We start from the raw sequence: 56,908 nt of genomic DNA on the forward strand, positions 1-56,908 counted from the left end.
GTTTCACGCTGGCCGGTACCGAAGTGTCGGCACTGCTCGGCCGTATGCCGTCGGCCGTGGGCTATCAGCCGACGCTGGCTGAAGAAATGGGCAAGCTGCAAGAGCGTATTACGTCGACCAAGACCGGCTCGATCACGTCGGTGCAAGCCGTGTACGTGCCTGCCGATGACTTGACCGACCCGTCGCCGGCAACCACCTTCGGCCACTTGGACGCCACCGTCGTGCTGTCGCGTGACATCGCCTCGCTGGGTATCTACCCGGCCGTCGATCCGCTCGACTCGACCTCGCGTCAGATCGACCCGAACGTGATTGGCGAAGAGCACTACACGGTGACCCGTCGCGTGCAATCGACGCTGCAGCGTTACAAGGAACTGCGCGACATTATCGCGATTCTGGGTATGGACGAACTGTCGCCGGACGACAAGCTCGCCGTGGCCCGCGCGCGTAAGATCCAGCGTTTCCTGTCGCAGCCGTTCCACGTGGCAGAAGTGTTCACGGGCTCGCCGGGCAAGTACGTTCCGCTCAAGGAAACGATCCGCGGCTTCAAGATGATCGTCGACGGTGAGTGCGACCACCTGCCGGAGCAGGCGTTCTACATGGTTGGCACGATCGACGAAGCGTTCGAAAAAGCCAAGAAGATGCAGTAAACGGTTGAGTGTCGGGCGACGGCGAGGTCTCGCGAGAGACGTCACCGTATCCCGGCAGGTGACTGTTGCGGGGCGGGGTAGCGAAGCGAGGACGGCAACGTCCGGACTGGCGCGCCTGCCGCTTCATCACACTCAACGGGAGCGATTATGGCAACCATTCACGTAGACGTCGTCAGCGCGGAAGAGGAAATCTTCTCGGGTAAGGCGCGCTTTGTGGCGCTGCCGGGCGAAGCCGGCGAGCTGGGCATTCTGCCCGGCCACACGCCGCTGATCACGCGTATCAAGCCGGGCGCCGTGCGCATCGAAGATGAAGCAGGTAACGAGGACTTCGTCTTCGTGGCCGGCGGCATTCTCGAAGTGCAACCGGGCACGGTGACCGTGCTCGCCGACACCGCCATTCGCGGCAAGGACCTGGACGAAGCGAAAGCCGCCGAAGCCAAGCGCCGTGCCGAAGAAGCACTGTCGAACAAGGAATCGAACATCGAGTACGCAACCGCTCAGGCCGAACTGGCCGAAGCGATCGCGCAACTCGCTGCGATCCAGAAGCTGCGCAAGACGAAGTAATTCCGCACGCGATTGCGGCGGCTTCGCGGCCAACGCAATACGCGACGCGCATCGAAGTGCGGCGGGTGTCCCCGGATGCCTGCCAACGCGTGACGATAGAAAGCCCCATGCATTTCGATGCGTGGGGCTTTTGTTTTGTCCGGCGTCTGCGGCGCCAGTCCCGGCAACCCTTTCCGTCCGCCCGACTCAGGGCCATCCCCACTCGTTTCGTCACTCGAATTACGTTAACGTAAACGTCAACCCAACGTGACGCGCTATTGTTAAGTCGAAGCGCCTGCCATCGTGTCGTTCGTGCCATACGTGTCACGAGTGCGATCGATCGACAGTCGGGCTGCCGACCGACGCTAGTGCCGCGTGACAGCATTTCGCCACTTCAGCATTGCTTCAGGAGACAAAGCATGGAAAGCCGGGAAGGTGCGGGCGTTGTACCTCGTAATGGATTGTCGTATGTGAAGGGTGATACCTCCGTACCGCTTTCGACATTGACGGTGTTCGGATTGCTTGCCGAAACGGCGACCAGGTTTCCCGAACGGCAGGCGGTGGTGTTTCGCGAGCAGGGCGTGGACTGGACCTGGCGTGAGTTCATCGCCCATGTCGACACGTTTGCCGCCGGGCTCATTGCGCTGGGGCTGAAGAAGGGCGACCGCGTGGGCATCTGGTCACCGAACCGCGTTGAATGGCTGGTGACGCAATTCGCGACCGCCCGCGTGGGGCTGGTGCTGGTCAACATCAACCCGGCCTATCGTCTGGCCGAACTCGAATACGCGATCAACAAAGTCGGTTGCAAGGCGCTCGTGGCGGCGGAGTCGTTCAAGTCTTCGCGCTATCTCGAGATGCTCGGCGTGCTGGCCCCGGAGCTGGCCACCTGCAAGCCGGGACAACTGCAATCGGCGACGTTGCCGACCCTGCGCACCGTGATTCGCATGGGCCATGGCGTAACGCCCGGCATGATGAATTACAGCGACGTCGTGACCCTCGGCGCCGACGCCGACCTCGACACGTTGCGCGCCATCTCCGACGCGCTCGATTGCTTCGACCCGATCAACGTCCAGTTCACCAGCGGAACGACCGGCAGCCCCAAGGGCGCCACGCTGACGCACCACAACATCGTGAACAACGGCCGCTTCATTGCGATGGCCATGCGCTTCTCCGAGCACGACAGCCTGTGCATTCCGGTGCCGTTTTATCACTGCTTCGGCATGGTGCTGGCGGTGCTCGCCTGTGTGTCGACCGGCGCGACGATGGTGTTCCCGGGCGAAGCGTTCGACCCGAAGGCGACCATGGCCGCCGTGTCGGAGGAGAGCTGCACCGCGCTGCACGGCGTGCCGACCATGTTCATCGCACAACTCGATCATCCGGACTTCGGCAACTATCACTTCGACACGTTGCGCACCGGCATCATGGCCGGCTCGCCATGCCCCATCGAGACGATGAAGCGCGTGATCAGCGAGATGCACATGAGCGAAGTCACGATTGCCTATGGCATGACGGAGACGAGTCCGGTGTCGTTCCAGACCACCACGACCGACCCGCTCGAAAAGCGCGTGACCACGGTCGGGCGCGTGCAGCCGCACCTCGAAGTGAAGCTCGTCGACGCCGCTGGCGAGATCGTACCGGTGGGCGAGAAGGGCGAACTCTGCACGAAGGGCTACTCGGTCATGCAGGGTTACTGGGACGACGAACCGCGCACGCGCGAGGCGATCCGTGACGGCTGGATGCACACCGGTGATCTGGCCACGCTCGACGAGGACGGCTACTGCAACATCGTCGGTCGTGTGAAGGACATGCTCATTCGCGGCGGCGAGAACATCTATCCGCGCGAGATCGAGGAATTCCTGTTCCGTCATCCGAAAGTGCAGGCCGTGCAGGTCTTCGGCGTACCCGATGCGAAGTACGGCGAGGAGGTTTGCGCCTGGATCGTCCTCAAGCCGGGCCAGCACGCGACGGAAGACGACATCCGTGACTTCTGCAAGGATCAGATCGCGCACTACAAGATTCCGCGCTACATCCGTTTCGTCGACGAAATGCCGATGACGGTGACGGGCAAGGTGCAGAAGTTCATCATGCGCGAGCAGATGGTCGAATCGCTGGGGCTCTCGGAGGCGAAAACGGCCTGATCGAAGCGTCGACCGCAGGTCCGGTCAGGGCAGGGCGGACGCCCCCCCGATACGGGGTGACGTCGGGGGAGCGGCTGCTTATTTTTTGAGCGGAGCCGGGGGCAATGCCGTATCATTCGGGATTACCCTAGGTTTCGTCCCATGCCATCCCATACGTTCCGCACGGTTTTCATTCTCGGCGTTCTGTCAGCCATCGGCTCGCTGTCGATCGACATGTATCTGCCTGCGCTGCCCAGCATCGCCCGGGAACTGAACACGACCGACGCGGCGGCGCAGTTCTCGCTGGCATCGTTCTTCATTGGGCTGGGGCTCGGCCAACTGCTGCACGGCCCGCTGGCCGACCGCTACGGACGCAAGCGTCCGCTCTACGCCGGACTGGCACTCTACACACTGGCGTCCGCCGGTTGTGCGCTCGCCCCCAACATCGAAACACTCATCGTCAGCCGCTTCATTCAGGCGGTTGGCGGCTGCGCCTGCTTCGTGATCGCCCGCGCAATGGCGCGCGACCTCTTCGATACGAGCACCGTGGCGCGCGTGCTTTCGCGCATGACGCTGATCATGGGCGCCGCGCCGATTCTCGCGCCGCTCATCGGTGGGCAGGTCCTGATGTTCGTGGGCTGGCGCTGGATCTTCTGGGGCCTGACGGTGTTCGGGGCCCTGTGCTTCGCGATGACCGTGTACTGGTTGCCGGAGACGCGTCAGGCCGCCAAACAGGCACGCAACTGGCTGACCACGGCGTGGCACAACTACGGCGCGCTGCTGCGTGATCGCGAGTTCATGGGCAACGCGCTGGCAGGTGGCGTGGCGCAGGCGGGCATGTTCGCCTACATCACGGGCTCGCCGTTCGTGTTCATCAATCTCTATGGTGTCGATCCGGCGCATTACGGTTGGCTGTTCGGCCTGAACGCCTGCGGCATCATCGGCGGGTCGCAGATCAACGCCTACCTGCTGCGCACCCGTCGCCCGGCCGATGTGTTGCGTCGTACCAACAATCTGGTGGCGATTCTCGGTCTGGTGATGTTGGCGGTGGCGGCGCTGGGTGTCGGCGGGCTGGTGATGTTGATGGTGCCGCTCTTCGCTTACGTCACGAGTCTGGGCTTCTCCCAGCCGAACGCCATAGCCGAGGCCCTCAATCGGCAGCACCACCGGGCGGGCGCAGCGTCGGCACTGCTCGGCGCGCTGCAATTCCTTGCTGCGGCGAGTGCCGGTGCGGCCGTAGGGTTGTTACATGCGCGCTCGGCGGTGCCGATGGCCGCTGTCATGGCCGTGTGCGGCGCCCTGTCGTGGTGCTTCCATACCGTGCTGATCCGCCGGGCGGCAACGCCCTCGGCGCCCGCGTCCGGCGCGGCCTGACGCGATTTCGAAGGTTCGACACCCGGTCGAACCCGAACGTCGGGAACTGAAGCCCGAAGTTTCCTTCCAAACCCTGAATTCGGTGAGCGCGACTACATCTGTAACAGTTTGTAATTGCGCTGTCCCGCTGCCTACGTAATAGGCAAAGTACGATCCAACCAGGTCTTGCAACGCCCCCCAGCGAAATTTTTTGCAAGGATGGCTAAAGTTCGGCAGAACCCCGCCGAAATACAGTCAAGTAGTAGAGCGTAGCTTCGTGACAATTTCATGAAGCGTCACGCGTTCGAAACCGATCGTTCGCCCTGAACGCATCGACGGGAGCGCTTGTCCCCCGCATGTAGGAAAAACTCCTACAAAAAACTTCCGCTTTTCTCGCCTCCCTCTGTAGTTTTTCTCCGATTTCTTTATCTTTCGCCCTTGTCCACAATGCGAGGGAATAGACAGTAGTACCGCAAGATTCATCCATTGCGCCGGGGGGCCGCATGCGAAACAGCGAAACACTGAACGAGATTCGTGAGTTGAATCTCTCCTACCTTGTCCTGGCTCAGCGCCTGATCCGTGAGGATCGTGCGGCGGCAATGTTCCGCCTTGGGATCAGCGACCAACTGGCCGACGTGCTCGGCAGTCTCACACTGGCTCAACTCGTCAAGTTTGCGGGGTCGAACCAGCTTCTGTGCCGATTTCGATTCGACGACCACGTGATTCTCTCGAGCCTCACGCACGGTGCGAAAGACGTCGGTATGCAGCAGTCTCACGCTTCGATTCTCTTGGCGGGCCAGCCCGTCGAGCAGATCGGTTAAGTTCGCGACGCACGCTACGCCGCCCCAGCGGGTGGCGCTTCGTGTGACTTGCCAGGAAGCCTGACCATGCGTACCAAAAGCGTCGTCCTCGAGGCCCGCGAGATCCAGCTGGCCATCGAGTTGATCGAACTCGGCGCCCGCCTTCAGTTGCTGGAAGCGGAAACGAGCCTGAGCCGTGACCGGCTCATCAAACTCTACAAAGAACTCAAGGGTGCTTCGCCGCCCAAGGGCATGCTGCCGTTCTCGACCGACTGGTTCGTGACGTGGCTGCCGAACGTCCATTCGTCGCTTTTCCACAACATCTACCGTCACCTTGTGCAATACGGCGGCTGCCAGGGCATCGAAGCCATCGTGAAGGCCTACCGCCTGTACCTGGAGCATGTGGAACTGCACGGTTGGGAAGCGGTGCTCGGGTTCACGCGTGCGTGGACCCTCGTGCGTTTCTTCGACAGCAAGATGCTGCAAATGACGCCTTGCACGCGATGCGGCGGTCATTTCGTCACGCACGCCCACGAACCGCATGGCCAGTACGTTTGTGGCCTGTGCGCGCCGCCGTCGCGTGCCGGTAAGACCCGGAAAGCCAAACACGCGCACGCCGCCGATCTGGCGCCGGCCGTGGGTTCGAGCGCGCCGGATACCGACATTTCACCGTTGGCCGCCTGAAAAGGGCGGGTTTGTCACGAGGTCGCACCCCCTACAGTTTCCCTGCTTGTCTGCCGTTAAGCCCTCTGAACAGGAAGGACAATTTTCCGTAGACGTATTTTTGCGAGAGGTATCCGGCAGTGCTCGTCGTCATTGGTTACATCATCGTTCTGGCATCGGTCTTTGGCGGTTTCGTCATCGGCGGTGGCCACTTGGGCGCGCTGTTTCAGCCGACCGAACTGCTGATCATCGGCGGTGCGGGCGTGGGCTCGTTCGTGGTGGGCAACAACAGCAAGGCGATCAAGGCGACGATGAAAGCGCTGCCGATGCTGTTCAAGGGCTCGAAATACACGAAAGAGCTGTACATGGAGCTCATGGCGCTCCTGTACGTTCTGCTCGCAAAAGCGCGCAAAGACGGCATGCTCGCCATCGAAGGGGATGTGGAAGACCCGGCCTCGAGCCCGGTGTTCTCGCAGTACCCGCGCATTCTCGGCGAGCCGCGCATCATGGAATTCCTCACCGACTATCTGCGCCTGATGGTCAGCGGCAACATGAATGCGTTCGAGATCGAGAACCTCATGGATCACGAAATCGAAACGTACCGTCATGAGGGCGAAGTGCCCGCGCACTGTCTCCAGAAGACGGGCGACGCCATGCCGGCCTTCGGTATCGTGGCGGCCGTGATGGGCGTGGTACACACGATGGCATCGGCCGACCAGCCGCCGGCCGTCCTGGGCGCCCTGATCGCGCAAGCGCTCGTGGGCACGTTCCTCGGCATTCTGCTCGCGTACGGCTTCATCTCGCCGCTCGCCCAGTTGATCGAGCACCGCATCAATGAGTCGGTGAAGCTCTACGAGTGCATCAAGGTCACGCTTCTGGCGAGCCTGAACGGTTATGCACCGGCACTCTCGGTCGAATTCGGCCGCAAGGTGCTGTACTCCACGGTACGCCCGTCGTTCGCCGAGCTCGAAGAGCACGTGCGACAGGTCAAGGCACGTTGACGGGCGGCAGCAATGAGCGAGAAAGAAGAGCGGCCCATTATCGTCAAACGCCGCAAAGCCGGCGGACATGGCCATCACGGCGGCGCGTGGAAGATTGCGTACGCCGACTTCATGACGGCCATGATGGCGTTCTTCCTGCTGATGTGGCTGCTCAGCTCCGTGAGCAGCAAGGAACTGACGGGCATTGCCGAATACTTCCGCACACCGCTGGCGGTCGCGCTGATGGGCGGACGTAACGCGGCGGACAACAGCGGCGTGATTCCGGGCGGGGGTACCGACACCACCCGCACCGACGGTCAGAAAGCACGCGGCGAACAGATCAAGAGTCGTCAGGCGAGTTCGGCCGAGATGGCCGAGCGTGCCGATGCGCAGCGTTTGCGCGAACTCAAGGCGCGCATCGAGAAGGCCATCGAGAATAACCCCACGCTGCGGCAATTCCGCAAGCAGTTGCTGATCGACGTGACGACGGAAGGTCTGCGTATCCAGATCGTCGACGACCAGAACCGCCCGATGTTCGCCAACGCGAGCGCGCAGGTGCAGCCGTACATGCGCGACATCCTGCGCGAAATCGGCAAGTCGCTCAACGACGTGCCCAACCGCATCAGCCTGTCGGGTCACACCGACGCCACGGCGTACGCGCAGGGCGACAAGAGCTACAGCAACTGGGAACTCTCGGCCGATCGTGCGAACGCCTCGCGACGCGAACTGATCGCGGGCGGACTCGACGGCGAGAAGGTGCTGCGCGTGGTGGGGCTGGCGTCGACCGTGCCGCTCGACCGCGACAACGCATTCAACCCGATCAATCGTCGTATCAGCATCATCGTGCTCAACCGCCGCGCCGAGCAGTCGGTCAAGCATGAGGGCGATCAACCGACAATCGACGCCGCGAACGCACGCGGCGCAGGAAGCGACGCGGTGAATGCCGCGATCAACGGTACGCTGCCCGCCATTCCGGGGTTGCCAACGCCACCCGCGCCGCCTGCGGCACCGGTGGCACCGGCAGCGCGATAACCGACAAGAGGAGACGCATGCAGGCTCATCGCAACACGATTCTCGCCGTCGACGATTCCGCGTCGATGCGTCAGATCCTGTCGGCCACGCTCGACGAAGCCGGCTACGCCGTGACGACCGCCCGCGACGGGCAGGAAGCGCTGGCGCTGGCGTCGAACGCGGCGTTCGATCTGGTGCTCACGGACCAACACATGCCCGGCATGGACGGGCTGTCGCTCATTCGCGCACTGCGCGAGCTCGACACCTTCGCCGAGACCCCGATTCTGGTGCTGACCACCGAAGTCGACGGCGCATACAAGACGGCGGCCCGCGAGGCGGGCGCCAGCGGCTGGCTGATCAAGCCGGTCGACCCCGAAGCACTGGTCGACGTCGTCGGGTCGCTCGTCGGCGCAGACGCATGACGTCGGCGCGGATCACGACGATGGCGTCGATGGCACAACCAAGTTAGGACGAGGAAACCGGTGGATATCACCCAGTTCTACCAGACCTTTTTCGATGAAGCGGAAGAGTTGCTCGCAGAGATGGAGCACCTTCTGCTCGCGCTCGACGTGAGCGCTCCCGATAACGAGCAGCTCAACGCGATCTTCCGCGCTGCGCACTCCATCAAGGGCGGCGCCGCGACGTTCGGCTTCACCGCGCTCACCGAGACCACTCACCTGCTGGAAAACCTGCTCGACCGCGCCCGTCGCGGCGAATTGCAGCTGCGCACCGAGATGGTCGACACCTTCCTGGAAACCAAAGACGTGTTGCATCAACAGTTGAATGCCTACCGCGCCTCCAGTGAACCCGATGTCGAGGCGATGACGCGCATCTGCGCCGTGCTCCAGCAACTCGCGGCCGAAGGCGACGGCGCGCCGGTTTCCGCCGCGCCCGTCACGCCGGCGCCCGCAGCACCGGCCGCAGCCGCAGCCGCAGCGCCCGCTGCGCCTGCCGCCGCCGACGCCCCGGCTACCGACGCCAGCGGCGCACCGACCGGTGCGGTCCCGGCAGGTCAGACGCGTCTCAAGGTCACGCTGACCGGCGTGGGCGAGAAGGACCAGGCGTTGCTCACCGAAGAGCTGGGCAACCTGGGTCAGGTCGCCGGCCGCCAGTCGACCGCGGACGTGTTGCATCTGTGGCTCGATACCACTTGCGGCGCCGACGACATTCTCGCCGTGTGCTGCTTCGTGATCGAGCCGTCACAGATCGACGTGCAGGACGCCGCAGCTGCGGCTGCCGCGGCTGCACCGGCGGCGCCCGCCGAAGTGCCTGCGGCACCGGTTCAGACGTCCGAAATCTTTGCCCCGGTACCGGCCGCGTCGGCCCCGATCGAAGTGCCGCCCGCTGCGGTTGCACCGGTCGCGGCAGCGCCGGAAGCCGTGGCCCCGCCCGCAGCCGCCGAACCGATCGTCGTGCCGCCTGCTGCGCCTGCGGCGCAAGCCGGTGGCGGCAACGGCGCCCAGCATCCGCCCGAAAAGCGCGCTGCGGCAGCGGCCGGCGGCGCTGCCGGTCACGAAAACAGCTCGATTCGCGTGGGCGTCGAAAAGGTCGACCAGCTCATCAACCTCGTGGGCGAACTGGTGATCACGCAGGCCATGCTCGCGCAGACCGCGAGCAGCCTCGATCCGATGCTGCACGACCGCCTGTTCAACGGCATGGGCCAGCTCGAGCGCAACGCGCGCGATCTGCAGGAAGCCGTGATGTCCATTCGCATGATGCCGATGGACTACGTGTTCTCGCGCTTCCCGCGTCTGGTGCGCGATCTCGCCAGCAAGCTCGGCAAGCAGATCGAACTCGTCACGTTCGGTCAGGCGACCGAGCTCGACAAGAGCCTGATCGAGCGCATCATCGATCCGCTCACCCACCTCGTGCGCAACAGTCTCGATCACGGCATCGAGACGACCGAACTGCGTGTCGCCTCGGGCAAGGACCCGGTCGGCCAGCTCGTGCTGTCCGCCGCGCACCAGGGCGGCAACATCGTCATCGAAGTGAGCGACGACGGTGGCGGTCTGCGCCGCGAGAAGATTCTCGCCAAGGCGCAGCAGCAAGGCATGAACGTGTCCGACTCGATGCCGGACGAGGAAGTCTGGCAGCTGATCTTCGCGCCGGGCTTCTCCACGGCCGAAGCGGTGACCGACGTGTCGGGCCGTGGTGTCGGCATGGACGTCGTGAAGCGGAACATCCAGCAGATGGGCGGCCACGTGGAGATTCTGTCCACGCGCGGCAAGGGCACCACGATCCGCATCGTGCTGCCGCTCACGCTGGCGATCCTCGACGGCATGTCCGTCAAGGTCGGCCCGGAGATCTTCATCCTGCCGCTGAACTTCGTGATGGAGTCGCTGCAACCGCGTCGCGACGACATTCGCGCCGTGACCGGCGAAGGCCAGGTCGTGCTGGTGCGCGGCGAATATCTGCCGCTCGTCGAGCTGTACCGCGCGTTCGATGTGCCGGAAGCGCGTCTCGACCCGACGCAGGGGATCATCGTGATTCTGCAGGCCGAAGGCCGCCGTTTCGCGTTGCTCGTCGACGAGCTGGTCGGTCAGCAGCAGGTCGTGGTGAAGAACCTCGAAACCAATTACCGCCGTATTCACGGTATTTCCGCCGCCACCATCATGGGTGACGGCAGTGTGGCATTGATCGTCGACGTGGCGGCGCTCCAGCGCGGCCAGCGCTCGGCCGCCGCCACGATCTTCAACTGAAGTCGGAGACGCGTCAGATGGACAACCTTTCGCAAGAGCATGCCGTGTCGCGCCAGGGCGGCGCCATGCAGACCGATGGCGACGGTCAGGAGTTTCTCGTCTTCACGCTGGGTGAAGAGGAGTACGGCATCGATATCCTGAAGGTGCAGGAAATTCGCGGCTACGACGCCGTGACGCGCATCGCCAACGCCCCGGACTTCATCAAGGGCGTGATCAACCTGCGCGGCATCATCGTGCCGATCGTCGACATGCGGATCAAGTTCCGTCTCGGTCGCGTCGAGTACGACACGCAGACGGTCGTGATCATTCTGAACGTGGCCGGTCGCGTGGTCGGCATGGTGGTCGACGGCGTGTCCGACGTGCTCACGCTCGCCCGCGGCGAAATCAAGCCTGCGCCCGAGTTCGGCGCCCAACTGGCCACCGAATACATCACGGGTCTGGGTACGGTCGAAGGCCGCATGCTGATCCTGATGGACATCGAAAAGCTGATGACCAGCGCCGACATGGCGCTCATCGAGCGTCTGACAAGCTAATTCCGACCCAACAACAAATCCACGGAGACCGAGCAAGTGCGCGATAACCAGCCCGTTACCCAGAATGAATTCGTCATCGGCGAGCATCAGTACCTGATCTCGCGAACGGATCTCAAGGGGCGGATCACGTATGCCAATCCCGCCTTCGTGGAGGTGAGCGGCTATACGCGTGAAGAGTTGCTGGGCGCGCCGCACAATATCGTGCGCCATCCGGACATGCCGCCGGAGGCGTTCGGCGATCTGTGGGACACCATCAAGCGCGGCGACACGTGGACCGGGCTGGTCAAGAACCGCCGCAAGAATGGTGATTTCTATTGGGTGTTGGCCACCGTCACGCCGACGCTCGATAACGGCGCGGTGGTCGGCTACACGTCCGTGCGTGTGCGTCCGGCGGCAGGCGCCACGTCACAGGCCGAAGCGATCTACGCGCGTTTTCGCAACGGTCAGGCGGGCAACCTTCGCATTCGCGGCGGACAAGTCGAGCGCGGCGGCATTGCCGCGCTGGTGCGCAAGATCCGCATCGACACGCTGCGTGCGCGGCTCACGGGCATCATCGTGCTCGGCGCGATCCTGCTCGCGCTGGTGGGCGGTCTCGGCCTGTGGGGCGTGTCGAGCAGTAACGACAAGCTGCTCAAGGTGTATCAGAACGGCATGGTGCCGGTGGCCACGTTGGGCGTCATCGGTCAGAAGCTCGACCGCGACGTACTGCTCGTGGCCGAAGCCGTCGGCAGCCCGAACCTGGACGCCATGAAGCGCGCCGGTGACGAAATCGCCGGTAGCCTCGACGACATCAACCGCCAGTGGGCGGAGTACATGAAGGCGGTCGATCCGGCAACGCAGGCGCAGGCCGAACGCTTCAACGTGATTCGCCAGCGCTTCACGACCGACGGCCTTCAGCAGACGGTCGAAATGCTGCGTGCCGGTTCGGCCGAGGGTGCGCAACAGACCTATCTCGAGAAGGTGAAGCCGGCCTACGGGCCGATGCGCGACGAGTTGAACGCGCTCACGCGCCTGGAACTCACGCAGGCCACCGAGCTCTACCAGCGCGCGCAGAAGGAACACACCGTCGTGCGCGTGGCCACGGGCATTGCGGTGATTGGCGGCATCCTCGTGCTGTTCGTGCTCGGCAGCATTCTGCGCCGAGCGATCAATCATCCGCTGCGTGTCGCGCTGTCGATGTCCAAGCAGATTGCCGCCGGCGATCTTACTGGCAAGGCCGAATCCACGGGACGCGACGAAATCGGTCAACTGCTGTTCGGCCTGACGGTCATGAAGAACAGCCTGCTGTCGATCGTCTCCGATGTGCGCGAAGGCATCGAGTCGATCAATGTCGCCTCGCGCGAAATCGCCGCAGGCAACACCGACCTGTCGGCCCGCACGGAACAACAGGCGGCGTCGCTGGAACAGACCGCGTCGTCGATGGAGCAACTGACGGCGACGGTCAAGCAGAACGCCGATAACGCCAAGCAGGCCAGCACGCTCGCCGTGAACGCCTCGGAGATTGCCGCACGCGGCGGCCAGGTGGTCGGTAACGTTGTCGACACCATGCAGGGCATCTCGACCAGCTCGCACAAGATCGTCGACATCATCAGCGTGATCGAAGGCATCGCCTTCCAGACCAACATCCTCGCACTGAACGCGGCCGTGGAAGCGGCGCGCGCGGGCGAACAGGGCCGTGGCTTTGCGGTGGTGGCGGGCGAAGTGCGCACGCTGGCACAGCGCAGCGCGGCCGCTGCCAAGGAAATCAAGGTCCTCATCGAAGACTCGGTCGGGCGCGTGGAAAACGGCTCGGCGCTGGTCGCGCAGGCGGGCTCGACGATGGACGAGATCGTGCAGGCCGTGCAGCGCGTGACCGACATCATGGGCGAGATCTCGGCGGCCTCCGCCGAACAGTCGAGCGGTATCGAACAGGTCAACCGTGCCGTGACGCAGATGGACGAAGTCACGCAGCAGAACGCGGCACTCGTGGAAGAGGCCGCTGCGGCCGCCGGGTCGCTGGAAGATCAGGCGCATCGCTTGCGCGATGCCGTGTCGGTGTTCCGCGTGGGCGACAGCGTCAAGCTGGCCGGTGCGACCCTATCGTCGGCAAAGTCGGCGAAGTCGGCCGCCACGGTCACCCGTCAGGCGAGCCAGTCGGCGGCGGTGGCATCCGCCGCGGCGTCGAACGCCGCGAACGCAGCACCGGCGCGGGCAAGTGCCGGCGGCGGCGCGACGCGCACGGCCACACGACGCCCGCAGGCACCGGCAGCGGCAAGCGCACCGGAAGACGCGCAGGTTCTGCAGTTGGCCGCACGGCGCGGCAAGGCGCCGACCGGCGGCGCGACGGTGGCAACGGCGGCAACGTCGGGCGCGAAGTCGAGTGACCCGGGCGATTGGGAAGAATTTTGACGGTTCGTTGATTCAGAAAGTTGGGATGGACATGCCGGCCGTTGGCCGGTCTTCACGGGGTAGAGGTCGTTATGTTTAAGAATGTCACCATCCGGGCGCGGCTCTCGCTGGCGCTTGGACTTTTCATGGTGCTGCTGGTCATCGGCGCCGCTGTGGGCCTCGTGTCGTTGCGACAGAGCAACGCCTCGCTGCAGGAGATTTATTCGAACGACATGGCGTCGGCGCGCTCGCTCGCCCAGACCACCATCTCGACACTCGGTGCACGCGTGACCCTGTCGCGCATCGAGTTCATCGCCGATCCGACCGAGATCAAGACGGCCATCGACAGCGTGCGCGCCAACCTCAAGAAGGCCGACGAGTCGTGGGCCAACTACGCCTCGCTGCCGATGAACGAGGGTGAAAAGGCACTCGCCGACGCGGTCGTTACCGCGCGTGGCAAGGTCACCAACGACGGCATTCTCCCCGCGCTCACGGCCATCGAATCGGGTGACATCCCCGACTTCCACGCCAAGACGGTGATGGACGTGCCGCGACTGTTCGCCGACTACACGAAGGCGATGACCGCGCTGGCCGACCTGCAGGTCAAGAACGCCGAAGACCGCTTCCTGGCCGCACAAGCCCGCTACACGCTGGTGATGTGGATGGTCGGCATCGGCCTGGGCCTCGGCCTCATCGTCGGCGTTATCACGCAGATCACGCTTACGCGCGCCATCGTCGGCCCGATCGACGACGCCATCAAGCACTTCGAGAAGATCGCGGGCGGCGACCTCACGCAACGCATCGACGTCTGGAACGAGACCGAGACCGGCCGTCTGTTCAAGGGCGTGAAGCACATGCAGGATAGCCTCGTGCGCACCGTGGCGGAAGTTCGCTCGGGCACCGAGTCGATCACCTCGGCCGCACAGCAGATCGCGGCGGGCAACACCGACCTGTCGGCACGTACCGAACAGCAGGCGGCGTCGCTGGAAGAAACCGCGTCGTCGATGGAACAGCTCACGGCAACCGTCAAGCAGAACGCCGACAACGCGCGCCAGGCCAGCCAACTCGCCGTGAACGCCTCCGAGATCGCCATGCGTGGCGGGGAAGTCTCGGGCCAGGTCGGCGAGACGATGGAAGGCATCTCCAGCAGCTCGAACAAGATCGTCGACATCATCAGCGTGATCGACGGCATCGCGTTCCAGACGAACATTCTCGCGCTGAATGCTGCGGTGGAAGCCGCACGCGCCGGCGAGCAAGGTCGTGGTTTTGCGGTGGTGGCGGGCGAAGTGCGCACGCTGGCACAACGCAGCGCGGCTGCCGCCAAGGAAATCAAGGCACTGATCGAAGATTCGGCACGTCGCGTGCAGGACGGCACCGCACTCGTGGCCCAGCAAGGCCAGACGATGGGCGAGATCGTGCAGGCAGTCAAACGCGTGACGGACATCATGGGCGAGATCTCGGCAGCGTCGGCCGAGCAGTCCGGCGGCATCGAGCAGGTCAACCGTGCGATCACGCAGATGGACGAAGTGACGCAACAGAACGCGGCACTGGTGGAAGAAGCGGCAGCGGCGGCCGGCTCGCTCGAAGAGCAGGCCAACCGTCTGAAGTCGGTGGTCTCGGTGTTCCGTCTCGACGCGTCGCAGGCGGCCATGAGTGCGGTACCGGCAGCGGCGGCGCTTCCGGTGGCACGCCAGGCGGCACGTCAGGCCGTGAAGAAGGTGTCGGCACCCGCCGCGAGCGCGCCGAGCGCGCCCGCGCCGAAGGCCGCACCGGCCCCGTTGCGCAAGCCGGCACCGGCTGCGACCGCCCCGGCGGCCAGCGCACGCACGGGCACCGACGACGCCAACGGCGACTGGGAAACGTTCTGATCGGAACGCCACGGCATCGTCAGCAGCAACGTATAGGAACGAGGCATGCGTCTCGCCCCGCGGGGCGCATGCGGGCAAGTGGCAACAATCGGTAAGGCAAACGCGGGCGGCGCATCGCGGATAAGTGCGGTGCGGCGACGCGAAGGTAGTGGAGGTCACACCATGATGCAGTTGAGTCTCAAAGCAAAACTCTGGTCCGCACTCGCCTTGATGTGGCTGGGACTCTTGATTCTCGGTGGCTGGGCTGCCTGGCACGAACGCGGCACCATGATGTCGGAGCGGCGTGCCGCGGTCGAGAACATCGTGACGAGCGCCGACGGGATCGTGCGCGACTACGCGGCACAGGCAGCCGCCGGCAAGATCAGCGCCGACGAGGCGAAGCAGCAGGCGATGGCGCGTCTGAAGACGATGCGCTACGGCGATAGCGGCTACCTGGTCATCTTCGACACGAAGCCGACCGTGCTCATGCATCCGACGCTCGCCGATCTGGTCAACAAGGACGTCTCCACCTACAAGGACTCGAACGGCAAGCTGCTCTATGTCGAAATGGCGCGTGTGGCCAAGGACAAGGGCGCGGGCTTTGTCGACTACTACGGTCGCGTGGCGGGTAGCGACAAACGTCTGGCGAAGGTCTCCTACGTGAAGTACTTCGCCCCGTGGGACTGGGGCATGATGAGCGGCGTGTACGTGCAGGACATCGACGAGGCCTTTTACGCCACGCTGATCCGCTACGGCATCGCACTGCTCGTCATCGGCGTGATCGTCACGGGCGCCATGATCGCCATCATCCGCAACGTGCAACGCAGCCTCGGTGGCGAACCGGAGTACGCCTCGGCCATCGCACACCGCATCGCCAGCGGTGACCTGCACAGCCACGTCAACGTCGCGACGGGCGACACCGTCAGCCTGCTTTACGCGATGCAGCGCATGCAACACACGCTGGCCGAAACCATCGGACAGATCCGGCAGGGCACCGAGTCGATCACCACGGCAGCCCACGAGATCGCGGCGGGCAACACCGACCTGTCGGCACGTACCGAACAGCAGGCGGCGTCGCTGGAAGAAACCGCGTCGTCGATGGAACAGCTCACGGCAACCGTCAAGCAGAACGCCGACAACGCGCGCCAGGCCAGCCAACTCGCCGTGAACGCCTCCGAGATCGCCATGCGTGGCGGGGAAGTCTCGGGCCAGGTCGGCGAGACGATGGAAGGCATCTCCAGCAGCTCGAACAAGATCGTCGACATCATCAGCGTGATCGACGGCATCGCGTTCCAGACGAACATTCTCGCGCTGAATGCTGCGGTGGAAGCCGCACGCGCCGGCGAGCAAGGTCGTGGTTTTGCGGTGGTGGCGGGCGAAGTGCGCACGCTGGCACAACGCAGCGCGGCTGCCGCCAAGGAAATCAAGGCACTGATCGAAGATTCGGCACGTCGCGTGCAGGACGGCACCGCACTCGTGGCCCAGCAAGGCCAGACGATGGGCGAGATCGTGCAGGCAGTCAAACGCGTGACGGACATCATGGGCGAGATCTCGGCGGCGTCGGCCGAGCAGTCCGGCGGCATCGAGCAGGTCAACCGCGCGGTCGCGCAGATGGACGAAGTGACGCAGCAGAACGCGGCGCTGGTCGAACAGGCGGCCGCCGCGGCGGGGGCGATGGAGTCGCAGGCGCACGACCTGCGTGTCGCTGTCTCGGTGTTTCAGACGGGCGGCACCGGCAGCGTTCACGCCATGACGGCGGGACGCCACGACAGCGCGCCGCCGCCTTTGGCGCGTGCCGCCTGAGCGAGCGACCATGACTGATTCGCGCAACAACTCGCCGCTGTCTCGCCGGAGCGCCTTGGGCACCGGCGCGGACGATGGCGGCTCGCGCAGCGCGGAATTCGCGCGCGCCAGCGGTGCGGCCCTCTCGGGCGAGCGCGATTTCGCTTTCTCGCTGGCCGACTTCGGCCGCATCCGCAACCTGATCTATCAGCGTGCCGGCATCGCGCTCGCCGAGCACAAGCGCGAGATGGTGTATAGCCGCATCGCGCGGCGTCTGCGTGCGCTCGGCATGACGAGCTTTACCGAATATCTCGACATGATCGAGGCCGACACCGGTGAAGCCGAGTGGGAAGCGTTCACCAATGCGCTGACGACCAACCTCACGTCGTTCTTCCGCGAATCGCACCACTTCCCGCTGCTTGCCGACTTCATCCGCAATCGTGCCAAGCCGATTTCGATCTGGTGCTGCGCGGCGTCGACGGGTGAAGAGCCGTACTCGATCGCCATGACGCTGGTCGATACGCTCGGCACGCGCCCGAACGCGAGCGTGCTGGCCACCGACGTCGACACCCAGGTGCTCGCACGGGCGTCTGCCGCCGTGTACAACGGCGAGCAGACCGGCAAGCTCACGCAGGAGCAACTGCGTCGCCACTTCCTGCGCGGCACCGGTGCCAATTCGGGGAAGATCAAGGTGCGTCCGGAACTGCAGCAGCTCGTGACGTTCGAGCCGCTCAACCTGCTGGCGCCGTCATGGCAGATCGGCGGCCCGTTCGACGTGATCTTCTGTCGCAACGTGATGATCTACTTCGACAAGGCGACGCAGGCGCGCATTCTCGAGCGCTTCGTGCCCTTGCTCAAACCGGACGGCCTGCTCTTTGCGGGGCACTCCGAGAATTTCACGTATGTGAGCCGCGCGTTCCGTCTGCGTGGGCAGACGGTGTACGAGCTGGCCAGCGCGAGCGCACGAGGAACCTGATATGGCGCAACCCTTGGCCGAAGCACTCGCGACCAACCATTACTTCGACAATCAGTTCAACACGCAGGCGGTCAAGCTGCTGCCGTCGGAGTATTTCGTCACGACCGAAGACATCATGCTGGTGACGGTGCTCGGTTCGTGCGTGGCGGCGTGCGTGCGCGACAGCGTGACCGGCATCGGCGGCATGAATCATTTCATGCTGCCCGACGACGCAGAGAGCGATCGCGACCGTATACTCTCGGCGTCCATGCGTTACGGCGCATACGCCATGGAAATGCTCATCAACGAGCTGATCAAGCTCGGCGCGCGGCGCGAGCGTCTCGAGGCGAAAGTCTTCGGCGGCGGCGCGGTGCTGGCGGGCATGACCACCCTGAACATCGGCGATCGCAATGCGAATTTCGTGTTGCGCTATCTCGAGACAGAGCAGATTCGCGTGACCGCGCAGGATCTGCTCGGCACGCATCCGCGCAAGGTGTGCTTCTTGCCGCGCACCGGGCGAGTGATGGTCAAGAAGCTGGGCGACCGGGGAGATCCGTCGATCGTCCAGAGCGAACAGGCGTACGCGCAGCGACTGCGCGCGCGCGAAGTACGGGGTTCCGTAGAACTCTTTGCGCCACCGGCCAGAAATGCCAAGCCTCGGCCGGGGCCTGACAACCGACAAATGGAGGAGGCTTGAGCGAACCAATCAAAGTCCTGTGCGTGGACGATTCCGCACTTGTGCGCAGCCTGATGACGGAAATCATCAATGCGCAACCGGACATGACCGTAGTGGCGACCGCACCCGATCCGCTCGTGGCGCGCGACCTGATCAAGCAACACAACCCGGACGTGCTCACGCTCGACGTCGAAATGCCGCGCATGGACGGCCTGGACTTCCTCGAGAAGCTCATGCGCCTGCGCCCGATGCCGGTGCTCATGGTGTCCTCGCTGACCGAGCGTGGCTCGGAAGTCACGCTGCGCGCGCTCGAACTGGGCGCGGTCGACTTCGTGACGAAGCCGCGTCTGGGCATTCGTGACGGCATGCTCGACTACGGCGAGATGATCGCTGAGAAGATTCGTGCTGCCGCGCGCGCCCGTGTGCGCAGTGCGCCGCCCAAGAGTGCGGCGCCGGTCGCCGTGGAAGCGGCGCCGTTGTTGCGCAACCCGCTGGTGTCGACCGAAAAGCTGATCATCATCGGCGCGTCGACCGGCGGTACGGAAGCGATTCGCGAGGTGCTCGTGCCGATGCCGCCCGACGCGCCGGCGATCCTGATTACGCAGCACATGCCTGCTGGCTTCACGAAGTCGTTCGCGCAGCGCCTGAACGGGCTGTGTCGCATTACGGTGAAGGAAGCGGAGCACGGTGAGCGTGTCCTGCCGGGCCATGCGTACATTGCACCGGGTGGCGACACCCACCTGCAACTCTCGCGCAGCGGTGCGAACTATGTGGCCTTGCTCGACCCGGCGCCGCCGGTGAATCGACATCGGCCGTCGGTCGATGTATTGTTTCGCTCCGCAGCGGTGCACGCCGGACGCAACGCGATCGGGGTGATTCTCACGGGCATGGGCCGCGACGGTGCGGCCGGTCTGGTGGAGATGCGCCGTGCGGGCGCGCACACGTTCGCGCAGGACGAAGCGAGCTGCATCGTGTTCGGCATGCCGCGCGAAGCGATCGCCATGGGCGGCGCCGAAGAGGTGGTGCCGCTGCATGAAATGGCGCGAAAAGTGCTGCATCAGGTCGCGAAATTTGGCGAACGCACACAACGGGTATAGTAAGGCGCCTTTTTGGCGCTTTTTCGCCGTATGCTTCGCTTCGAAATGCGAACACACTTAGGGCACTGAGTGGTGGCGACATTTGCCCGTGAATATCGCCGGCGTCCCCGGGGGACGTCGGCAGAATTGGAGTGATGATGGTAGACAAGAACATGAAATTCCTGGTCGTCGACGATTTTCCGACGATGCGCCGCATTGTGCGAAACCTGCTCAAGGAGCTGGGCTTCTCCAATGTCGACGAAGCGGAAGACGGGGCGGCAGCACTGGCCAAACTGCGTGGCGGCAACTTCGAGTTCGTGGTGTCGGACTGGAACATGCCGAACATGGACGGCCTGACGATGCTCCAGCAGATCCGTGCCGATCCGAACCTCTCGAAGCTGCCGGTCCTGATGGTCACGGCCGAAGCCAAGAAGGAAAACATCATCGCCGCAGCGCAGGCGGGGGCGAGCGGCTATGTGGTCAAGCCGTTCACGGCTGCGACCCTCGATGAAAAGCTGGGCAAGATTTTCGAGAAAATGGAAAAAACGGGGGCCTGAGCGTGACCCACGAGGCGAGCACTGAATTCCCGGCGGCGCCCAATGGCGCCCACGTGACCGGGGAAGCCGATCCGGCCGAACGCATGCTCATGCGTATCGGGCAGTTGACGCGCATGTTGCGCGACAACCTGCGCGAGCTTGGTCTGGACAAGCAACTCGAACAGGCAGCCGAAGCGATTCCGGATGCGCGCGACCGCCTGAACTACGTGGCCTCGATGACCGAGCAGGCCGCGGTACGCGCGCTCACGGCCATCGAGCTGGCGAAGCCGCTTCAGGACCGTCTCGAGGCCGACGCCAATGCCCTCGACGCGCGCTGGGCCGAGTGGTTCGATCAGCCGCTCGAGCTCGACGACGCGCGCAAGCTGGTTCAGGAAACGCGCGCCTACCTGCGTCGCGTGCCGGAAGACACCCGCGCGACCAATAACCATCTGATGGAAATCATGATGGCGCAGGACTTCCAGGATCTGACCGGCCAGGTCATCAAGAAGATCATGGAAGTCGTGCAGGAGATCGAGAAGCACCTGCTCCAGACGCTGCTCGAGAACATGCCGCCCGAAAAGCGCAAGGAAGCCGAAGATTCGCTGCTCAACGGGCCGCAGATCAAGAAGGAAGGCCGCACCGACATCGTGGCCGACCAGGGGCAGGTCGACGACCTGCTCGCCAGCCTCGGCTTCTGACGTTTCGCCTCGCCGGGCCCGTTGCCGGGTCCGGCCGACGCGGCTTTGCCGCCGCGGGCGTGAAATACCGCCCAATCCCGCCTCTATTCCCCCCTTTGTGACTTGACGGTTACGGCCATAATCGGTCGCGATAGGGTGGGTTCGTCCGCCCGTTGTGGATAGGGCATGGCTGAGGAAAGCGATCTCGAAAAGTCGGAACCAGCGTCCCCTCGGCGCCTCGAAAAGGCGCGCGAGGAGGGACAGGTTGCGCGTTCGCGCGAGCTTTCGACGTTCGCCTTGCTGGCGGCCGGGGTGGCCGGCCTGTGGATGACGGCCGACCGTATCTCCCAAGGCTTCGGTCAGCTCATGCGCCGCGGCATGCAGTTCGAGCCGGGCACTGCCCTCGACACGCACCGCATGCTCTCGAACGCCGCCCACTCCGGCGCCGACGCCCTCATGACCATGGCGCCGCTGTTCGGCCTGCTGGTCCTCGCCGCGATCCTGGCGCCGATGGCGCTGGGCGGCTGGCTGTTCACCACCAAGTCGCTCGCGCCGAACTTCGGTCGCCTGAACCCGCTCAAGGGGCTGGGCCGCATGTTCTCGTCGCAGGGCCTGATCGAGTTGGTCAAGGCCGTGGCGAAGACACTGCTCGTCGGCGCCGTGGCGTACTGGGCGATTGCTCGCGACAAAGACGCCGTGATGGGCCTGATGACCCAGTCGCCGCGTGCCGCGCTCCCGTATGTGGGCGAGATGATCGTGGTGTGCTGCGCATTCATCGTCTCGTCGCTGCTGCTTGTGGCCGCCATGGACGTGCCGTACCAGCTCTGGCAGCACTACAAGAAACTGCGCATGACCAAGGAGGAAGTGCGTCAGGAAAACAAGGAATCCGAAGGCGATCCGCACCTCAAGGCGCACATCCGCCAGTTGCAGCGTCAGGCCGCGCGTCGGCGCATGATGCAGGACGTGCCCAAGGCCGACGTGATCGTGACCAACCCGACGCACTTCGCCGTCGCCCTCGAATACAAGGACAACATGCGCGCCCCGCGTGTGCTCGCCAAGGGCACCGATCTGGTCGCGCAGCGCATCCGCGAGATGGGCGCCGAACACCACATCCCGATCCTCGAAGCCCCGCCGCTCGCGCGTGCACTGCACCGCCATGTGGAAATCGGTCAGGAAATCCCGGCCACGCTGTACACGGCCGTGGCCGAAGTGCTCGCGTGGGTCTTCCAGCTTCGCCGCTGGCGTACCGAAGGGGGCGCCGAGCCGCGCACCCCGTCGGATCTGCCGGTGCCGGCCGAACTCGACGCGCCGCGGCGCGCCGGGCCGAAACGAGTGTAACGAATGAACCTCAACCCTCGCGCGAACCAGCTGCTGCGCTCGTCGCAAATGCTCCTCGGCGGCAATCTGAAGTCGCTTGCCGCCCCGGTGCTGATCATCATGATTCTGGGCATGATGATCCTGCCGTTGCCGCCGTTCATTCTGGATCTGCTGTTCACCTTCAACATTGCGCTGTCGGTGATGGTGCTGCTCGTGAGCATGTACACGCAGAAGCCGCTCGACTTCGCGGCCTTCCCGAGCGTGCTGCTGTTCTCCACGCTGCTGCGCCTGTCGCTGAACGTGGCGTCGACCCGCGTGGTGCTGCTCGAAGGCCACACCGGCCCCGACGCCGCCGGCAAGGTGATCGAGGCGTTCGGCCACTTCCTGGTGGGGGGCAACTACGCCGTCGGTATCGTGGTGTTCATCATCCTCGTGGTCATCAACTTCATGGTGATCACGAAGGGTGCGGGGCGTATCGCCGAAGTCGGCGCGCGCTTCACCCTCGACGCCATGCCCGGCAAGCAGATGGCCATCGACGCCGACCTGAATGCCGGCCTCATCGGCGAAGAAGAAGCCCGCAAGCGCCGCAGTGTGATCGCGCAGGAAGCCGACTTCTACGGCTCGATGGACGGTGCCTCGAAGTTCGTGCGCGGCGACGCGGTCGCCGGTCTGCTGATCATGGTCATCAACATCGTCGGCGGTCTGATCGTCGGGGTGGTGCAGCACAATCTGGATCTCGGTACGGCCGCCAAGAACTACACGCTGCTGACCATCGGTGACGGTCTCGTCGCCCAGATCCCGGCACTGGTGATCTCGACGGCCGCCGGTGTGGTTGTCTCGCGTGTGGCCACCGACGAAGACATCGGCCAGCAGGTCGTCTCGCAGCTGTTCAGCAATCCGCGTGTGCTGGGTATTACGGCAGCGATTCTCGGATTGATGGGCCTGATTCCGGGCATGCCGCACTTCGCCTTCCTGTTGCTGGCGGTCGGCCTCGGCGCGCTGGCCCGCTGGCAGTTCCGTAAGGGCGAAGCCGAAAAGCAGCAGGCCGCACGCCCGACGCAGACCGCCGCCGCAGCGGCGCCTGCCGAAGTGGCCGAAGCGTCGTGGGACGATGTGGCGCTCGTCGATCCGCTGGGGCTGGAAGTCGGCTATCGCCTGATCCCGCTCGTCGACCGCAATCAGGACGGCGAGTTGCTCAAGCGCATCAAGGGCATCCGCAAGAAATTCGCACAGGAAATCGGCTTCCTTGCACCGGTGGTCCATATTCGCGACAACCTGGAACTGCGCCCGAACCAGTACCGGATCACGCTCAAGGGCGTGATCATCGGCGAAGGCGAAGCGTATCCGGGACAGTTGCTCGCGATCGATCCGGGGCAGGTGAGTGCGCCGCTGCAGGGCATGCCCACGCGCGACCCGGCCTTCGGCCTGCCCGCCACCTGGATCGATGTGGGGCAGCGCGATCAGGCGCAGGCGTATGGCTATACGGTGGTCGATGCCGGCACGGTGGTCGCCACGCACCTGAATCACCTGATCAATGGCCACGCGCACGAGTTGCTCGGCCGTCAGGAAGTGCAGCAGCTCATCGAGCGTATCGGCAAGGACGCGCCGAAGCTCATCGAAGATCTCGTGCCGAAGACGATTGCGCTCACTTCGCTGCAGAAGGTGTTGCAGAACCTGCTCGAGGAGCAGGTGCCGATTCGCGACATGCGCACCATCATCGACACCATCGCCGAGCATGGCGCGCGCGTGCAGGACCCTTACGAACTTACGGCGCTGGTGCGCCTGTCGCTGGGCCGCGCGATCACGCAGAGCGTGTTCCCGGGCAACGGCGATCTCGAAGTGGTGGGGCTCGACGCCAATCTCGAACGTATTCTCACGCAGGCGTTGTCGGCCGGCGGCGGTACCGGCCTCGAGCCGGGCCTCGCCGACACGCTGCTGCGCGAAACACAGGCAGCCGTGGCGCGTCAGGAGCGCCAGGGCTTGCCGGCAGTCTTGCTGGTTCAACATCCGCTGCGTTCGCTGCTTTCGCGCTTCCTGCGCCGCAGCCTGCCGCAGCTCAAGGTTCTGTCGTATGCGGAAGTGCCTGACACACGCAACGTGAAAATGACGGCACTCATCGGAGGTCAAGCGTGAAGATTCGGAAATTCTTTGCGGGCACGTGCCGCGACGCACTGCGCCAGATTCGCGAGGAAATCGGACCCGATGCGGTCGTGTTGTCCAACCGCTCGGTCGCCAACGGCGTGGAAATCGTGGCGCTGGCGGAAGAGGATCTGGACGAGCTTGCGGGCGGCGACATGCCGACGTATCGTCCGCGTCCCCGTCCGGCACCGGCGCCTGCCATTGGGACCGTTGCGAGCGCATCGGCCGCGCCGGTGGCGGGTGCCCACGACGCCGCAGCCGCCAATGCCTTTGCCCAGAGCATGATGGGCGAGCTTCAGACCATGCGCGGCTTGCTCGAAGAGCAGGTGGCCGGTCTGGTGTGGAACGACAAGCAACGCCGCTCCCCGGCACAGGGCGAGATTCTGCGCACGCTGCTCGCCGCCGGCTTCTCGGCGCAGCTCGGCCGTGCGCTGCTCGAGCATCTGCCGGAGGGCAGCGACCGCGAGGCCGGGCTCGAATGGGTGAAGAGCGCGCTGACGCGCAACCTGCCCGTCATGCCGAACGAAGACGAATTGATGGACCGCGGCGGGGTGTACGCGCTGATGGGCCCGACCGGCGTGGGCAAGACCACGACCACGGCCAAGCTCGCGGCGCGTTGCGTGATGCGTCACGGCGCCGAGAAGCTCGCGCTGCTCACGACCGACAGCTATCGTATCGGTGGGCACGAGCAACTGCGCATCTACGGCAAGATTCTCGGCGTGACGGTTCACGCGGTGAAGGACGCGACGGACCTGCGCCTTGCGCTGACCGAGTTGCGCAACAAGCACATGGTGCTGATCGACACGGTCGGCATGAGCCAGCGCGATCGCACGGTGCCGGAACAGGTGGCGATGCTGTGCGGCGCGGAGACGCCGGTGCAGCGCCTGTTGCTGCTCAATGCCACCAGCCACGGCGATACGCTTAACGAAGTGGTGCATGCGTACCGCAGCGCCAGCGCGGAAGGCGGCGGCGATCTGGCCGGGTGTATCCTGACGAAACTCGACGAAACGACCAACCTCGGGTCGGTGCTCGATACGGTGATTCGTCACCGTCTGCCGGTGCATTACGTGTCGACGGGACAGCGCGTGCCGGAAAACCTGCACGTCGCCGACAAGCAGTTCCTGATCGACACGGCGCTGTCCGCGCCGGTGACGGGATCGCCGTTCGTGCCGTCCGAGGAAGATCTGCCGGCGGTCGTGCGTGGCGTCGACCCCAACTACAGCGGGCTGTTCGCGCCCGCACAACCTTCAGGCGAGGCCTGCTTTGGTTAAACTCGTACTCGATCAAGCGGAGGGACTGCGCCGGCTCGTGGCGCGCCACACTACGCGTATCGTCGCGGTGGTGGGGAGTGCGCCTGAAGCGGGTCAGACGAGTGTTGCCCTGAATCTGGCCAGCGCGCTGGCCCATCACGGTCAGGATGTCGTGCTGGCCGACGAGAGCGGCCATGCGGCACCGGCGCTTGGTCTGCCGTTGCGCGGCGACATCCACGATGTGCTCGCCGGCCGCGTGTCGGCCGAGTCGATTCGCGTGCTCACGCGCGACAACGTGGCGCTGGTGCCGGTGGCGCATCGTCATCCCGAACGCGTCGATCCGTTGCGCGCACTGCCGTTGCTCACGACGGGCGAGCCCGACGTGGTGGTCATCGACTGCACGCACGCGGGCGCGCTCCTGAGCCCGCTCGCGGCGCATGCGCATGACGTGCTGGTGGTGCTGGGATGTGAGCCCGCGTCGATTACGGGCGCGTATTCGTGGATCAAGCGAGCGCACTTCGAGTACGCGCTGGCGCAATTCCGGGTGGTCGTGAATCGGGCCGAGGATGTGGAGGCTCGCGTGGTGTGCCGCAATCTGGCCACGACGGCGAGTCGTTATCTGGCGGTGTCGCTGGAGCTGGCGGGACATGTGCCGGCGGACCGTCAGGTCATGCGTGCGCGGCAACTGACGCGCACGGTGGTCGATGCCTTTCCGATGGCGCCGGCGGCGGTGGCTTACCGCCAGTTGGCGGCGCAGGTGATGCATTGGCCGTTGGCGATGCGCGAGGCCGGCGCGGCGGCGCTGGCCGGCGGCATTGGCGAGATAGGTGACATCGGCGGCGATCGTGGCGAGATGACGCATGGCGTGGGCGCGGTGAGCGCGCACACGGCCTGAGCGATACGGCACGCGTCGAGAGGAAGCGGAGGGAAACATGTATACCGCGCGCGGGAAGGTCGACACGAACGACACGCTGACCCAATACGCGCCGTTGGTGCGCCGCCTGGCGCTGCAATTGATGGCGAAGCTGCCGGCGAGCGTGGAACTGGAAGATCTGATTCAGGCCGGCATGCTGGGGCTGCTCGATGCAGCGAATCGGTATCAGGAGACGCAGGGCGCGCAGTTCGAAACGTACGCGAGCCAGCGCATTCGCGGGGCGATGCTCGACGAGTTGCGCGAGCTGGACTGGGCGTCGCGCGGCATTCGCAAGACGGCGCGCCAGATCGAGCAGGCGGTGCAGCGTCTTGAGCAGCGACTCGGGCGGGGTCCGTCGGAGAGCGAGATTGCGGGCGAGATGTCGATCGGGCTGTCCGAGTATCAGCAGATGCTCCAGGACGTGCACGGCTGCCAGCTGATCTATTACGAAGACTTCGAATCGGCGGACGAAGAGCCGTTCATCGACCGGATTTGTGCGGACCCGGGCGCAGACCCACTGACGATGCTGCTTGACGAAGGTCTGCGCGGCGGCGTGGTCGACGCCATCGATCGTCTGCCGGATCGCGAGAAATTGCTGATGAGCCTGTACTACGAGCAGGGGCTGAACTTGCGCGAAATCGGCGCGGTGCTCGAAGTCAGCGAGTCACGCGTGTGCCAGTTGCACAGCCAGGCGATCTCGCGTCTGCGTGCGACGCTGCGCGAGAAGGCCTGGACGTCGGCGAATTAAACCCCTTTGCGCGCACCAAGGACACCGTCGACACGTTCAACGATGTGTTCGGGTGTCGCCATTGCGGCGGGGCCGAAATCCCCGCCTGCCAACCATTTCTCCCGCGGCGGTATTGTCTTCGCCCCCCACGATTGAAGCAGTGCCATCTGTGTGCTCGTCAAGGGATGTTCCCACATGAACTTGTTCATGGAGGGGGCGACGAGCAGGGGCTTGCTTTCGATCTGCCATGCCCGATAAGTCGTTGTGAGCAGATTGTCGCAAAGACCCGAGGCGAGCTTCCCGAGCGTGTTGGCCGTCATGGGGGCAATGACGAAAAGGTCCGCCCAATTCCTCAATGCGATGTGCAGAATCCGGTCGCCCCTTCGTCGCCAGACATACCAGTCGTCCTCGTCCGTGTGAACGCTTGCTTGGCAATGAACGGTCGTCGGATCAAAGAATGAGAGCGAGGGTGTAGAGGCAACGACCCGGACGTCGTGATTCCGATGAAGCAATTCGACGAGTCTGGCCGTGTCTTTCGCACCGATACTTCCGGTCGTGCCTAATAGGACCCGATGTCGTCTCATTCCAATTCTCGCTCCCGTGCTCTATGTGACTTCAACAGTCCGTAGATGCTGATTGACGCCCAAAAGACCTCAATCAATAGTGATGCAGGGTTCGGGTTGTACATGAGCGAGTAAACGATCATTGCCGACCCGATCAGATTCAACCCGGAGTAGACGGATGTGTTGGTGGATAGCGTACCGTGAAGGTTGAGAAAATAAGCTGCGACGACGATGAGAGCGCCAGCAACACCGATAAGATCCGGAACGGTCATGGCCACCATTTCAGACTGCCAGCGTGATTCTTTTTTCCGGAGCGAACGAAGGCAGTGCTGCAGGGGGAATTGCTTCTGTCCATCCACGCGAGGCGCGAATGGTGACGCTCGCGCAGTTCGACAGCTCGTTTTGCACGATCAATTCGCATCTGATGGGTTCCAGTACCTCGAAGAAGTCGTCGATGATTGACCAGCAGGCTTGCTCGAGCGTCATCGAGAGGCTGGCATATTTGCCGAGATATTCCTGAAAGGAAAAGAATTCAACCAGTTGCTCGCGCGGGTGGTAATGAAATTTCAAGCGGGCGGCATTGACTTCCGTTGGATGAAGCTGCTCGTTGGTGCGGAACGCCGGCACGTCAAAAGTGACGCCATACGCTCGCATCCGAGCCCGCTGCTTGATGGTGTTTGGAATAACGACAAATTCGTGGTCAACGTTCATTACGGCTCCCCGGTCAAATTCGCTTGCTCACTGGACTGGCGAGCTTAACCCGGTGACAGACGTGGTTGATCGAATGACTCGGCGTTTCCTTGCGAGAGACGCCTGAGGCGGCCCGGCAGACGTTCGCCTTCAACGAGGATCGACGAGGCGAGAGAAGAGGATTTTTCGGATGACGCCCAAGTGCGCTGTGATGCTGGGGCCGTCAATAGCGAGGCGCCGCGGCTTTTTTGTAGGTGCTAAATTTCAACGGAAATGTCCTGGCGTCGCCTCTCAGCCTCCGGTGATATCTAGCGGCTTAAAGCCCCTTCACTGAAATACAGGAGAATGCGAGAGGCCCCTGAACCGCTGGCTGAGCGGGGTGGGGGACGCGTGCGCATGCCCTCGACGCGGCATCGCGCGCTGGTCATGGACGCTGCAGAATTGGGCGTTAGTCCGAACCGACTGGACAGTCTCGAACTTGCAGTGAGCTAAACGTAGGGTGTCGAGCTTTTTCGAGAGGCGGTTCGAGCCGCGTAATCGCCCGAACTTCGTCAGGCCGTAACGCTGCCGCCGCTCGAGCGCGGGGCGGTGCGGCCGTCCGGGCCGTAGAGCGGGGCGTTTTGCTGCGGTCCGTACAGAACGTTCAGCGCCTGCTGGGTGTACGTCAGGCGAGTGCGGATAAGCACGCCGTTCGTCTCGTTCGCTCGCTTGGCTTGCGTGGCCGCAGCCAGCAGCGCCTTCCACGCTGCGTCGATGCGCGTGTCTGCTGCGGCCGCTGCCGTTGCACCGGTCTCGTCCGGCGCATAGCCCAGCGCTTCGAGCTGCGCATCGCGCTCGCGGCCGAGTGTTGCCAGTTCGGCCACCGCGCGCGTCTTGCGTTCGGTCAGTTCCGGCAGCGCGTCGAGCGTGCCGTTCACCAATGCCTGCTGTTCCTCGCCAAGCAACGTTGCAAACGCACCAATGGCGTTCGTCTCGGCAGACAGGGCGTTCAGCAGGGCATCGGTTGTCATGACTTCGATTGAGTAGAAAGCAGATCGCGTGCGGTCTGGATGATACCGTCCGCAATCTTGGAGGAATCGATGGTGAGCGTGCCGTCGGCAATCGCCTGCTTGATCGCCGATACCTTGGCGACGTCGATATCCGCCGAGCCGGTCTGCGCCAGGGCAGCCTGCAAGGCGCGCATTTCCGACGACAGTGCGCTCGTGCTCACGTTGGCACCGCTGCCGGTGGTTGTCACGGACGCGGCTGCGCCGTCGGCACCCGCAGTGCCGGTTGTCGTCCGATCGGTCGTCGCCTTCCCGGCGCCGACGCCCTTCAACGGATTGGCCGGTGGTTCGATTTTCATGTGCTTTCCCCAGAAACCTGCCTGTGTAACGGCATTATCCGCCATAACTTTAGGCAAGTAACATCCTGTTACCAGATCAAGTGCCCGGGTGATTTCAGCGAATATTCAACGATAGCGAATGCTTACTTACAAGGCAACTTCGACTTCCACGTTGCCGGTCTTTCCTGTCTTGAGCGTGCCGCTGACGACCTGACCGGCGCGCGTGCGCACCTGGACCGGATCGCCTGCACTGGCGCGGGTGAGCACCTGTCCTTCGGTGCTGACCTCGAAGCCGGAGCCGCGCGAGACCACGCGCACCGTCTGTCCCTGCTGTACGGCGATGGCGCTGCGCAGCAAGTCCGAGCGGATCGGCAGACCCGACGTAATACGGTTCACCGCCACGGTGCCGACGATCTGGCCGGCATCGGTCGCGACCGTGCGGGGCAGCAGCGTGAGATCGCCCTGGCGCGGCGACAGGTCGTTCGGGCCGATGGTTTCGCCCGGATTGATCTGGCGCGCCGCCACGAAATACGTCGCATTGATGCTCACGCGGGCTTGCAGATACAGCGTCCACGGACGCTCGCCCGCGCACCGCACGCCCACCGTCGTGGCGCCCCAAAGGCGCGCGCCGGGCGGCAGGAACGGCTCGAGGACGTTGCAGGCGGGCATGCGGTCCGAAACCGCATCGCCCACGGTGATGTTCACGGTGCCGGGCAGACCGGTGGTCTGCTCGCGCAGGAAACGCTCGGCCGTCTGACGCACGACCTGAATGTTCTGGAATTGGGGATTGGCAACGGGCACGGCCTGCGCCACGGGTGCGGCCTGGGCCGACTGGGCTGCTTGTGCCGCCTGCACCGGCTGGACGTTCGCGTTCACCGTGGTGACCGGACGCACCTGCGTCGGCACGTTCGACGCGACGCCGCCTGCGGCCGTGTGGTTGCCGGGAATGACGATGGCGCCGGGCCCAAGGGTGTTGCCGAGATTCTGGGCAGCGGGATCGGTGGCGATGCCCGCGTTGGCCGTAGCGGCGAGCGCAGTGCCACCGACGCCGAGACTCGCGAGCGCCAGTGCGGCGGCCAGCAGGCCGAACAATCCGGATGAAAGGCGCGAGCGCTGACCGCGCAGCAGCCCATTGCGCGCGCGGGGGGCATTGGCGATACCGCCGCCGAACTTGCCTGCCATGCTCACTCTCCTTGCGGCCGTCACCCCGGGCGAACCACGGTGTGTGCGACGCTCAAACCTCAGACCTGCCGCGCGGACCTTGAGCGGCCTGTCGCGCCTGCATCGGCGTCTTGCGGATCGGGCCATGCCGAACCGCGAAGCCGACGGCACCGGGCAGCGTTCCTGTGCCTGGGGGGCGAATGCCGCCCGATGCCGTCAGGAAGCCATTCTAGAGATGTCGCCCTGCCCGGCATGGCCCGAAATGGCGGCCAATCTCCTTCCTATTCCTCCGATTGAATCCCCGGGGGTACGCATACGATGCGAAGCATGCCAAAAGGTCCGTACTTTTCCCGGACCCGGCAGGACATCCCGTCTGCGCCTCGCGCGACGCCCGCCTGAGCCCAGCAGCGCTCGGCGCGGCCCGGCGCGAACCCGGCGCAGGACGGACAGGTTTCTTGTGCAGTACCCGGTATCAAGGCAAGCATCAGGCGAGACGAGATCATGGACAAACTGGACGCGGCATTGCGATTTTCCCAGCAGGCGCTGGCCATGCGCGCCTACCGCCAGGAGGTGATCTCGTCGAACATCGCCAACGCGGACACGCCGGGCTACAAGTCGCGCGACGTCGACTTCAACAACGCCCTGTCGCAAGCCGTCGAGCGTGGTGCGCAACAGCAACTGGCCACCGAATCGAGCGTGTCGCTCTCGCGTACGTCGTCGCGCCACATCTCGGGACGCGCCGTCACGAGCGCCCCGGCAATGGGCGGCCCCGAGCTGCTCTACCGCGTGCCGTATCAGCAGAGCGTCGACGGCAACACGGTCGAGCTCGATGCCGAGCGCGTGAACTTCGCCGATAACGCCGTGCATTACCAAACGGGCCTCACGGTCCTGTCCAGCCAGATCAAGACGATGCTGGCAGCCATTACGCAACAAGGGTAAGCGCCATGCCACTCATGAGCATCTTCGACGTTGCCGGCTCGGCCATGACGGCCCAGTCCCAGCGTATGAACGTCACGGCCAGCAACATGGCCAACGCGGAGTCGGTGACCGGCCCGGACGGCCAGCCGTACCGCGCGAAGCAGGTCGTGTTTGAGGTCAACCCGGTCGCGGGTGCCGACGTGGGCGGCGTGAAGGTGGCGCGCGTGGTCGAAGACCCGTCGCCGCTCAAGACGGTGTACGACCCGAAGAATCCGGCTGCCAATGCGCAGGGCTACGTCACCATGCCCAACGTGAATCCGGTGGAGGAGATGGTCAACATGATCTCCGCCTCCCGTTCCTATCAGGCCAACGTCGAGGCGCTCAACACCGCCAAGACGCTGATGCTCAAAACCCTCACGGTCGGCCAGTAAGAAGCCGCGCGGAGACCAGAACCATGGCAAGTATCAATACGTCGAACGCCGCGAACTTCTCGCAGACGTTCCTCGATTCGGTCAACGGCACTGCCAGCAACAGCTCGAGCTCGAAGTCCTCGGCCGGCAGCGCAGACGACCTGCAGAACAGCTTCCTGAAGTTGCTCGTCGCCCAGATGAACAACCAGGACCCGCTCAACCCGATGGACAACTCGCAGGTGACCTCGCAGCTCGCGCAGATCAGCACGGTCTCGGGCATCACCCAGCTGAACACCACGCTCTCGTCGGTGACCTCGCAACTGAACTCGACGCAAAGCCTGCAAGCCGCCGCGCTCGTGGGCAAGGGCGTGCTGATCCCGGGCAGCAACATCGGCGTGGGCAGCACCACGGCCGAAGACGGCACCGTCACCAAGACCGCCACGCCGTTCGGCTTCGAACTGCCCAGCGATGCCGATACGGTCACGATCCAGATCAAGGACGCCACCGGCAAGGTGGTGCGCACCGTCAACGCGGGTGCGCTCGACGCCGGCGTGCAGGCGCTCACGTGGGATGCCAAGGACGACTCGGGCACCGACGTGGCCGACGGCAAGTACACCCTGTCGGTGACCGCTTCGGCCAACGGCAAGGCCATGACGCCGACGCTGCTCTCGTACGCACAGGTGCAAAGCGTGGTGGCCAGCACGACCGGCTCGCCGCTGCTCAACGTGGGCACGGGCTCGAACATTGCCCTGAGCGACGTGCGCGAAATCCTGTAATTCAGCCGCTCAAGCTGCTTCAGAACGTAACGAATTAACTACGACGTACCCCGTCGTCAACCGAATCTCAGGAGTATCACATGGCCTTTTCGACCGGATTGAGCGGCCTGAACGCTGCCTCCAAGGACCTCGACGTGATCGGCAACAACGTTGCCAACGCGGCGACCGTCGGTTTCAAGCAGGGTCAGGCGCAATTCGCCGACATCTACGCCAACTCGCTGTTCGGCGCGGGCAACAACGTTGTCGGTATCGGTACGCGCGTGTCGGCCGTGGCGCAGCAGTTCACGCAGGGCGACATCACCGTCACGAACCGCCAGCTCGATCTGGCCATTTCGGGCAACGGCTTCTTCCGCGTGTCGAACAACGGCACCATCGCCTACTCGCGTAACGGCCAGTTCTCGCTCGACAAGAACGGCTACATCGTCGACGCCAACGGCGATCACCTGACCGGCTACCTGGCTGGCCCGAACGGCATCATCAACAGCGTCTCGCCGGTCGATCTGCAGATCCCGACGGGCGACCTGGCGCCGACGGCCACCACCAAGATCACGGGTCAGTTCAACCTCGACTCGCGCAGCGCCGTGAACACCGCGACGTTCTCGATCACCGATCCGAACTCGTACACGAACGCCACGTCGCTCAAGGTCTACGACTCGCTGGGCAACTCCCACGACGTGAACCTGTACTTCGTGAAGTCGAGCGTCGACACCACCACCAACAACGCCACGTGGACGGTCTACGCCTCGGTCGACGGCACGACCCAGGTCGGCACGGGCGCGATCGGCACCATGACGTTCAACTCGGCCGGTAGTCTCGTCAGCCAGACCGACTCCGCGGGCGCGCCCGTGACCGGCCCGATCACCCTGCCGACGATCAACTACGCCAACGGCGCGTCGAACGGCAGCATGACGCTCGACCTGTCGGGTACCACGCAATACGGCAACACCTACACGCCGAACACGCTCACGCAGAACGGCTACAGCTCGGGTCGCCTGACCGGCTTCACGTTCAACGCGGACGGCACGATCGTCGGCACGTACTCGAACACGCAGTCGATGGTGCTCGGTCAGGTCGCGCTGGCGAACTTCAACAACGTGCAGGGCCTGATCCCGCTGGGCAACAACCTGTGGGCCGAGTCGGCCGCATCGGGCATTCCCATCGTCGGCGTGCCGGGCGGCACCAACCTCGGCAAGCTGCAGGCCGGCGCCGTGGAAGCCTCGAACGTCGACCTGACGGCTGAACTGGTCCACATGATCACCGCGCAACGCAACTATCAGGCGAACGCGCAGACGATCAAGACGGAAGACCAGTTGATGCAGACGATGGTCAACCTGTAAGGCGGGAGCGGCGCGCATGCGTAACTTGCACGGAGACCGTCGATGGATCGTCTGATCTATATCGCCATGACGGGCGCAAAGCAGGCGATGGAGCAGCAATCGACCACCGCCAACAATCTGGCGAACGTCTCGACGCCGGGCTTTCGCGCCCAGCTCGCGGCGTTCCGTCAGGCGCCGGTGCGCGCCGAAGACGGCTCGACGGGCACGCGAACGTTCGTCGCCACGTCCACGCCCGGCACCGATTTCACGCCGGGCGCGATGCAGCAGACGGGACGCCCGCTCGACGTGGCCATCCAGGGTCAGGGCTGGCTCGCCGTGCGCGATGCGCAAGGCCGCGAAGCCTATACCCGTGGCGGCAACATCGAAATGACGGCTGACGGCCAGCTCACGCTGCACGGCCAGCCGCTCATGACCGACGCCGGTCCGGCTGCCGTACCACCGGGCGCTGCCGTGACCGTCGGCACCGACGGCACGATCTCGGCATTGGGCCAGGGCGATCCGCCCAACTCCATCGCCGTGATGGGCCAGTTGAAGCTGGTCAATCCGCCGGAGGGCAATCTGGTGCGCGGTGACGACGGCCTGTTCCGTACCGCGAACAATGCCCCCGCGCCGGTCGATCCGAACGTGGTGGTCGTGGCGGGCTCGATCGAGGCCAGCAACGTCAATCCGGTCAGCGGCCTGGTGAACATGATTTCGCAGTCGCGGGCCTTCGAGATGCAGATGAAGATGCTGCAGACGGCCGATACCAACGAACAATCCGCCAACCAGTTGCTTAACTTCAGCTGACCGGCACTGTCACCGACTTCGGGGAGAATGACCCAATGATCCGTTCGCTCTACATCGCTGCCACCGGCATGAATGCCCAGCAGACGAACATGGACGTGATTTCCAACAACCTCGCAAACACCAGCACGAACGGCTTCAAGAAGGGCCGCGCGGTGTTCGAGGACCTGCTGTACCAGACGATCCGCCAGCCCGGCGCGCAGTCGTCGCAGCAAACGCTGCTGCCTTCGGGCCTGCAACTGGGCACCGGTGTGCGCCCGGCCGCGACCGAGCGCATCTTCACGCAGGGCAACCTGACCTCGACGAGCAACGCCAAGGACGTGGCCATCAACGGCGACGGCTTCTTCCAGGTGCTCATGCCGGACGGCACGACCGCCTACACGCGCGACGGCTCGTTCCAGGTCGATAACAACGGCCAGCTCGTGACGGCCTCGGGCTACCCGATCCAGCCGGCGATCACGATCCCGGCCAACGCACTGTCGCTGACCATCGCGCGCGACGGTACGGTGTCGGTCACGCAGCCGGGCAACACCGCCAACGTGCAGATCGGTACGTTCCAGCTCGCCACGTTCATCAACAACGCCGGCCTGCAGAGCATGGGCGAGAACCTGTACGCCGAGACGGCCGCTTCGGGCGCACCGAACGTGGCGCAGCCGGGCACCAACGGCGCGGGCGTGCTCAACCAGAACTACGTCGAAACGTCGAACGTGAACGTGGTGGAAGAGCTCGTGAACATGATTTCGGCGCAGCGCGCGTACGAAATCAACTCGAAGGCGGTCACGGCGTCCGACCAGATGCTGCAACGTCTGACGCAGATGTAAGGAGCGTAGTCATGTCCGCCATTCCGACCGTCAAGCCACGCAGCGCAGGCCTCGCGCGATTCCTTGCGCTTGCCGCCGCCGCCGCGCTGAGCGGTCTGGCGGGCTGCGCCTACATTCCGCAGGAGCCGGTCGTGACCGGCCCGACGACCACGCGTCCGCCGCCCCCGCCGGTGGCGGCCGATCCGGAAGGCTCGATCTACCGGCCGCTGTACTCGAACCGTCCGCTGTTCGAAGACCGCCGTCCGCGTAACGTTGGCGACATTCTCACGATCGTCATCAACGAAAACACGGCAGCGAGCAAGAACTCGGCGGCCAACACGACGCGTGCCGGCAGCGGCAACCTGACGTTGAACCAGACGCCGGGCGTGATCGGCGGCGTGCTCAACAATCAGGCGCTGGACGCGAGTGGCGCGAACAAGTTCGACGCCAAGGGGGCGGCCAACGCCAACAACGTGTTCTCCGGTCAGATCACCGTGACCGTGATGGACGTGTTGTCCAACGGCAACCTGGCGGTGGCGGGCGAAAAGCAGATCGCCATCAACCAGGGCACCGAATACATCAAGTTCTCGGGGATCGTCGCCCCGCAGACCATTTCGGGCGCGAATACCGTGCCTTCGACGCAGGTGGCCGATGCGCGCATCGAATACCGTGGCAAGGGCTACATCAACGAAGCCGAAACCATGGGCTGGCTGCAGCGCTTCTTCCTTAACGTCTCGCCCTTCTGATGTCGATCATGCCGTACCTGTCGCGCCGCGCGCCTAGCCTCCGTCACCTCCGCCTGAACATCGGCCGCCTTGCCACTGCTGTTGCCGTGGCTGGCGCGACGGGTGCCGCCGCGCTGCTCACGCCGGGCGTCGCTCATGCCGAGCGACTCAAGGAACTGGCGTCGATCCAGGGCGTGCGCGACAACCAGCTGATCGGTTACGGCCTCGTGGCCGGCCTCGACAACTCGGGTGACCAGACCACGCAGACGCCGTTTACCGTGCAGAGCATGACCAACATGCTCTCGCAACTGGGCATTACCGTGGCGCCGGGCACCAACATGCAGTTGAAGAACGTGGCCGCCGTGATGGTCACCGCCACGCTGCCCGCGTTCACGCGTCCCGGTCAGGCCATCGACGTGGTGGTCTCCTCGATGGGTAACGCCAAGAGCCTGCGCGGCGGTACGCTTCTCATGACCCCGCTCAAGGGGCCGGACGGACAGGTCTACGCACTCGCGCAGGGCAACCTGCTGGTGGGCGGCGCCGGTGCGTCGGCCAACGGGTCGAGCGTGACCGTCAACCAGCTCGCGTCGGGCCGTATCCCGAGCGGCGCCATCGTCGAGCGCGCCGTGCCGACCGCGATGGGCGGCCAGCCGGGTACCGTGCAGATGGAACTGAACGTGACCGACTTCTCGACTGCGCAGCGCGTGGTCGACGCCGTGAACCGCCGCTTCGGCTATAGCACCGCGCAGGCACTCGACGGTCGTGTGATCCTGCTGCGCACGCCGACCGATCCGTCCTCGCGCGTGCAATTCCTTGCGCAGCTCGAGAGCCTCGAAGTGAAGCCCGACAACACGGCCGCCCGCGTGATCATCAACGCGCGTACCGGTTCGGTCGTGATGAACCAGAACGTGACGATCCAGCAGTGCGCGGTGGCGCACGGCAACCTGTCGGTCGTCATCGACACGCAGAACAATGTGAGCCAGCCGGCGCCGTTCTCGGGCGGTCAGACGGTGGTGGCCCCGAATTCCCAGATCTCCGTCCAACAGGAGAACAACGCGCTCAAGATCGTCAAAGCGGGCGCCAACCTCGCCGACGTCGTCAAGGCGCTGAACTCGCTCGGTGCGAGTCCGGCAGACCTGATGTCGATTCTGCAGGCCATGAAGGCCTCGGGCGCCCTGCGCGCCGACCTGGAGATCATCTGATATGGCCGACGGCAACCGACTTACCGGTGCTGCGGGCAGCCAGCTGCCCGACCTGACGCACCGCGCGACCTACGACATGCAGGGCCTCTCGGCGCTGCGCGCCGCCGCTCACCAGCAAACGCCGCAGGCCACGCAGCAGGCGGCGAAGCAGTTCGAGGCGGTCTTCACGCAGATGATGATGAAGAGCATGCGCGACGCCACGATGTCCGGCGGCCTGCTCGGCAGCGATCAGGAAAAGATGTTCAACGGCATGCTCGACGACCAGCTCGCCCAGCAGCTGGCCTCGAACAAGGGCATCGGTCTGGCGGACCTCATGCTCAAGCAGCTCGCCAGAACCGGCACGACGCTGCCGCCCGCCGCCATGGGCCGTGCGCAGTCGCTGCAGGGCCGCGCCTACAACGCTGCCGATGCCATTGGCGTGGCCGACGGCGCACCGGCCGCTGCGGGGGAGTTCGTCGAGCGCATGGCCACGGCCGCGCAGAACGCCAGCGCCAGCAGCGGCATTCCGGCGCGCTTCATGCTGAGTCAGGCGGCGCTCGAATCGGGCTGGGGCAAGCGGGAGATCCGCCGCGCGGACGGCAGCACGAGCCACAACGTGTTCGGCATCAAGGCGGGCAAGAACTGGAACGGTCCGACGGTGGAAGTCGCGACCACGGAGTACGTGAACGGCCAGCCGCGCAAGGTGATGGCCAAGTTCCGGGCGTACAACTCGTATGACGAAGCGTTCGCCGACTACGCGAACCTGATTTCGAAAAACCCGCGCTACGCCTCGGTCGTGGCCAGCGCCAACGACGCCGCCGGGTTCGCCACGAACCTCCAGCGTGCGGGCTACGCGACCGATCCGCAGTACGCCAGCAAGCTCATGAAGATCATGAAGCACTTCGCCTGAGCGCGAAGCCGGCACGCAGGGAAACCCGGACATGAAGCCGGGTGCAGGTTCGGTTCGGACAGTCACGGAAAACGGGACAAGGTCGGGCGCCGCACGGAACGCACCCCGTGGGCCGATACCCCTAAATTTTGCTGCCGGACTGCCGTAAACACATCGGTAACGGTGCGCGAGCGGGCATTTCACCGCGGGGCGCGCCTCTAACTCAAGCCGCGAGATCATGAGCCTAATCAATATTGGCATGAGCGGGCTGAACGCCTCCCAGTTCGCCCTCAATACCACCGGCAACAACATCGCCAACTCGCCGACGGCCGGTTACAACCGCCAGATCGTCAGCTACACCCAGGCCGACAGCCAGTTCGCCGGCGTGGGCTATCTGGGCCAGGGCGTGCTGGTCAGCGACGTGTCGCGCGTGTACGACCAGTTCCTCGCGAACCAGGTGAACCAGGCGCAGACCCAGTACAGCCAGCTCAACACCTACTACCAGCAGATCTCGCAGATCAACAACGCGCTGGGCAGCTCGACGACCGGCCTGTCGGCGTCGATGTCGACGTTCTTCACGAACCTGCAGACCATCGTGACCGCGCCGAACAACTCGGCCACGCGCGCCACGGTGATCTCGTCGGCCCAGACGCTCACGAGCATGTTCCAGTCGCTCTCGGGCACGCTCTCGTCGCTGCGCACCGCCGTGAACGGCAACATCACGCAGTCGACCGAACAGATCAACACCTACGCCAAGCAGATCGCCACGCTCAACGACGCGATCGTGCAGGCACAGGCCAACGGCGGCAACGTCACGCCGAACGACCTGCTCGACCAGCGCGACCAGGCGATCGCCAACCTGAACGCCATCGTCCAGACGAACGTCGTCAAGGACACGAACGGCTCCTACAACGTGTTCATCGGCAACGGTCAGTCGCTGGTGACGGGCAACTCCGCCTACCAGCTCACGACCATCCCGTCGACGAGCGATCCGTCGCAGGTGACGGTGGCCTATGTGATGGCCAACGGCACCAAGGTCGCGATTCCGGAGTCGTCGATTTCGGGCGGTTCGCTGGCCGGTCTGCTGTCGTTCCGCAGCGGCGCGCTTACGCAAGCCCAGAACTCGCTCGGCCAGATCGCCCTGTCGCTGGCCGGTACGTTCAACGCGCAGAACCAGCTGGGCCTGGATCTGTACGGTCAGCTCGGCGGCAACTTCTTCTCGGTGCCGAACCCGACGATCATCGCGAACACCGGCAACTCGAACGCCGCCACGCTCAACGCCTCGATCACCGACGCCTCGAAGGTGACCACGAGCGACTACACCGTGAGCTACGACGGCACGAACTACACCATGACGCGCCTGACCGACGGCGCGAAGTGGACCGCCGGTGCACCGGCCACGCCGGGCGGAGCGCTGAGCTTCGTGGACAGCAGCGGTGCGGCGTTTGCCGACGGCTTCTCGGTCACACCCGGCAGCATGGTCGCGGGCGACAGCTTCACGATCCAGCCCACGCGCAACGCCGCCCAGAACATTGGCGTGGCGATCACCGATCCGGGCAAGATCGCACTGGCCGCACCGATCATCGCGTCGACGCCCACCACCAACGGCGGTTCGCTGAAGGTCGATCAGGGCAGCGTGGATGCGTCGTACCTGTCGAACGTGCTGACCTCGCCGGTCAATTTCACGTTCAGCAAGGACGCCGCGACCGGCGCGCTCACGCTGGTGGCGCCGGCGCCGATGACCGTCACGGTCAACGGCACCACGACCACCTACGCTGCGGGCGACACCGTGCCGTACGACGCCACGAACGGCGCCAAGATCACGATGAACGGCATGACGGTCAATCTGTCGGGCACGCCGTCCGACGGCGACACGTTCACCATCGCCCCGAACACCTCGGGCGCCGTGACCGACAACCGCAACGGCCTGGCCCTGTCGGCGCTGCAGAACGACAAGACCAAGGTGGGTGGCTCGCAGAGCTACGCCTCGGCCTACGCGAACCTCGTGTCGTATGTCGGCTCGACCACGAACACGTACAAGTCGACGGCCGCCGCACAGCAAACGCTGCTGCAACAGGCGCAGGAAGCACAGTCGTCCAATTCCGGCGTGAACCTCGACGAAGAAGCGGCCAACCTGATCAAGTATCAGCAGCTCTATCAGGCCAATTCGAAGGTGATTCAAACGGCGTCGTCGTTGTTCGACACCATCCTCCAGATGGTCAACTAAGCGCAGGGGTAGAAGATGCGTATCAGCACCAACATGATCTACGACCAGGGGATGCGCTCGATGAGCCAGAACACCTCTGATCTGCTCAACACCCAGCTGCAGCTCTCGTCGGGCAAGCGCGTGACCACGCCGAGCGACGATCCGATCGCGTCTGCGCAGGCCGTGTCGGTCTCGCAGGACAACGACATGAACACGCAGTACGCATCGAACCGTGCTTCGGCGACGACGCAACTGCAACTCGAGGACTCGACCTTCGGCAGCATCATCAATACGCTGCAGCACGTGATGTCGCAAGTCGTCGCCGCCGGCAACGCCTCGCTCAACGACAACGATCGCTCGACGATCGCGACCGATCTGCAGTCGAGCTTCCAGCAGTTGCTCTCGCTCGCGAACACGACCGACGCCAACGGCCAGTATCTGTTCTCCGGCTTCATGGGCAATTCCGCCGCGTACGTTGCTTCGCCCACGGGCGCCTCGTATGGGGGCGACACCGGCGTGCGTTACGTGCAGGTGAGCCCGAACCGCCAGATCGCCACGAATGACATCGGTTCGAGCATTTTCGAAGGTATCCAGGCCGGTACCGCCGGTACGCTGATCAGCGGTAACGCCGCCAACACGGGTACGGCCGTCTACTCGACGGTGTCGACGACCGACGTGGCCAACGCCGGCGCGAACCATCAGTATCAGATCAGCTTCGCGATCGACAGCACGACCACGCCGCCCTCGACCAATTACACGGTCAAGGACATGACGGACACCACGGTGGCCGACGTCACGGGCGCCTACACCGCCGGTCAGCCGATCAGCTTCGGCGGCAAGACAGTCACGTTCACCGGCGACCCGGCCAACGGCGACAACTTCACCGTGCAGCCGGCGAGCAAGGGCAACACGAACGTGTTCGACAATCTGCAGGCGCTGATCAACACGCTCAAGACGCCGATCAACAGCACGAACGGCACCGGTCAGGCCACGCTGAACAACGCGCTGACGACGTTCAGCCAGATGTTCAGCAACACCTACGACAACGTGACGACGGTTCGCACCACGACCGGCTCGCGCATGAACGAACTGACCACGCTCAACAGCATTGGCGACACCAACTCGCTGAACTACCAGTCGCAACTGTCCGATCTGCTGGACGTGGACTGGAACTCGGCGGCCACGAAGTTTGCGCAGTTGCAGGCTGCGTTGCAGGCCTCGCAGCAAAGCTTCCTGCAGACGCAGAAGCTGTCGCTGTTCAGCCTGCTCTGATCCGCACGATCGAGCCTGTCTCGGTCGCACACGGGCCACCGGCACTGCCGCGTGGCCCGTTGTCATTTGGGCGTTGCTAACGTTCGAGACGGGTTCGGGAAGGATTCACCCGGGGAACGGCGGCGCGCCGTTCAGGCCTTCGGTGCGAAGGCGGCGGTCGCGCGGATCATCATGTCGATGCCGATGGAGATGAAGTGATCCATCACGGGCGCGATGCGCGGCATCATCAGTTCGATCACGACCAGACCGACGCCCAGCGTGAGCGGGAAGCCTACGGCGAAGATGTTGAGCTGCGGCGCGGCGCGGTTCAGAATGCCGAGCGCCAGATTGCAGATGAGCAGTGCGGCCACGAGCGGCAGCGACAGCATGAGCGCGAGCATGAACAACTGACCGCCGAGCATGGCGAGATAGTGCCAGCCGGTGACGGCAAGCGGTGCGCTGGACACCGGCAGCAAGGTGAAGCTCTGCACCAGCGTGGCGAACATCACCAGATGACCGTTGGTGGCGAGGAACACGAGCATGGCCACCACGTTGAGCAGCATGCCGAGCACGGCCGTACTGCCGTCGCTGTTCGGCGTGAGCAGCGTGGCGAACGAGAGGCCCATCTGCAGGCCGACGAAGTCGCCCGCCATGCTGATGGCCGAGAACACGATCTGCATGCACCAGCCGAGCGCCGCGCCGATCATCACCTGCTGCACGAGAATCCAGATACCTTCCCACGAGAACGGCGACACGGCCGGCATGGGGCCGAGCACCGGCGCCAGCGCCAGCGCGACGATGCCAGCCAGCCCGATCTTGACGGTACCGGGCACAGACGCATCGCCGAACAGCGGCGCGCTCATCGACAGGGCAAGCAGGCGGACGAACGGAAACAGGAACGCCGCGATGACGCCCGAGAGTTGTTCGTAAGTGAAGCTGATCAAGGCCGGAGCGCCGGTGCGGCTTAGCCGACCAGGCCGGGAATGCCGGTGAGCAACTGACGCATGTAGTCGACCATCAGATTGAGCATCCACGGGCCTGCAATCACGAGCGTGACGAACACGGCAAGCAGCTTGGGAATGAACGACAGCGTCATTTCGTTGATCTGCGTGGCAGCCTGGAACAGGCTGACCAGCAGACCGGAGACGAGCGCGACGAGCAGCAGGGGGGCGGCCAGCAGCAGGGTGACCTGCATGGCCTGATGGGCCAGTGCCATGACGGTTTCCGGAGTCATTTCCTGTGCCTCCCCGCTACATGGTGAAGCTCTGGGCCAGTGAGCCCAGCAGCAGTTGCCAGCCGTCGACCACCACGAACAGCATGAGCTTGAACGGCAGCGACACCGTCGAGGGCGAGACCATCATCATGCCCATCGACATCAGCACGCTCGCGACCACCAGATCGATGATCAGGAACGGAATGAAGATCGTGAAGCCGATCTGGAACGCCGTCTTCAGCTCGCTCGTGGCGAAGGCGGGCACGAGGATGCGCATCGGCACGTCTTCGGGGCCGTTCATCGGCGGTGTCTTGGCCAGCCTGGCGAACAGGGCGAGGTCGGCCTCGCGCGTTTGCTTGAGCATGAACGCGTGGAACGGCTTGGCCCCGGTGTCGATGGCCTGCTCGAAGCTGATCTTGTTGGCGGCGAACGGCTGATAGGCGTCGGTGTAGGCCTTGTCGAAGACCGGCGACATCACGAAGAACGTGAGGAACAGGGCCAGCCCGATCAGGATCTGGTTCGGCGGCGAGGTGGTCACGCCGATGGCATGACGCAGCAGCGAGAGCACGATGATGATGCGCGTGAAGGCGGTCATCATCAGCAACATCGCGGGCAGGAAGCCCAGCGACGTGAGCAGCAGCATCGTCTGCACGGACAGCGAATAGGTCTGTCCGCCGCCCGGTGCGGGCGTGGTCGTCAGTGCGGGGATCGTTGCCTGGGCGAGGGCGCTGCCCGGCAGCGCGAGGGCGGCCAGCCCGACGCCCAGCGTCAGCGCGAGGCCGAGCGCGACACCCGGTGTCTTCCCGGCCGGGAGCAAGCCGCGTGACATCAGGAATCCTTTTTCATCGATTCGCGCAGCTTTTGCGCAAAAGCTTGCGCGGCGCGGTTGGCTTGCGCACCCGGATGCGCCACGGTGGGTGCTTCGGGCATGTCGGCGACGCGATCGGCGTCGATGACGTGCAGGCTGCTAACCCGCCCGGGCGCGACGCCCAGTACCACCCAATCGCCTGCGATTTCCACGACCACCACGCGCTCGCGCTGTCCGACGGCGGCGCTACCCACGATGCGCACGTTGCCGCCGCCGAGCGGGCGTTGCAGCCCGAATCGCTTGGCCAGCCACGCCAGCCCGAACAGCAGGGCGAGCACGAGCACAAGGCCGAGGCCGGTCTGGACGATGCCAGCACCGCCGAGACTCGGCACGGCCGCCGCCTGCGAGGCGGTGCCCTGCGCGTGGGCGCTGGAGAGGAAGGCGGTGAGAAGCGTTGCGGTGGCTGCCGCGACACGCCGCACGGGCTTGCCGCGGACTTTTGAAGCAATCATCGGTTGAGCTTACGGATGCGTTCGGATGGCGTGATGATATCAGTCAGGCGAATGCCGAACTTGTCGTTCACGACCACCACTTCGCCCTGGGCGATGAGGCAACCGTTGACCAGCACGTCCATCGGTTCGCCGGCCATGCCGTCGAGTTCCACCACGGAACCCTGCGCAAGTTGCAGCAGGTTCTTGATGGCGATCTTCGTGCGGCCAAGCTCCACGGTCATCTGGACCGGGATGTCGAGGATCAGGTCGATGTCGTTGTGCGTGGCACCGGGCGGATTGCCGGCCGTGGCCGCCAGCGGCTGGAACACGGGGGCCGGGGCCGGTTGCGGGGCGGCTTCGGCGACCGGTTCGGCAGCCGTCTGCTCTGCCATGGCACTGGCCCACTCGTCCGCCATGGCCTGGGCGTCTTCACCGGGCGTTTGAGGGGTATCGCTCATCAGTCGTTGTCCTTCGAGTAATCGCTGTGCGAATGGTTGATCATCTGGTTCACGCGCAGCGCGTATTGGCCGTTGAAGACCCCGTAATTGCAGTGCATCACGGGCACACCATCGACCTTGGCTTCGAGTACTTCAGGCACGTCGAGCGGAATCACGTCGCCCACGCGCATGTTGAGCAACTGCGAGAGCGTCATGTCCATCTGCGCGAGATTGGTCACGATTTCGACGTCGGCGGCCTGCACCTGCTGCGAGAGCAGCCGCACCCAGCGCTTGTCGACTTCCAGCGTCTCGCCCTGCAGCGGGCTCGAGAGCTGGTCGCGCAGGGGCTCGATCATCGAATACGGCATGCAGATGTGGAATTCGCCGCCGACCGAGCCGAACTCGATGTCGAACGTGGTGGTTACCACGACCTCGTTGGGCGTGGCCACGTTGGCGAACTGCGTGTGCATTTCGGCGCGCACGTATTCGAATTCGACCGGATGCACCGGCTTCCACGACGCCCCGTAGTTCTCGAACACGAGGTCGAGCAGGCGCGCGATGATGCGCTGCTCGGTCTGCGTGAAGTCGCGTCCTTCGACGCGAGTATGGAACCGGCCGTCGCCGCCGAACAGGTTGTCCACCACGAGGAACACGAGGTTCGGATCGAACACGAACAGCGCCGTGCCGCGCAGCGGCTTGATGTGGACCAGGTTGAGGTTGGTCGGTACCGGCAGGTTGCGAATGAATTCGCTGTACTTCTGCACGCGCACCGGGCTCACCGAGATCTCGGCGCTGCGGCGCATGAAGTTGAACAGCGCAATGCGGAACAGGCGCGAGAAGCGGTCGTTGATGATCTCGAGCGTGGGCATGCGCCCGCGCACGATACGCTCTTGCGTCGCGATGTTGTATGGCCTGATGCCGGAATGGTCTTCCGAATCGGACCGGTCATCCTGTTCGCCGGTGACACCCTTCAGAAGGGCATCGACTTCTTCCTGCGACAGGAACTCCTCATGCGCCATGAATCACTCACTGAATTACAAACGCGGTGAACAGCACTTCGCCCACGGCCTGCTGCGGCATGTTGGCCGCAAACGGTTGCGCGACCAGCGTGCGAATCTCGGTGGCCAGACGGCGTTTGCCGTCGATGGTGGCCAGATCCTGCGGCTGCTTGGACGACAACAGCAGCAACACGCGGCTACGCACTTCGGGCATGTGCTGCGTGATGCGGCCTTGCGTTTCGACATCCGCCACCTTGAGCGAGAGGCCGATATGCAGGTAGCGCTCGCCGTCTTCGCCAGTCAGGTTCACCGTGAACGGGTCCAGGCTGACGAATACCGGCGGCGGCGGAGGCGGCGGTGCTTTTGCCGCTTCGTTGCGTCCGGTCAGCAAATACACGGCCGTTGCCGCGCCCGCGGCCGCCATGAGCGCCACCGCGACGATCAACAGAATCCATTTGCGCATGCCCCCGCCAGAAGGAGCCGCGGCTTGAGTCGGTGCGGGATTTGCCATGTATTCGCCTGCTATTGGGTAGTGATTGTCGACCAACCCGCCAAGGGGTGATCGGCCGAAAAGAAGGGACAATCGCGTCTAACTCGCGTCTTTGTCTTAACGGCAGAAAAGCCCACTGGCTTTAGGGTGATCGGGGCGGTACGGCGTCGGGTCGCGCGGTGCATTTCCGCGTGCGACGCCGCTATCCCTTTTGTTTTTCGATTGGTGGTGTGCCGTCAGGCGAACGTGTCGACGAGACCGTTGCTCACGCGCACCGGCACGCTCACGGTGGTGGCAAGCGTCGTGTCGTCGCCCTGGCCGAAGCCGGCCATGCCGCGCCCGTTGCCATTGCCGTTCCCGCTACCGTTGCCGCCATTGCCGTTCGCCCCTTGTTGCGCGAAGGCCTGCTGCTGGGCGTTGTCGCTGCTCACGGTCGTATTGCCCAACGCAATGCCGTTGTTGGCCAGGCTTTCGCGCAGTTGCGGCAGCGCGGCCTGAACCGCGTCGCGCACGGCGGCGTGTTGCGAGACGAACATGGCTTGTGCCGAATCGTTCGCGACGTTCAGTACCACATGCAGCGGGCCGAGATCCGGCGGATTCAGGCTCAGTTGCGCGGTCTGTGCGTGGGCAGACGAGAGCCACACGACCTGCTGCGAGAGCTGGTTGTTCCAGTCCTGCGTGCCCACGCGGGCGTTCAGCGCGAGGGCGGCGGGCAGATTGGCCTGGGCCTGGAGCTGGGGTTGGGCGTCGACGGCCGGCGTAGCCGCCTGGGCGGCCTGTGCCGCCGCCTGCGTGGCGGCCGTGGCCGCTTGCGCTGCAGCATCGCGGTTGCCCTGGGCCTGTGCCATGGCGTCGGCCATGCGCTGGGCATCGGTGCCGACGTTCGCCGTTGCGGCCTTGGCATCGGTCGGCGCCGGTTGCGGCATGGCGGCCGTTTGGGTCGTCGTGGCGTTCTTGGCCAGCGTGTCGAGCGAAATGCCGCCGGTCTTGGCCTGCGTGGCCGACGGGGTCAGCGACGGCGTGGCGGTGGTCGCGGCGTGTGCGGCGGTCGTGGTCTTCGCGTCGGCGGCGTCGGCGGCGTCGGTACCGGCGGCCGGTTGGCCGGTCAGCTGCGCAGCACCGGTGGCTTGCAGTGCGCCATTCACAGCCGCTGCGATGGCAGCGCCCGTGCCCGGCTTGCCGTCCGTCGCCGTCGCGTCGGCGGTGGTGGTCGGTGCGGGTGCCGGCGTTTGCGACGCGAGCGGGGCGTTGTTCATCGCGGCGAGCGCGACGGCGAGCGCGGCGGCCGGATCGCCGGGTGCGGCGACTGTCTGCGTCTCGTCGTCGGCGCTTTCGTCCTTGTCCTTGCCGTTGTCGGCCGTCTTCGAAGCGTTCGTTTGACCGCTTTGCCCCGCCTGTCCTGCTTGCGTGGTTTGACCGGTGCTGCCGTTGGCGGCGTTGTCCGTCGACTTGGTGCTCTTGCCGGACGAGGCGTTCGCCTGGCCATTATTGGCCGCACTCGTGGCCGTGCTGCTCGCCGACGGCTGAACGCTCTGGCGAGTCTGTTGCGAAAGCACGGTGGAGAAGGGCAGCACACCGCTGTCGTCGGTGCTCGATGCGCCGGCGCGGTTGGCCTTCAGGGCTTGTTGGGCGGCGCCTGCGGCGTCGGTCAGGAAGCTCAGAATCGACATGTCGGGCTCCTCGGGTCCTTCAAATCGGGGATTCGGCACGGCGGCGCAGGCTGCGCGCGGCGTACTCGTCGTTTTCCTTCTGTTCGCGACGTGCCACCTTCAGGGCCGTGCGGGCTTCCTCGCGCGTGGCGAGTGTGCCGAAGGAGTTCAGGCGGCGCTGTTGCGCCTGCCATTCGCGGCGCGCGGCCGCGAGGCGCTCTTCGGCTTGTTCGAGCAGCATGGCTTGCTGCGCGATGGCCGTGTCGAGCGTATCGATGAATTGCTGGAAGTTGCGCCAGTCGTGCCCTGCCATGCCCTGGATCGTTGCGGTCTGCATGCGCGTGCGGTACTCGTGACGGTACTGGCGCAGCGCCTCGAGCTGGCGCTCGACTTCGGCGCGTTGCGTCTGGCGCTCGCCAAGCAGGCGCGCCGCCTCGTCCACGTCCTTCTGGGCGAGCTCGATGAGCAATTTGAGGGGCAGGGTGGAATTCATGGCCGCCTCCGGTTAGTGGAACAGCCCGCGCAACTGATGCACGGCGTCCGGATAACTGGCCCGCTCGCGCATTCCCTGTTGCAGGAAGCTTTCGAGACGGGGATAGAGCTCGATCGCCTGATCGAGCATCGGGTCGCTGCCCGGCGCGTACGCGCCCACGTTGATGAGGTCGCGATTGCGCTGGTAGCGCGAGAGCATCTGCTTGAAGCGGCGGACCGTGTCGAACTGACCGTCGTCGATGAGCGCGGCCATGGCCCGGCTGATCGATTGTTCGATGTCGATGGCCGGGTAATGGCCCGATTCTGCGAGTTGGCGCGAGAGCACGATATGGCCGTCGAGAATGGCGCGGGCCGAATCGGCGATCGGGTCTTGCTGGTCGTCGCCTTCGGTGAGCACGGTGTAGAACGCCGTGATCGAGCCGCCGCCGTCCGGGCCGTTACCGGCGCGCTCGACCAGCGCGGGCAGCTTGGCGAACACGGAGGGCGGATAGCCTTTCGTGGCGGGGGGCTCGCCGATGGCGAGCGCGATCTCGCGCTGGGCCATCGCATAGCGTGTGAGCGAATCCATGATCAGCAGCACGTCCTTGCCCTGATCGCGGAAGTATTCGGCCAGCGTGGTGGCATAGGCCGCGCCTTGCAGGCGCAGCAGCGGCGAGACGTCGGCCGGGGCGGCGACCACAACGGAGCGCGCCAGACCGTCCGGCCCGAGAATGTTCTCGATGAAGTCCTTCACTTCGCGGCCGCGTTCACCGATCAGGCCCACGACGATGACTTCGGCCTGCGTGAAGCGGGCCATCATGCCGAGCAGCACGCTCTTGCCCACGCCCGAACCGGCGAAAAGCCCCATGCGCTGGCCGCGTCCTACGGTGAGCAAGGCGTTGATGGCGCGCACGCCGACGTCGAGCACCGACTCGATGGGGGCACGGCCCAGCGGGTTGATCGGCACCGAGGCGAGCGAGGCGCTGTCCGTCAGGCCCAGCGGACCGAAGTCGTCGAGCGGGCGGCCGGCGGCATCCACCACGCGTCCGAGCAGCGCTTCGCCCACGGGCAGTCGCTTGCCGTTGTGGCGTTGGCTGGGCAGTGGGCCGTCGGCAGCCGGTTCCATCGGGAACACGCGTGCACCGGGCAGCAGGCCGGAGACTTCCGTCTGTGGCATCAGGAAAAGGCGATCGCCGCCGAAACCGACGACTTCCGCTTCCGCCGTGGCGGGCTCGCGCGAGGCGTCGTGTACCGGCAGTTCGATCAGGCAACCGGCGCCGACCGGCAGACGCAGGCCGACGGCTTCGAGCACGAGACCGGCGGCGCGTGTGAGGCGGCCGCAGCGGCGTGTGGGCTCTACGGCGTGCACGTGCGCGATGCGCTCGCGCAGCGTGTTTTGCCAGCGGCGCAGATGCGCGTCTCGCGCGATTTCGCGGGCACCTAATGCGTGAACGGCGGCGTGAACAGCGGCGTGAACAGCGGCGTGCCCGGCGGCTTGCGGGGCGGATGTCGGCGCTTGTGCGGCGATTTCCGCGTTGTCGCCGGGGGCTGCCGTTTCCCCGTTTGCGTCGTTTGCGTCGCGAGGCGTCGCCGACGCGTCTTCGTGATCGTCCGGTTGCAGCGCACCGGCCTGAGCGGGGTGTGCGTTCGTGTCGATCTCATCCCACAGGCGCACGGTCGGCGTCGTGCCGTCGTTCGCCGGCGAGGGCGAAGTCGGCGCGGCCGCAGCGTTGTCATGCGTTTTCTCGGTGCTCGGGAGCACCGGCGCATGCGCGGCGAGCGGGGTGAGTTCGGCGTTTACCACGGCAGGTCCTTGCCGAGCGCGGCCATCACGCGTTGCCAACGGGTGGCCACGGTGGCGTCGACTTCACCGCTCGCGGCTTCGGCCTTGCAGCCACCGCGCTCGATCGTGGGGTCGGCACGCACCGTCCAGCCTGCGGCCTGCAATTCCGCACCGACGTGCGCTTCGACGAGCGCGACGTCTTCCGGATTCAGGAGCAGGCGGGGCGAGCCGGTCAGCGGATCGTTGGCGAGCAGGTCGCGCACGATCGGCAGCAGGGTTTCCGGGTGAATCGCAAGGGTCTGGCGCAGCGCCTGACGCGCGATGTCGAGTGCCAGCCCGAGCAGCGGCTCGGCCACTTCGCGGTCGATGGCGTTCACGGCAGTGCCGAAACCATGCGCGATGTCGGCGAGCTGCGCGGCGCGCGTGTCGACTTCGTGGCGTCCGGCGGCTTGTCCGGCAGCGTAGCCCTCGGCGTGGCCGGCGTTGTAGCCTTGTGCGTGACCTTCGGCGCGCGCTTCCTCGCGCCACGCGGCGATCTGTGCGACCAGCGCGGGATCGTCGAGCGGACGCGGCGGTTCGGGTTGCGGCGGAGGCGGGGGCGGCGGCGGGTCGAACGACGCCATCTCCCAGCGCTGCCAGGCGGAGAGGCGTTCTTTCGGAATGATGGTCGACATGCGCGCGGGCCCCGTTCCGTTACACGTAAGCGTCGTCGCCGCGGCCGCCGATCATGATGGCGCCCTGATCGGCCAGGCGCCGCACGACTTGCAGCACCTTCTTCTGTTCGGCTTCGACTTCCGAGACACGGACCGGACCGCGCGATTCGAGGTCTTCGCGCAGCAGTTCGGCCGCACGCGCGGACATGTTCTTGAAGAACTTTTCGCGCAACTCGGTCGGCGCGCCCTTGAGCGCGATGATGAGCGACTCGGACTCGATTTCCTTGAGCAGCACCTGGATGCTGCGGTCTTCCACGTCGAGCAGGTTCTCGAACACGAACATCTCTTCGACGATCTTCGCCGCGAGGTCCGAGTCGTAGTTGCGCACGGCTTCGATGACCGATTCCTCGTGCACGCCGCCCAGGTAGTTGAGGATTTCCGCCGCCGTGCGCACGCCACCCATCGGGCTGCGCTTGATGTTCTCGCTGCCGGAGAGCAGTTTGGTGAGCACGTCGTTGAGTTCGCGCAGCGCGGCCGGCTGAATGCCGTCGAGCGTGGCGATACGCAGCACGACGTCGTTACGCAGGCGCTCGGTGAAGAGCGCGAGCACTTCCGACGCCTGATCGCGGTCGAGGTGGACCAGAATCGTGGCGATGATCTGCGGATGCTCGTGGCGGATCAGTTCGGCCACGGCGTTAGAGTCCATCCACTTCAGGCCTTCGATGCCGCTGGTGTCGCCACCCTGCAGAATGCGCTCGATCAGGCCTGCGGCCTTGTCGTTGCCCAGGGCCTTGTTGAGCACCGAGCGGATGTATTCGGACGAGTCGAGCGAGAGCGCGGAGTGCTGTTCGGCTTCGAGCACGAAGTCCTGAAGCACGTCGGCGATCTGGTCGCGCGTGACCTGGCGCAGCGAGGCCATGGCCGCGCCGAGCTTTTGCACCTCACGCGGCGCGAGGTACTTGAAGACCTCCGCCGCTTCATCTTCGCCCAGCGACATCAGGAGGATGGCGCTGCGTTGGAGTCCCTCAGCCGCGCTCATCGCCACCACCCACCCATGATTTGACTACCGTTGCCACGATCTTCGGATCCTGTCGCGCGACTTGGCGCGCGTACTGCAAGTTACGCTCGTAGGCGCTGAGTTCGCCCGACTTGCCGGGCGTACCGTCGGCACCTTCGCCTTCGGCCCCTTCCACTCCATCGGCACCGGCACCACCGGCCCCGGCGAGCGTCGGCTCGGCCGGCGGCGGGGGGCTCAGATGCTTGCGGATCGCCGGACGCACCACGCCGAACCACAGATAGATGCCGATCAGCCCGATCAGCGCCCACTTGCCGACCTGCTTGGCGAGTTCGATGTTCTGACGCTGGCGCCACCACGGCAGATTGGCTTCCGGATCGGCTTCCACCGTGAACGGGCTGTTCACGATGTTGAGCGTGTCGCCCCGCTGTGCGGAGAAGCCGATGGCTTCCTTCGACAGGTTCTGGATCTGGTCGAGCTGGGCCTGCGTGAGGGCCACCATCGCTGCCTTGCCCTTGGCGTCGGTGCCCGGACGGTAGTTCACGACCACGGCGGCCGACAGACGCTTCAGGCCGCCCGTCGCTTGTTGCACGTGACGGATCGTGCGGTCGATTTCGTAGTTGACCGTGGCGTCCTTGCGGTCGCTGCGCGGGCCTTGCGGGGCGCTGGCGGCGCTGGCCGGGTTGGCGCCTTGCTGGGCGAACTGCTGTTGCTGCTGCGTGATCGGTGCGGTGGCTTGTCCCGGCGGCTGGTTCGACAGTGCACCCGGCACGCCGCCCGGCGGCGTAATGCCGATCTGGGTGGCTTCGCTGCTTTGCTGGCTACGCACGGCTTGCTCGCCCGCATTCGGCTTGTAATTCTCGGACGTCTGTTCGACCTGATTGAAGTCGACGTCGGCCGTGACCTGCGCATGCACGTTGCCCGGGCCGATGATCGGGTTCAGGATCGCTTCGATGCGGCGGGCGTACGACTGTTCGAGTTCGCGGACGTACTTGAGCTGGGCGGCGTCCAGGCCGAGGGCATTGCCGCTCTGGGCCGACAGGAGGTTGCCGTTCTGGTCGAGCACCGTCACGTTCTTGACGGGCAGTTCCGGCACGCTGGAGGCGACCATGTGAACGATGGCGCTCACCTGGGCGTCGTCGAGCACGCGGCCCGGGTACAGCGTGACGAGTACCGATGCGCTGGGCTTCTGTTGCTCGCGAACGAAGACCGACGGTTTCGGAATGGCCAGGTGCACGCGGGCGGCCTGCACGGCGGAGAGCGATTCGACCGAGCGGGCGAGTTCACCTTCGAGCGCGCGCTGGTAATTGACTTGTTCGGCGAACTGGCTGATGCCGAACTTCTGGTTGTCCATCAGTTCGAAGCCGACGAGGCCGCCCTTGGGCAGGCCTTGCGACGCCAGACGCAGGCGCACGTCGTGCACCTGCTCGGACGGCACCAGGATGGCACCGCCGCCTTCGGCGAACTTGTACGGCACGTTCATCTGCTGGAGCGACGTGATGATGGCGCCGCCGTCGCGATCGCTCAGGTTGCTGTACAGCACCTTGTAATCGGGGGCACGGCTCCACAGGAAGACGGCGATCAGCAGGGCGACGAGCGCCGCGCCGCCGATGAGCAGGGGCAGGCGTTCGCGCGAACGCAACTGCGCCAGCAGGGGCGGCTTGGCGGCGACGTCGGCCGTCTGGGTGGCGGCATTCATGCGCGGCTCCACGCCAGCGGCGTTGTCATGACGTTCATCGCGGTGGAAGTGCTCACTAACATGCGACAGAATTCTCCGGGGTACGCTTGGCGTGGCGCTCACCCGTTGGGGGATTAAGGATCGGAAAGACTCCGGGGTCCGGTGCGCACGACGCCGATGGTCCAGATTATTCGTTGGCGAATGTGGAATCGTTCGGTGGATTAGGCGGGTGTTTTGCCGTTAATTAAGGTATTGGGGGCTTGCCAACGGGTGGTAAGCTCCGATCTAACTGATAAAAGGCCAACCGGTGAGAGCTGTGCGATGTCGCGCGCCGCCGGGCCAACAGAGGACAAGCATCATGGCGATTCCGGGGATCGAATCGGTACTGCAGAAGTTGGGCGGTGTGGCGTCGCAGGCGGCGGGCTCGATCATGGGCACGGCGAGTGCTGGCGCGGGTGCTGCGTCGAAGACGGGCGGCTTTGCGTCCGAGCTCGAAGCATCGCTCAAGCGCGTGTCGGCGTCGCAGAATGGCGCCGAGGCACAGGCGAAGGCCTTTGAAATGGGCGAGCCGGGTGTGGCGCTGAACGACGTGATGGTCGATCTGCAGAAGGCCAACATCGGCTTCCAGATGAGCCTGCAGGTGCGCAACAAGCTCGTTTCGGCCTACACAACCGTGATGAACATGCAGGTTTGACGTACACAACCTCACGCGTTGTTGCTTAGCGTCGCCGGACGGTGTCCGGCGATCAAGAAAAGCCCCGTTTGAAGACGGGGCTTTTTTGTTGGGTTGGCAGGTGGGTGGTTCGCGGCTGAGTTACATCGATTCAGCGGCGGCGCGTGCGAACACCGCGTCCTTCATTGAACCGCAACAAGCACGACCTAGCGCGTGCGGGGCTCAGGCAGACGGTTCGTCAGGCGAGGCGGGAACGGTGGGTGCGGCAGGTGCTTCGGTTTGCACGTCCGACGGGAGGACGCCTGGCGGCAGCGGTGGCGGATTGCCGCCCCGGCCCGCTTCGAGCTTGTAGAGCCATGCCAGCAGTTCCGCTACCGCTTGATAAAGCTGCGCGGGAATTCGCTGGTCGAGGTCCACCTGCATCAACAGGCTCACCAACTCCGGCGACTCGTGGACATAAAGGCCGTGCTCGCGCGCGGTTCGCACGATCGTGTCGGCGAGCAGGCCGTAGCCCTTCGCGACAACGCGCGGCGCATTGTCTTTCGCCCCGTAGGCGAGCGCGACTGCGGTGCGGCGTTCCGGGGGCAGGGTCATGCTTCACCTCCGGTTCGGGGTGTGTCGGCGCCTTCGGAGGCATCGCCATCGGTTTGCGAGCCGCTCACCGTAGGCGTCGTCTCGTTGCCCGTTGCCAGTCTGGCGCCCGCGTTTTCCGTTGCGCCCGACGACACACTCGCGGCGCTCGACATTGCCGCAGTAGCACCGCCGTCATCGCCCAACGCGCCAAACGACAATTGACTGGCGATCAGGCCAACGGCCGCGAGCCGCGCACGCAGATCCTCGCCTTCCTCCGACAACGCATCGGCTGATGCCGTCGTATCCGTCAGCAAGCGCGCCTGCAGTTGCTGGCCCGACAGGCCGAGCGTGACGTCGACAGTGCCGAGCGACGGCAGTGTGAGCCGAAGATGTGTGTGCCATGTCGACGGCGTGGGCGCCTCGCCCGGCACCGTCTGCCCCGGACGCTCCTCGACCTGCCATTCCATCGGCGTTCCGGGCCAAGCCATGCCGTTCCACTGAAACTGCGGATTGACCAGCATGTCGAGCTGCTGACGCACGAGCGTCACGCTCTCGGCCGGCGTATTCGCCACGGCGGCAATCGCGCCCGCCGGTCCATGCGGTTGTGCATTGGCTGCTGCCGCAGTGCTGCCGTCCGACGCCAATGCGGCAGCGGCGGCGTCGTGCCCGCTGGGCAGGACGGTACTCGTCGTATGCGCCACGCTCGCGGCATGGGCCAGTGCGTTCGCCGTGTTCGGAAGATTGGCCCCCGCATTCGGCCCGGTGTCGGGTGTCGTACCGGGGGCGGCTTGTGCCGCAACACCGGATTGGCTAGGCAACGGGGGCGTTGCCGTCGGCAAGTTCGACGCGCCGAGGGTCGGCCAGCCGGTGGCAAGCGTGGCTTCCGCGCCGGCCGGACCGAGCAAACGCGTTAGCGGCCCGGGGCCGGGCAGCGTGGCATCGGCGCCGGCGGCGCGCAATTGTGCCGCCAGATTGGCAGACGCCGGCCAGCGCAACTGCGGCTCGGCCTGCAACTGCTCGAACGAGCGGCTGCCCGAGGCCCACTGCGCCAGATGCGATTCGTAAAAGAGTCCACTTGCCGACAACGCTTCTTTCAGCGCCGCAGCGACAAGCGGCGCGAGCGCCGGCGCGCCGGTACCGGGCGCGGCCGGCCACATGGGCGCACTCGCCTGAACGGGGCCGGGCGAGTCGGGCGCGAGACGCAGGATGGTGTCGATGGTGCGTGCCGCTGCCGACAGCGTGGCTTGCTGCACCGGCGTCGGGAGCCGGGCGGCGGTTTGCGATGCGGTGTTGCCCAGGCCGACGGCCGTCGACGAGGCTTTGGTGGCGAGATCGCCTAGGGCGGAGGTGGCGT

At 65.0% G+C, this 56,908-nt stretch carries 57 protein-coding genes (1 of these 57 cut by a window edge); 36 read left to right on the plus strand and 21 right to left on the minus strand.

Annotation, left to right across the window (positions count from 1 at the left end):
- The 24 genes from ABWO90_RS19310 to ABWO90_RS19425 form a co-directional block, all read left to right on the plus strand.
- A partial coding sequence (locus ABWO90_RS19310; protein WP_502922664.1) for an ATP synthase beta subunit C-terminal domain-containing protein occupies positions 1-647 on the plus strand: 647 nt, incomplete at its 5' end.
- 147 nt (positions 648-794) lie between these two features.
- The gene (locus ABWO90_RS19315; RefSeq protein WP_353192847.1) at positions 795-1,211 is read left to right on the plus strand and encodes a F0F1 ATP synthase subunit epsilon; all 417 of its coding nucleotides are present in this window, start codon (positions 795-797) and stop codon (positions 1,209-1,211) included.
- A gap of 398 nt (positions 1,212-1,609) precedes the next feature.
- The gene (locus tag ABWO90_RS19320; protein WP_353192848.1) at positions 1,610-3,328 is read left to right on the plus strand and encodes an AMP-binding protein; all 1,719 of its coding nucleotides are present in this window, start codon (positions 1,610-1,612) and stop codon (positions 3,326-3,328) included.
- A gap of 141 nt (positions 3,329-3,469) precedes the next feature.
- The gene (locus tag ABWO90_RS19325) at positions 3,470-4,681 is read left to right on the plus strand and encodes a Bcr/CflA family multidrug efflux MFS transporter (protein WP_353192849.1); all 1,212 of its coding nucleotides are present in this window, start codon (positions 3,470-3,472) and stop codon (positions 4,679-4,681) included.
- Positions 4,682-5,163: 482 nt separating this feature from the next.
- Positions 5,164-5,481 carry a flagellar transcriptional regulator FlhD gene (flhD, locus tag ABWO90_RS19330; protein WP_023598340.1) on the plus strand — a complete coding sequence of 106 codons (318 nt, stop codon included), beginning with the start codon at positions 5,164-5,166 and terminating at the stop codon, positions 5,479-5,481.
- Between the two features lie 66 nt (positions 5,482-5,547).
- Complete coding sequence (flhC, locus tag ABWO90_RS19335; RefSeq protein ID WP_353192850.1) at positions 5,548-6,144, plus strand: flagellar transcriptional regulator FlhC; 597 nt, start codon at positions 5,548-5,550, stop codon at positions 6,142-6,144.
- 119 nt (positions 6,145-6,263) lie between these two features.
- Positions 6,264-7,124 carry a flagellar motor stator protein MotA gene (motA, locus tag ABWO90_RS19340; RefSeq protein WP_023598342.1) on the plus strand — a complete coding sequence of 287 codons (861 nt, stop codon included), beginning with the start codon at positions 6,264-6,266 and terminating at the stop codon, positions 7,122-7,124.
- A 12-nt stretch (positions 7,125-7,136) separates the two neighbouring features.
- Entirely contained in the window at positions 7,137-8,135 is a 999-nt protein-coding gene (gene motB / locus ABWO90_RS19345) for a flagellar motor protein MotB (RefSeq protein WP_353192851.1), read from the plus strand.
- A 17-nt stretch (positions 8,136-8,152) separates the two neighbouring features.
- Positions 8,153-8,536, plus strand: a complete 384-nt coding sequence (locus ABWO90_RS19350) for a response regulator (RefSeq protein ID WP_353192852.1) — start codon at positions 8,153-8,155, stop codon at positions 8,534-8,536.
- A 60-nt stretch (positions 8,537-8,596) separates the two neighbouring features.
- Positions 8,597-10,813: a chemotaxis protein CheA gene (gene cheA, locus ABWO90_RS19355; RefSeq protein WP_353192853.1), complete on the plus strand. Its 2,217-nt coding sequence runs from the start codon at positions 8,597-8,599 to the stop codon at positions 10,811-10,813.
- Positions 10,814-10,830: 17 nt separating this feature from the next.
- Positions 10,831-11,346: a chemotaxis protein CheW gene (locus ABWO90_RS19360; RefSeq protein WP_502922665.1), complete on the plus strand. Its 516-nt coding sequence runs from the start codon at positions 10,831-10,833 to the stop codon at positions 11,344-11,346.
- 36 nt (positions 11,347-11,382) lie between these two features.
- On the plus strand, positions 11,383-13,734 hold the full coding sequence (locus ABWO90_RS19365) for a methyl-accepting chemotaxis protein (RefSeq protein ID WP_353192854.1): 2,352 nt from the start codon (positions 11,383-11,385) through the stop codon (positions 13,732-13,734).
- A 71-nt stretch (positions 13,735-13,805) separates the two neighbouring features.
- On the plus strand, positions 13,806-15,581 hold the full coding sequence (locus ABWO90_RS19370; RefSeq protein WP_353192855.1) for a methyl-accepting chemotaxis protein: 1,776 nt from the start codon (positions 13,806-13,808) through the stop codon (positions 15,579-15,581).
- 162 nt (positions 15,582-15,743) lie between these two features.
- The gene (locus ABWO90_RS19375; protein ID WP_353192856.1) at positions 15,744-17,363 is read left to right on the plus strand and encodes a methyl-accepting chemotaxis protein; all 1,620 of its coding nucleotides are present in this window, start codon (positions 15,744-15,746) and stop codon (positions 17,361-17,363) included.
- Positions 17,364-17,373: 10 nt separating this feature from the next.
- The gene (locus tag ABWO90_RS19380; RefSeq protein ID WP_353192857.1) at positions 17,374-18,318 is read left to right on the plus strand and encodes a CheR family methyltransferase; all 945 of its coding nucleotides are present in this window, start codon (positions 17,374-17,376) and stop codon (positions 18,316-18,318) included.
- A gap of 1 nt (position 18,319) precedes the next feature.
- Positions 18,320-18,994 (plus strand): chemoreceptor glutamine deamidase CheD, encoded by a 675-nt coding sequence (gene cheD / locus ABWO90_RS19385; protein WP_353192858.1) that lies wholly within the window; start codon positions 18,320-18,322, stop codon positions 18,992-18,994.
- On the plus strand, positions 18,991-20,070 hold the full coding sequence (locus ABWO90_RS19390; RefSeq protein ID WP_353192859.1) for a protein-glutamate methylesterase/protein-glutamine glutaminase: 1,080 nt from the start codon (positions 18,991-18,993) through the stop codon (positions 20,068-20,070). Before cheD ends, ABWO90_RS19390 begins: the two co-directional genes overlap by 4 nt.
- Before the next feature lie 137 nt (positions 20,071-20,207).
- Entirely contained in the window at positions 20,208-20,606 is a 399-nt protein-coding gene (cheY, locus tag ABWO90_RS19395; protein ID WP_039413638.1) for a chemotaxis response regulator CheY, read from the plus strand.
- A gap of 53 nt (positions 20,607-20,659) precedes the next feature.
- A complete protein-coding gene (cheZ, locus tag ABWO90_RS19400; RefSeq protein ID WP_353192919.1) occupies positions 20,660-21,283 on the plus strand; it encodes a protein phosphatase CheZ in 624 nt (207 codons plus the stop codon).
- A gap of 165 nt (positions 21,284-21,448) precedes the next feature.
- On the plus strand, positions 21,449-22,600 hold the full coding sequence (gene flhB, locus ABWO90_RS19405; RefSeq protein WP_353192860.1) for a flagellar biosynthesis protein FlhB: 1,152 nt from the start codon (positions 21,449-21,451) through the stop codon (positions 22,598-22,600).
- A gap of 48 nt (positions 22,601-22,648) precedes the next feature.
- Positions 22,649-24,712 (plus strand): flagellar biosynthesis protein FlhA, encoded by a 2,064-nt coding sequence (flhA, locus tag ABWO90_RS19410; RefSeq protein ID WP_502922667.1) that lies wholly within the window; start codon positions 22,649-22,651, stop codon positions 24,710-24,712.
- Positions 24,709-25,989 (plus strand): flagellar biosynthesis GTPase FlhF, encoded by a 1,281-nt coding sequence (gene flhF / locus ABWO90_RS19415; RefSeq protein WP_353192862.1) that lies wholly within the window; start codon positions 24,709-24,711, stop codon positions 25,987-25,989. Before flhA ends, flhF begins: the two co-directional genes overlap by 4 nt.
- Positions 25,982-26,863, plus strand: a complete 882-nt coding sequence (locus tag ABWO90_RS19420) for a MinD/ParA family ATP-binding protein (protein ID WP_353192863.1) — start codon at positions 25,982-25,984, stop codon at positions 26,861-26,863. The genes flhF and ABWO90_RS19420 overlap by 8 nt, the downstream gene beginning before the upstream one ends.
- A gap of 37 nt (positions 26,864-26,900) precedes the next feature.
- On the plus strand, positions 26,901-27,629 hold the full coding sequence (locus tag ABWO90_RS19425) for an RNA polymerase sigma factor FliA (protein WP_353192864.1): 729 nt from the start codon (positions 26,901-26,903) through the stop codon (positions 27,627-27,629).
- Here ABWO90_RS19425 and ABWO90_RS19430 read toward each other — a convergent pair.
- From ABWO90_RS19430 to flgA, 6 genes are all read right to left on the minus strand, one after another.
- Complete coding sequence (locus tag ABWO90_RS19430; protein ID WP_353192865.1) at positions 27,626-28,192, minus strand: flavoprotein; 567 nt, start codon at positions 28,190-28,192, stop codon at positions 27,626-27,628. The two genes, ABWO90_RS19425 and ABWO90_RS19430, sit on opposite strands and share 4 nt — an antisense overlap.
- Positions 28,189-28,452 carry a CBU_0592 family membrane protein gene (locus ABWO90_RS19435; protein WP_353192866.1) on the minus strand — a complete coding sequence of 88 codons (264 nt, stop codon included), beginning with the start codon at positions 28,450-28,452 and terminating at the stop codon, positions 28,189-28,191. Before ABWO90_RS19435 ends, ABWO90_RS19430 begins: the two co-directional genes overlap by 4 nt.
- 1 nt (position 28,453) lies before the next feature.
- On the minus strand, positions 28,454-28,882 hold the full coding sequence (locus tag ABWO90_RS19440; protein WP_353192867.1) for a hypothetical protein: 429 nt from the start codon (positions 28,880-28,882) through the stop codon (positions 28,454-28,456).
- Between the two features lie 530 nt (positions 28,883-29,412).
- Positions 29,413-29,871 (minus strand): flagella synthesis protein FlgN, encoded by a 459-nt coding sequence (locus ABWO90_RS19445; protein WP_353192868.1) that lies wholly within the window; start codon positions 29,869-29,871, stop codon positions 29,413-29,415.
- A complete protein-coding gene (flgM, locus tag ABWO90_RS19450) occupies positions 29,868-30,206 on the minus strand; it encodes a flagellar biosynthesis anti-sigma factor FlgM (protein WP_353192869.1) in 339 nt (112 codons plus the stop codon). The genes ABWO90_RS19445 and flgM overlap by 4 nt, the downstream gene beginning before the upstream one ends.
- A 126-nt stretch (positions 30,207-30,332) precedes the next feature.
- Entirely contained in the window at positions 30,333-31,367 is a 1,035-nt protein-coding gene (gene flgA, locus ABWO90_RS19455) for a flagellar basal body P-ring formation chaperone FlgA (RefSeq protein WP_353192870.1), read from the minus strand.
- A gap of 477 nt (positions 31,368-31,844) precedes the next feature.
- On the opposite strand from flgA, the gene flgB reads away from it, so the two are divergent.
- The 11 genes from flgB (at position 31,845) to flgL (ending at position 42,643) form a co-directional block, all read left to right on the plus strand.
- On the plus strand, positions 31,845-32,285 hold the full coding sequence (gene flgB, locus ABWO90_RS19460; RefSeq protein WP_353192920.1) for a flagellar basal body rod protein FlgB: 441 nt from the start codon (positions 31,845-31,847) through the stop codon (positions 32,283-32,285).
- Between the two features lie 5 nt (positions 32,286-32,290).
- Positions 32,291-32,695 carry a flagellar basal body rod protein FlgC gene (gene flgC / locus ABWO90_RS19465; protein WP_353192871.1) on the plus strand — a complete coding sequence of 135 codons (405 nt, stop codon included), beginning with the start codon at positions 32,291-32,293 and terminating at the stop codon, positions 32,693-32,695.
- Positions 32,696-32,718: 23 nt separating this feature from the next.
- Positions 32,719-33,450: a flagellar hook assembly protein FlgD gene (flgD, locus tag ABWO90_RS19470; protein WP_353192872.1), complete on the plus strand. Its 732-nt coding sequence runs from the start codon at positions 32,719-32,721 to the stop codon at positions 33,448-33,450.
- 80 nt (positions 33,451-33,530) lie between these two features.
- Positions 33,531-34,787: a flagellar hook protein FlgE gene (flgE, locus tag ABWO90_RS19475; RefSeq protein WP_353192873.1), complete on the plus strand. Its 1,257-nt coding sequence runs from the start codon at positions 33,531-33,533 to the stop codon at positions 34,785-34,787.
- A gap of 42 nt (positions 34,788-34,829) precedes the next feature.
- Positions 34,830-35,573 (plus strand): flagellar basal body rod protein FlgF, encoded by a 744-nt coding sequence (locus ABWO90_RS19480; protein ID WP_353192874.1) that lies wholly within the window; start codon positions 34,830-34,832, stop codon positions 35,571-35,573.
- Positions 35,574-35,608: 35 nt separating this feature from the next.
- Complete coding sequence (gene flgG, locus ABWO90_RS19485; RefSeq protein ID WP_353192875.1) at positions 35,609-36,391, plus strand: flagellar basal-body rod protein FlgG; 783 nt, start codon at positions 35,609-35,611, stop codon at positions 36,389-36,391.
- 11 nt (positions 36,392-36,402) lie between these two features.
- A complete protein-coding gene (locus ABWO90_RS19490) occupies positions 36,403-37,116 on the plus strand; it encodes a flagellar basal body L-ring protein FlgH (RefSeq protein ID WP_353192876.1) in 714 nt (237 codons plus the stop codon).
- Positions 37,116-38,297 (plus strand): flagellar basal body P-ring protein FlgI, encoded by a 1,182-nt coding sequence (locus tag ABWO90_RS19495; RefSeq protein ID WP_353192877.1) that lies wholly within the window; start codon positions 37,116-37,118, stop codon positions 38,295-38,297. The genes ABWO90_RS19490 and ABWO90_RS19495 overlap by 1 nt, the downstream gene beginning before the upstream one ends.
- A gap of 1 nt (position 38,298) precedes the next feature.
- The gene (flgJ, locus tag ABWO90_RS19500; protein ID WP_353192878.1) at positions 38,299-39,186 is read left to right on the plus strand and encodes a flagellar assembly peptidoglycan hydrolase FlgJ; all 888 of its coding nucleotides are present in this window, start codon (positions 38,299-38,301) and stop codon (positions 39,184-39,186) included.
- A gap of 217 nt (positions 39,187-39,403) precedes the next feature.
- Positions 39,404-41,392, plus strand: coding sequence for a flagellar hook-associated protein FlgK (gene flgK / locus ABWO90_RS19505; RefSeq protein WP_353192879.1), 1,989 nt, complete (start codon positions 39,404-39,406; stop codon positions 41,390-41,392).
- A 15-nt stretch (positions 41,393-41,407) separates the two neighbouring features.
- A complete protein-coding gene (gene flgL, locus ABWO90_RS19510; RefSeq protein ID WP_353192880.1) occupies positions 41,408-42,643 on the plus strand; it encodes a flagellar hook-associated protein FlgL in 1,236 nt (411 codons plus the stop codon).
- A 131-nt stretch (positions 42,644-42,774) separates the two neighbouring features.
- Here flgL and fliR read toward each other — a convergent pair whose 3' ends face one another.
- The 13 genes from fliR to fliF form a co-directional block, all read right to left on the minus strand.
- The gene (gene fliR / locus ABWO90_RS19515; RefSeq protein ID WP_353192881.1) at positions 42,775-43,566 is read right to left on the minus strand and encodes a flagellar biosynthetic protein FliR; all 792 of its coding nucleotides are present in this window, start codon (positions 43,564-43,566) and stop codon (positions 42,775-42,777) included.
- A 20-nt stretch (positions 43,567-43,586) separates the two neighbouring features.
- Complete coding sequence (gene fliQ, locus ABWO90_RS19520) at positions 43,587-43,856, minus strand: flagellar biosynthesis protein FliQ (protein ID WP_010807718.1); 270 nt, start codon at positions 43,854-43,856, stop codon at positions 43,587-43,589.
- 16 nt (positions 43,857-43,872) lie between these two features.
- Positions 43,873-44,664, minus strand: a complete 792-nt coding sequence (gene fliP, locus ABWO90_RS19525) for a flagellar type III secretion system pore protein FliP (protein WP_353192882.1) — start codon at positions 44,662-44,664, stop codon at positions 43,873-43,875.
- Entirely contained in the window at positions 44,664-45,155 is a 492-nt protein-coding gene (gene fliO / locus ABWO90_RS19530; protein ID WP_353192883.1) for a flagellar biosynthetic protein FliO, read from the minus strand. The genes fliP and fliO overlap by 1 nt, the downstream gene beginning before the upstream one ends.
- Positions 45,152-45,592, minus strand: coding sequence for a flagellar motor switch protein FliN (fliN, locus tag ABWO90_RS19535; RefSeq protein ID WP_353192884.1), 441 nt, complete (start codon positions 45,590-45,592; stop codon positions 45,152-45,154). Before fliN ends, fliO begins: the two co-directional genes overlap by 4 nt.
- The gene (gene fliM / locus ABWO90_RS19540) at positions 45,592-46,590 is read right to left on the minus strand and encodes a flagellar motor switch protein FliM (RefSeq protein ID WP_353192885.1); all 999 of its coding nucleotides are present in this window, start codon (positions 46,588-46,590) and stop codon (positions 45,592-45,594) included. Before fliM ends, fliN begins: the two co-directional genes overlap by 1 nt.
- A 7-nt stretch (positions 46,591-46,597) precedes the next feature.
- Positions 46,598-47,032 carry a flagellar basal body-associated protein FliL gene (fliL, locus tag ABWO90_RS19545; protein WP_353192886.1) on the minus strand — a complete coding sequence of 145 codons (435 nt, stop codon included), beginning with the start codon at positions 47,030-47,032 and terminating at the stop codon, positions 46,598-46,600.
- A 263-nt stretch (positions 47,033-47,295) separates the two neighbouring features.
- Positions 47,296-48,729, minus strand: coding sequence for a flagellar hook-length control protein FliK (locus ABWO90_RS19550; protein WP_353192887.1), 1,434 nt, complete (start codon positions 48,727-48,729; stop codon positions 47,296-47,298).
- Between the two features lie 19 nt (positions 48,730-48,748).
- A complete protein-coding gene (gene fliJ, locus ABWO90_RS19555) occupies positions 48,749-49,201 on the minus strand; it encodes a flagellar export protein FliJ (protein ID WP_353192888.1) in 453 nt (150 codons plus the stop codon).
- Between the two features lie 12 nt (positions 49,202-49,213).
- Positions 49,214-50,590, minus strand: coding sequence for a flagellar protein export ATPase FliI (fliI, locus tag ABWO90_RS19560; RefSeq protein WP_353192921.1), 1,377 nt, complete (start codon positions 50,588-50,590; stop codon positions 49,214-49,216).
- Between the two features lie 386 nt (positions 50,591-50,976).
- A complete protein-coding gene (fliH, locus tag ABWO90_RS19565; protein WP_353192889.1) occupies positions 50,977-51,636 on the minus strand; it encodes a flagellar assembly protein FliH in 660 nt (219 codons plus the stop codon).
- A 19-nt stretch (positions 51,637-51,655) separates the two neighbouring features.
- Positions 51,656-52,654 (minus strand): flagellar motor switch protein FliG, encoded by a 999-nt coding sequence (fliG, locus tag ABWO90_RS19570; RefSeq protein ID WP_353192890.1) that lies wholly within the window; start codon positions 52,652-52,654, stop codon positions 51,656-51,658.
- A complete protein-coding gene (gene fliF, locus ABWO90_RS19575; RefSeq protein ID WP_353192891.1) occupies positions 52,641-54,329 on the minus strand; it encodes a flagellar basal-body MS-ring/collar protein FliF in 1,689 nt (562 codons plus the stop codon). The genes fliG and fliF overlap by 14 nt, the downstream gene beginning before the upstream one ends.
- Positions 54,330-54,666: 337 nt before the next feature.
- On the opposite strand from fliF, the gene fliE reads away from it, so the two are divergent.
- On the plus strand, positions 54,667-55,002 hold the full coding sequence (gene fliE, locus ABWO90_RS19580) for a flagellar hook-basal body complex protein FliE (protein WP_353192892.1): 336 nt from the start codon (positions 54,667-54,669) through the stop codon (positions 55,000-55,002).
- A gap of 201 nt (positions 55,003-55,203) precedes the next feature.
- Here fliE and ABWO90_RS19585 read toward each other — a convergent pair whose 3' ends face one another.
- On the minus strand, positions 55,204-55,575 hold the full coding sequence (locus ABWO90_RS19585; protein ID WP_353192893.1) for an EscU/YscU/HrcU family type III secretion system export apparatus switch protein: 372 nt from the start codon (positions 55,573-55,575) through the stop codon (positions 55,204-55,206).
- Positions 55,572-56,908 carry the 3' portion of a flagellar hook-length control protein FliK gene (gene fliK / locus ABWO90_RS19590; protein ID WP_353192894.1) on the minus strand. Its footprint extends 127 nt past the window's final position, so the window shows 1,337 of its 1,464 coding nt (coding positions 128-1,464); its start codon lies beyond the right edge, outside the window; it ends in the stop codon at positions 55,572-55,574. The genes ABWO90_RS19585 and fliK overlap by 4 nt, the downstream gene beginning before the upstream one ends.

Origin of the sequence: Pandoraea pnomenusa, assembly GCF_040391475.1 — a bacterium.
In the GTDB taxonomy this organism is placed as follows: Bacteria; Pseudomonadota; Gammaproteobacteria; order Burkholderiales; family Burkholderiaceae; genus Pandoraea; species Pandoraea pnomenusa_C.

Excerpts from the sequence above, each read along its gene's own strand:
- ABWO90_RS19315 (WP_353192847.1), top strand. The coding sequence starts at position 795 with ATGGCAACCATTCACGTAGACGTCGTCAGCGCGGAAGAGGAAATCTTC.
- ABWO90_RS19320 (WP_353192848.1), top strand. The coding sequence starts at position 1,610 with ATGGAAAGCCGGGAAGGTGCGGGCGTTGTACCTCGTAATGGATTGTCG.
- ABWO90_RS19325 (WP_353192849.1), top strand. The coding sequence starts at position 3,470 with ATGCCATCCCATACGTTCCGCACGGTTTTCATTCTCGGCGTTCTGTCA.
- flhD (WP_023598340.1), top strand. The coding sequence starts at position 5,164 with ATGCGAAACAGCGAAACACTGAACGAGATTCGTGAGTTGAATCTCTCC.
- flhC (WP_353192850.1), top strand. The coding sequence starts at position 5,548 with ATGCGTACCAAAAGCGTCGTCCTCGAGGCCCGCGAGATCCAGCTGGCC.
- motB (WP_353192851.1), top strand. The coding sequence starts at position 7,137 with ATGAGCGAGAAAGAAGAGCGGCCCATTATCGTCAAACGCCGCAAAGCC.
- ABWO90_RS19350 (WP_353192852.1), top strand. The coding sequence starts at position 8,153 with ATGCAGGCTCATCGCAACACGATTCTCGCCGTCGACGATTCCGCGTCG.
- ABWO90_RS19360 (WP_502922665.1), top strand. The coding sequence starts at position 10,831 with ATGGACAACCTTTCGCAAGAGCATGCCGTGTCGCGCCAGGGCGGCGCC.
- ABWO90_RS19370 (WP_353192855.1), top strand. The coding sequence starts at position 13,806 with ATGTTTAAGAATGTCACCATCCGGGCGCGGCTCTCGCTGGCGCTTGGA.
- ABWO90_RS19375 (WP_353192856.1), top strand. The coding sequence starts at position 15,744 with ATGATGCAGTTGAGTCTCAAAGCAAAACTCTGGTCCGCACTCGCCTTG.
- ABWO90_RS19380 (WP_353192857.1), top strand. The coding sequence starts at position 17,374 with ATGACTGATTCGCGCAACAACTCGCCGCTGTCTCGCCGGAGCGCCTTG.
- cheD (WP_353192858.1), top strand. The coding sequence starts at position 18,320 with ATGGCGCAACCCTTGGCCGAAGCACTCGCGACCAACCATTACTTCGAC.
- cheY (WP_039413638.1), top strand. The coding sequence starts at position 20,208 with ATGGTAGACAAGAACATGAAATTCCTGGTCGTCGACGATTTTCCGACG.
- flhB (WP_353192860.1), top strand. The coding sequence starts at position 21,449 with ATGGCTGAGGAAAGCGATCTCGAAAAGTCGGAACCAGCGTCCCCTCGG.
- flhA (WP_502922667.1), top strand. The coding sequence starts at position 22,649 with ATGCTCCTCGGCGGCAATCTGAAGTCGCTTGCCGCCCCGGTGCTGATC.
- ABWO90_RS19425 (WP_353192864.1), top strand. The coding sequence starts at position 26,901 with ATGTATACCGCGCGCGGGAAGGTCGACACGAACGACACGCTGACCCAA.
- ABWO90_RS19430 (WP_353192865.1), bottom strand. The coding sequence starts at position 28,192 with ATGAGACGACATCGGGTCCTATTAGGCACGACCGGAAGTATCGGTGCG.
- ABWO90_RS19435 (WP_353192866.1), bottom strand. The coding sequence starts at position 28,452 with ATGGTGGCCATGACCGTTCCGGATCTTATCGGTGTTGCTGGCGCTCTC.
- ABWO90_RS19440 (WP_353192867.1), bottom strand. The coding sequence starts at position 28,882 with ATGAACGTTGACCACGAATTTGTCGTTATTCCAAACACCATCAAGCAG.
- ABWO90_RS19445 (WP_353192868.1), bottom strand. The coding sequence starts at position 29,871 with ATGACAACCGATGCCCTGCTGAACGCCCTGTCTGCCGAGACGAACGCC.
- flgM (WP_353192869.1), bottom strand. The coding sequence starts at position 30,206 with ATGAAAATCGAACCACCGGCCAATCCGTTGAAGGGCGTCGGCGCCGGG.
- flgA (WP_353192870.1), bottom strand. The coding sequence starts at position 31,367 with ATGGCAGGCAAGTTCGGCGGCGGTATCGCCAATGCCCCCCGCGCGCGC.
- flgC (WP_353192871.1), top strand. The coding sequence starts at position 32,291 with ATGCCACTCATGAGCATCTTCGACGTTGCCGGCTCGGCCATGACGGCC.
- flgD (WP_353192872.1), top strand. The coding sequence starts at position 32,719 with ATGGCAAGTATCAATACGTCGAACGCCGCGAACTTCTCGCAGACGTTC.
- flgE (WP_353192873.1), top strand. The coding sequence starts at position 33,531 with ATGGCCTTTTCGACCGGATTGAGCGGCCTGAACGCTGCCTCCAAGGAC.
- ABWO90_RS19480 (WP_353192874.1), top strand. The coding sequence starts at position 34,830 with ATGGATCGTCTGATCTATATCGCCATGACGGGCGCAAAGCAGGCGATG.
- flgG (WP_353192875.1), top strand. The coding sequence starts at position 35,609 with ATGATCCGTTCGCTCTACATCGCTGCCACCGGCATGAATGCCCAGCAG.
- ABWO90_RS19490 (WP_353192876.1), top strand. The coding sequence starts at position 36,403 with ATGTCCGCCATTCCGACCGTCAAGCCACGCAGCGCAGGCCTCGCGCGA.
- ABWO90_RS19495 (WP_353192877.1), top strand. The coding sequence starts at position 37,116 with ATGTCGATCATGCCGTACCTGTCGCGCCGCGCGCCTAGCCTCCGTCAC.
- flgJ (WP_353192878.1), top strand. The coding sequence starts at position 38,299 with ATGGCCGACGGCAACCGACTTACCGGTGCTGCGGGCAGCCAGCTGCCC.
- flgK (WP_353192879.1), top strand. The coding sequence starts at position 39,404 with ATGAGCCTAATCAATATTGGCATGAGCGGGCTGAACGCCTCCCAGTTC.
- flgL (WP_353192880.1), top strand. The coding sequence starts at position 41,408 with ATGCGTATCAGCACCAACATGATCTACGACCAGGGGATGCGCTCGATG.
- fliQ (WP_010807718.1), bottom strand. The coding sequence starts at position 43,856 with ATGACTCCGGAAACCGTCATGGCACTGGCCCATCAGGCCATGCAGGTC.
- fliP (WP_353192882.1), bottom strand. The coding sequence starts at position 44,664 with ATGTCACGCGGCTTGCTCCCGGCCGGGAAGACACCGGGTGTCGCGCTC.
- fliO (WP_353192883.1), bottom strand. The coding sequence starts at position 45,155 with ATGATTGCTTCAAAAGTCCGCGGCAAGCCCGTGCGGCGTGTCGCGGCA.
- fliN (WP_353192884.1), bottom strand. The coding sequence starts at position 45,592 with ATGAGCGATACCCCTCAAACGCCCGGTGAAGACGCCCAGGCCATGGCG.
- fliM (WP_353192885.1), bottom strand. The coding sequence starts at position 46,590 with ATGGCGCATGAGGAGTTCCTGTCGCAGGAAGAAGTCGATGCCCTTCTG.
- fliL (WP_353192886.1), bottom strand. The coding sequence starts at position 47,032 with ATGCGCAAATGGATTCTGTTGATCGTCGCGGTGGCGCTCATGGCGGCC.
- ABWO90_RS19550 (WP_353192887.1), bottom strand. The coding sequence starts at position 48,729 with ATGTCGATTCTGAGCTTCCTGACCGACGCCGCAGGCGCCGCCCAACAA.
- fliJ (WP_353192888.1), bottom strand. The coding sequence starts at position 49,201 with ATGAATTCCACCCTGCCCCTCAAATTGCTCATCGAGCTCGCCCAGAAG.
- fliH (WP_353192889.1), bottom strand. The coding sequence starts at position 51,636 with ATGTCGACCATCATTCCGAAAGAACGCCTCTCCGCCTGGCAGCGCTGG.
- fliG (WP_353192890.1), bottom strand. The coding sequence starts at position 52,654 with ATGAGCGCGGCTGAGGGACTCCAACGCAGCGCCATCCTCCTGATGTCG.
- fliF (WP_353192891.1), bottom strand. The coding sequence starts at position 54,329 with ATGAATGCCGCCACCCAGACGGCCGACGTCGCCGCCAAGCCGCCCCTG.
- fliE (WP_353192892.1), top strand. The coding sequence starts at position 54,667 with ATGGCGATTCCGGGGATCGAATCGGTACTGCAGAAGTTGGGCGGTGTG.
- ABWO90_RS19585 (WP_353192893.1), bottom strand. The coding sequence starts at position 55,575 with ATGACCCTGCCCCCGGAACGCCGCACCGCAGTCGCGCTCGCCTACGGG.